This window comes from Oleidesulfovibrio sp. (assembly GCF_047973035.1).
Classification (GTDB): domain Bacteria; phylum Desulfobacterota; class Desulfovibrionia; order Desulfovibrionales; family Desulfovibrionaceae; genus Oleidesulfovibrio.
The window spans coordinates 1-57,671 of the sequence record NZ_JBKEBF010000020.1 but is presented as its reverse complement, the minus strand read 5'-3'; the positions used below and the strand labels follow the sequence as shown (position 1 = coordinate 57,671).

Here is a 57,671-nt window from a genome sequence, read left to right as displayed (position 1 = left end):
TCTTGTCCGGGAACTGGTTGTTTAGTTTTTTGACTTACAACGTAGTTTCGTAAAGATAGACTCGTTATTCCTTTTTCGGCAAGTGCGTTGTTAGTCTTCTTTTGATGTGATGAAGTAAGTATTTTAATTGCGGTGTGTTATCTTATGGATGATAGTGAGCAGGCAGGCTTTGCTAATTAAGAGAGAGTAAAAAAGAGCAAGCCGGTAGCGCTTTCTTCAGTAGAAAGCTATGCGGAGAGGGAGAGCACAAGGCATAGGTTATAGATAAAAAACTCATCCTGCCGGTACGGTGTCGTTGTAAGGATAGTTAAAATTGCAATCCGATATCCGCAGCGGCCTTTAATACTACAGGGGCTAACTCGGTATGAATTCTCTCCTCATCCCACTCGGAGCAGTCGGCTGATGCGTATACTGCTGCGATAGGCTCTCCGGAGCTGTTTACCACAGCTGCAGATACGGAAATTTCGCCGATCAGCTGTTCCTGTTTTGAAACCGCGTAGCCAAGGCGCTTCGCTTTTTCGACTTCATTTATGTTTTCCGCTCCTCCCGTGATCGTATATGGGGTCAATTGCTGGCGTTCAGACTGCTCCAGCAGCGTCTTTACCGTGTTTTTATCCAGACGGGATAAGAATGCTCTGCCGCCGCAAAAGGCAGGCACCCGTCTGCCAGGCAGGGTGCTTTCCAAAAGAAGAAAGCGTTGGGGCAGGCGTATCAAATACATAATGTCAGTTTCGTATAACGTGCCCAGATATACCGGACAACCAAGCCTTTTCCGTATTTCAAGCAAAATAGGCGTTGCTACTTCTACCAGCCTTTTTCCTTTCAGATAGTGGTAACTCAATGACATGACTTTAGGGCTTAGCGAAAAACGCTTTGTATCGCGGTCTTTCTCTAGATAGCCAAGGGCTTCCCATGTATACAGAAATCGTTGCACGGCGCTTTTGTTAAAGCCGGTTTTTGTGCTGAGTTCAGAAAGACTCAGGCTGCGCGATGTGGAGTCGAAGGCTTCCAGCACTTGCACTGCTTTTTCCAATGAGCTTACAAAAAGCGGATCGGTACGTTTTTTGGGGGGGGCTGGCAAAGAATCCATTACTTTTTTTGAAGGCTGCTTTGGCATGGCGCATACTCCCTGAACAATAACATACTGTTGTTTTTGGGATTAGATCGCTGATTGGTTGCACAGTGCCAGTGTCAATCTTCGTGTTGACAGTTCTGCTTCAATATGTACAATTGTAATATGATAAAAAGTATTGCAATGCAATATTTATTTATGGTGAGGGCGTGCCTTTGATTAGTGTGAATAGTGTTGCAGAACCCTTGTGGGCAGAGATTGACCTTGGTGCCTTGCGCAAAAATTTTATTGCTGTGAAGGCGCACGTTACTTCTGCAGTTAATGTCATGGCAGTTGTAAAAGCCAATGCATATGGACATGGCGCGGTGCAGGTTGCTCAGGCTTTAAGCAAGGAAGGGGCTGCGGCGTTCGGCGTTGCCCGTATTGCAGAGGCTATTGAACTGCGAAACGGCGGTATCACACAGCCGGTACTTATTTTCGGTCCGACTCCCCCTCATCATGCACCATTGCTGGCACAGCACAATCTGACACAGACAGTTCACTCCGACGAATATGCGGATGCATTGGGTACTGTTTTAAAGGCTGCTGGCGTCTCTCCCTCTGTCAGTGTCCATTTGAAGATCGACACCGGTATGGGCCGGTTGGGATATCTGGCAACAGGTAACCATGGCGCTGTTCCGCTGGGGAAAATTTACGAAGGATTTAAAGCGCGTCCTAGCCTGGCGGTAACAGGCGTTTATACACACTTTGCAGCCAGCGACGCAGAGGTGCCGGTTACCGCAAGACGGCAACTGGAAATTTTTACTCAGGCACTGTCCGAACTACCGGAGCGGGCGCGTGAAAAGTTATGCATTCACGCGGCAAACAGTGCCGGAATCATGGTGTTGCCTGACGCGCACTTTGATATGGTGCGTGCCGGCATCATGCTTTATGGGCTCAACCCGTCAGAAGAAATGGATAAAGCAGGCTTTGATCTGGAGCCGGTGATGAGTCTGAGAGCCCGCTTAAGCAGTGTGAAAAACGTACCTGCCGGCTTTACTGTCAGCTACGGGCATACACATACTACCGGCACGCCAACGATTATCGGAGCGGTTCCTGTAGGCTACGCTGACGGGTATCCGCGCCTGTTGTCGTCAAAGGGCGAGATGCTGTTGCACGGCAGACGTGCTTCAGTTGTCGGCAGGGTGTGTATGGACCAGACAATGATAGACGTGGGACACATTCAAGGCGTTGCCGAAGGGGATATTGTCACCATTATCGGCAGACAGGGAACAGAAGCGGTAACAGCAGATGAGCATGCGCGTTTGACCTCGACAATCAACTACGAGGTTACTTCGCGTCTGCTTGCCAGAGTGCCGCGATTTTATGTGGAGGATGAGCGGTAATTATTCGCCGTGTCTGAAAAGCTGCGGCGGCTTCGGTGTTGAGGGCGGATGACGGCGTATGCCGGTGTGTTACGGCCTGACAGATGTCCGGCCGATAACGGGCAGAGCACAATCCGGCACCGGGCGGTTTAACCTTATCTTTTGGAGGACGTCCATGAAACGTACTGGACTGTATTCGTCGGGCATGAAACGGGTTCTGATGGCATTGGTACTGGCATTGGCGGTACCTGTGGCAGCAATGGCGGCTACCACGGTCAAGATGTGCTACAACGGCCCCCCCAGCCTTGAAGACAACGCGGTACATGCTTACGCCAGTACATTTAAGGAACTGGTGGAAAAAGCCTCTGCCGGTGCAATCATCATTGATCTGTACCCCAACAGCCAGCTGGGCAACGAACAGCAGCGCATGGAGCAGGTAATGACCGGCCCCATGATTAACGTGGCTTCATTTGGCGGTATGGAAACCGTATTCCCCGAAATGTTCGCAACAAACATCCCCTTTATGTTCGAAAGCTACGCTGCTGCGCACAAGTTTTTTGATTCCAGCTCCTTTATGGAAAAGGCAAACAAAGAACTGCGTTCGCGTACCGGCATTGAGCTGCTGGCAGTAGTGGAAGAGGGCGGCTTTATTGCTTTTACTTCTAAAAAGCCCATCAAGTCTCCTGCTGATTTCAAAGGGATGAAGTTCCGCGCTATGGATGCCAGCCAGGTTGCCATGTATGAAGCTTTTGGCGCATCCGGCACTCCCATTCCGTGGACTGAAGTGTATCTGGCACTGAAAACCGGCGTTGCTGACGGCCAGATGAACCCCCCTACCTACATTATCATCGGCAGCCTGTATGAAGTTCAGGAGTACCTGACACTTGCAAACGTACAGTACTCCGACCAGTTTCTGCTGATCAACGGTGAATTCCTTGATTCATTGTCTGCTGCAGACCAGCAGCTCGTCAGAAAAGCCGCGCACGAAGCCAATGTAAAGACCCGCGAGTTCGTTGAATCGCAGGTTGATGATCGTGTGAAGTTTCTGGCTGATAAAGGCATGAAGGTATATACCCCCAATGCCGAAGAAATGGCACAGTTCAAAGCGCTTGGCAGCCCCTCGTATATCAAGTGGCTTAGCGGGCAGATTGACCAGAGCTGGATTGACCATGCCATGGAAGATGCAAAAAAAGCCAACGAGGGAGTAAAATAGTATGAGGCGAATGGGCACTTATTGCCAAAAAGCCTCAGACACTTTGGAGCGCCTTTGTCTTGTGGGGGCAGGGGCGCTCCTTGTTGTCAATCTGGCCTCGGTCATGATCGGCGTGTTTTCACGTTTTTACCGAGCGCCTGTATGGACTACCGACCTAGCCAAGGTCACACTCGTCTGGATGGTCATGCTGGCTGCAGCTCCTGCACTGAAGCGCGGAGAGCATATGGCTATTCATATTCTTGTGGATAAGCTTTCCCCTAATGCCAGAAAACTGGCCGTTGCGTTTCGTACGGTTGTGTTTGTAAGCATTCTGGGGATTATGATCTGGCTTGGCGGAGCATACGCCTACAAGATGAGGCTTTTTACCATCATGACGTTGGGGATTAAGAAGGCGATACCGTTGATGGCTGTTCCGGTGGGCATGGCTTTGATGCTTATCGAATACAGCCTGCAGCAGTTTGTAGCTATTGATGCTCTGGCACAGAAGCCTGAAGATTCAGGCCAAAGTCCGGCAAGGGAGGATGTGCCATGAGTGTACTGTTACTGCTTGTCTTCTTTGCCATGCTGGCTACCGGTCTACCTTTGTTTATTGCCATGCTGTGTACGGCGCTGGCTGGCTTTGCCTACGTTGGCGATGCCAACCAGCTTCGCCTGATGGTGCAGCAGTTTTACGGGGGCATGGAGCCATTTTCTCTTCTTGCCATCCCGTACTTTATTCTGGTGGGCGAATTGATGGGCTGCGCAGGGCTGACCAGCAGGCTGCTTCGCTTTGCGGAGGCTCTGGTGGGGCACCTGAAGGGTGGGCTGGGCTACGTGACAGTTGTTGCCAGTATCATTTTTGCGGGTGTGAACGGTTCCGCTGCGGCGGATGCCTCTGCCGTAGGGTCAATCATGATTCCCGCCATGAAAAAAGGTGGCTATCCGGATTCGTATGCAGCGGGTCTGACTGCAGGCAGTTCTCTTATCGGTCCCATTATCCCGCCCAGCATCTTTATGATTCTGTTCGGGGCAATGACAAAGACCAATGTGGGTGGCTTGTTTATGGCGGGGGTTATCCCCGGTCTGCTGCTGGGCGTAGCCTTTATGATTATGCACCGCATCAGTGCCATCAGGCTGAATCTGCCCACGGTTAACTCTGCTTTTTCCGGCCGCGAACTTATGCGGGCTACTGCGGGGGCCATGGCAGCTCTTATTGCTCCCGGCATTATTATCGGCGGTATTCTGTTCGGGTTTATGACTCCTACGGAATCCGGTGCGATTGCCAGCCTGTATGTAGTTATCGTGGGCTTACTGTGGACGCGCGAGCTTACAATCAAAGGGATTCTGAGAGCGTTTTCCAATACGGTGCGCCTTACCAGTGTCATCTTTGTTGTGATTGGCGCGGCAACTATCGTCGGCTGGATTCTGTCTGCAGAAAAGGTGCCCCAGTCTATGGCGCCTGTCATTATGGAGTATGCAACCACGCCTACACAGGTGCTGCTGCTTATCAGCCTTATTGTGTTTGTAGTGGGCATGTTTATGGAAGAGATTGCAGCTTTGGTGTTGCTGACTCCTGTTTTTGCTCCTCTGGCAGTAGCAGCGGGTATTGATCCGTATCATTTTGGTATCGTGATGACTCTGAACATCACAATTGCGCTTATCACACCGCCTATGGGGGCTTGTGTCTATATTGTTTCTTCGGTGGGCGGCGTGGCGCTTGAAAAGATGTTCCGCCACATCTGGCCGTTTGTTCTTGTTGCTCTGGCATGTCAGCTGTTGCTGATTCTGGTGCCGGAGATTTCCATCTGGCTGCCCCATATGCTCGGATATTAGCGGCAAAATGGGTCGCCGGAGTATAGTCTGTGTGCCTGCTCCGGCGACTATAGCGGAGAGTTGTATGCAGAATAGAACCGAAGTGCCGATACCTTGTGCAAAAGACTTCAACTGGAATGATGTCTATGCAGTTTCAATAGCCGAGAATGAAGAGCCGCTGGTGCCGTTGTCTCTTGTGCCGGAAAAAATACTGGTGCGCTCAGCGTATTTTGAAGCCGGTATCGGTGGAGCGTTGCCGGAATGCTATGCTCGGGCTGAAGTTTTTGAAAAATTGCTTTGTGCAGCCAATTTGCTGCCGGCAGGACTGCGTATGGTTGTGCTTGATGCATGGCGTAGTCCTCAGGTGCAGACTGTGCTTTTTCAACGTTGCAGAAGTGCCCTGTCGCGAGCATATAAAGATGCGACAGATGCCGAGCTGCATGAACTGACGCAACAATATGTTGCTCGTCCCAGCTTTGATGCCTCAGCTCCTTCACCACATGTTACGGGTGGCGCCATTGACCTTGCGCTTGCCACACGTGACGGCAAGATGCTGTTTTTCGGCTCTCCTTTTGATTATCCGGAGCGGATTTCATACACCTGCCATCTGGAAGAGAAAGCTTCACAGGGAGTGCCGTTGACCGCAGGAGAGACAGAAGCCCTGAAAAATAGACGGCTGTTGTACTCCGTGATGCTGGAGGCAGGCTTTGTGAACTATTCTTGTGAGTGGTGGCATTATGAATATGGTACTCAACGCTGGGCGTTGGAGAGCGGTGAAGATTTTGCGGTTTACGGGCCCACAAGAGCTGTTCTCAATTATTTTGAATCTTTTGAAAAAATGCATCGCGATTCTTGATTGTGTGTTCGTTTTTTTCGCCGTAAAAGCCTGCGGGAGTTATGCTCCTGCAGGCTTGTTTGTTTTGTAAAACAGTGTTTTACTTGCGCTATTCCTGCCAGTTTGCCGCTGTCTGTTGTTGTAACCAGCAGGTATTGTATGAGTATGAGGGCCAAATGAAGCTGAAGCTTGAATTGATTTTTAAAGACCGTGTCGGGATTGTTTCAGACCTGTCTGCGCTGCTGGCAGGGCACGCGTTCACCATTGCGTCAATGGAGGTGGAGCGGAAAACAGACAAGGCCTATGTTTATATAGAAGCGGAGAAATGGGATGAAGAGGTAAAACGTGCAGCACTTTTTGATGTGCTGGCGAAGATTCCTGACGTTTTGGAGTTTCGTATTGTCGAGACACTGCCGGGTGAAGAACGCGAAAAGCGCTTTACTGTCATTCTGGATAATATCAGTGACGGTGTTCTTTCTATAGATTCACGAGGCAGAGTGACTGCCATCAATGCCGTAGCCCGCGACGTGTACGGATGCGATCTGGATACAGTGGGAAAACCTCTCTCTTCATTAGGACTTCCGGATAATGGCCTGTTGGAATGCCTGGAGGGCAAGGAACTGCTTAACGCCAAACGGGAAGTTACCACTCCGGGTGGCAGGGTTCAGTACTTTGTAACCCGTCGTCCGATACGAGATTCAAATGACCGTATTGTCGGTGCGGTGGAGCTTGCGCGTGATATGCGTGAAATCCGGCAGCTGGCACGTTCAATCACAGACCCTGAGCAGGTCAGCTTCGGGGATATTGTTGGGCAGGATGCCGCCATCGCTTTTGCTATCAGCTTTGCGGAAAAGGTCGCTTCAACGGACTCCATTATTTCCATCCGCGGAGAGAGTGGCACAGGTAAGGAGCTTTTTGCCAGAGCCATTCATTCTGCAAGCGGGCGTAGCGGACCTTTTGTGCCGGTGAACTGCGCAGCCTTGCCGGAGCAGCTGCTGGAAAGTGAACTTTTTGGTTATGAGCGCGGAGCATTTACCGGCGGCAGGCGTGAAGGAAAACAAGGGCTTTTTGAAGTTGCCCGCGGGGGAACTCTGTTTCTGGACGAAATAGGAGATATGCCTCTGACCTCGCAGGTAAAAATTTTGCGTGTAATTCAGGAAAGCAGAATGCGTCGCCTTGGTGGTTCGCAGGAAGTATCTGTCGATACCCGTATCATCACAGCCACCAACAGGACTCTTGAACGATTGGTAGAAGAGGGGCGTTTCCGTCAGGATTTGTACTATCGTATCAATGTGCTGCCTATTCACATCCCTCCGTTGAAAGAGCGCCTTGACGATATTCCGCTGCTTGTGGACCACTTCCTCTTAAGCCTTGCAACCCGACTGGATCAGCCCGCTCGCTCTCTTACTCCGGATGCACTGGAAAAGTTGCGGGCGCATCACTGGCCGGGCAACGTGCGTGAATTGAAGAACGTTGTTGAGCGGGCTGCTATTTTGTGTACGGGACAACTTGTACGAGAGTCACATATCCTTTTCAGCCATGAGCTTGAAGCCGGTATGGCGCGCAGTGTGGCGCGGTACACGCCTGTTGCGGCATCAGGAATGCGCGAAGCTGTGGCAGAGTTTGAACGCGGCATCATACGCGATGCATTAAGGCGTTCGCGCAGCATACGTAAGGCTGCGCAGGTTTTAGGAGTCTCACATTCTTCGTTACTGGCAAAAATGCGCAAGTTAGGTGTTGTTGTGGAATGAAATCAAACCATTTGGTTTTATTTCATTCCAATATTTTTTATTCTTTTATAATATGTTGTTATGTTTCTTTGTGGGGTGTGATGGTTTGTTTTTTTACCATATTAAGTTGTTCGATCACTCATTACCAGTGGCGTATTGCTACTTCCTGTTCAAGCGTCGCGTGAATAATGTTTTGTTTTTAAACATCTTTTTTCTTTGTTGACTATATCGAAAGTGCAGTGTCCCCGTGCTGTGAATTCTGGCAAGGTGTTTGCTTTATTCCCGATAAGGGTGTGCAGGCTTCTTGCCTGTTTTAATATGTATTTTCAGCGTGGAGGATTACGCTATGATCGTAGGTATTCTGAAAGAAATTAAGTCCGAAGAGAACCGCGTTTCCATGACCCCCGCCGGGGCAGAAGTGATGATTCATAACGGACATACTGTACTTGTTGAAAAAAATGCCGGTCAGGGCAGCGGCTTTTTGGATGAAGCCTACATCAAAGCGGGTGCTGAGATTGTAGAGACTCCTCAGGAAATTTTTGCGCGTGCAGATATGGTCATGCACGTTAAGGAACCGTTGCCGTCCGAGTATGGCCTTATCCGCGAAGGGCAGATTGTTTTTACGTACCTTCATCTTGCAGCAGATGAAACTCTCACTAAAGCTTTGGTCGACAGTAAGGCCGTATGCATCGCTTACGAAACCATTCAGAAGCCTGATGGAAGCCTGCCCCTGCTTACTCCCATGAGTGAAGTTGCAGGGCGTATGGCCATTCAGCAGGGTGCCAAGTACCTTGAAATGACTCAGGGCGGCCATGGCGTATTGCTGGGCGGTGTTCCCGGTGTTGATCCCGGAACAGTTGTTGTTATCGGTGGCGGTGTGGTTGGTACCAACGCAGCTAAAATGGCATGCGGGCTGGGAGCGAAGGTATATATCCTTGATATGAACCTTGACCGCCTGCGTTACCTTAGCGATATTATGCCTGCCAACTGCTTCCCGCTGATGTCTTCGCCTGCCACGCTTCGTAAGCTGGTGCGCGAGGCTGACGTGGTTGTTGGTGCGGTGCTTGTTGCCGGTGCCAAGGCTCCGCGCCTTGTCACCCGCGAAATGCTGAAGACAATGAAGCGCGGTTCTGTACTGGTAGACGTAGCCATTGATCAGGGCGGTTGCTTTGAGACTTCGCACCCGACCACACATAAGGACCCCATCTTTGTAGTGGACGATGTTGTGCATTATTGTGTTGCAAACATGCCCGGCGCTGTAGCCAAAACTTCCACTCTGGCTTTGACCAACGCCACTTTGCCCTACGCTGTGACTCTTGCGAATAAAGGGTGGAAGAAGGCAATGCAGGACAGTCATGAAATCGCGCTGGGCGCTAACGTCATTGCCGGTGAGATTACTTACAAAGGAGTGGCAGAAGCGTTCGATATGCCTTATGTCGATGTGGAAAAATTCCTGTAATACCAGCTTCGTCACTCCGGTTGGCGGCTTTCGTGGGTAATTAGTGGTGCTCCGGTCGGTTCTCCGGCCGGAGCTTTATTGTTAGTGTAGCGGGTGTTTTTTCAAAAAGGTGCTTTACAGGGTGCAGGCGTTCAGCTACTGTGCTTTCAAACAGCTAGGGGAGCCTGTAAGGCTGAGATTGAAGCGTAACGCTTCTGACCCTTTGAACCTGATGCGGGAAACCGTCGTAGGGAAGCTGGCAGACATATCAAGCATATGCAAGCCGGCAAAAGTCGGCTTTTTTTGTATATGACCCAGGGCGCATGCATGTGCGCCTGTGCTGGGGGGGCCTTGTAAGGCTGAGATTGAAGCGTAAAGCTTCTGACCCCTTGAACCTGATGCAGTTAATACTGCCGAAGGGAAGCCATGATTTTTCGTTGCGGAACATCTGCGGCTTGTCTTTCGGGCAGGCCGCTTTTTTTGTGCCGCTTAGTTCGGGCATTGATAGCGTAGCCCGCCGGGATGCCTGCCTGCCGTTGTGCAGGCGGAATTATGTCATCAAGGGGCAGTGTGAATGATCATCAGGTTAAACGGCAAAGAGGAAGATGTTCCTTCCGGACTGACCATTAGTGAACTGCTAAAGGGTAGAGGTCTGAATGTAGCTGCGGTGGTTGTGGAACTGAACAGAGCCATCATACCGGCAGACGCATTTGCGGCGACGGCGCTGCATGAAGGGGATGAACTGGAAATCCTGCATTTTGTGGGAGGGGGCTAATGGAACACACAACACACAACAACAACGATCTACTGGTGCTTGGCGGCGTTTCGCTTGAAAGTCGTCTGTTTATAGGCACCGGCAAGTATGGCTCCGACAGTCTTATTCCCGACGTGGCAGCCGCCAGCGGCGCTCAGGTGATTACGGTGGCATTGCGGCGTGTCGATTTACAGGCCGCAACAGGCAATGTGATGAATCACATTCCGCAGCACATGCAGCTTTTGCCTAATACATCCGGGGCGCGCACGGCTGATGAAGCCGTGCGCATCGCCCGGCTGGCCCGTGCCGCAGGATGCGGTAACTGGATAAAAATCGAAGTTATCTCTGATAACAGGTTTTTGCTTCCCGACGGGTATGAAACTGCAAAAGCAACAGAAGTCTTAGCAGCAGAGGGGTTTGTGGTGTTGCCGTACATGAACCCGGACCTGTACGTAGCTCGGGACCTTGTGAACGCAGGTGCCACAGCTGTAATGCCCTTGGGGGCGCCTATCGGTACAAACCGTGGGCTGCGCACCAAGGAGATGATCGGCATTTTGATTGATGAAATTTCACTTCCTGTCATCGTGGACGCCGGTATCGGCAAGCCATCTGAAGCATGCGAAGCCATGGAGATGGGGGCAGCAGCCTGTCTGGTGAATACGGCCATCGCATCTGCGGGCGATCCTGCAGGTATGGCTTCTGCTTTTGGCGAAGCTGTCCGTGCCGGTCGTCGTGCATGGCTTGCAGGCGCAGGTGCTGTGCTTGACGGGCGTGCCGAGGCCTCTTCACCTTTGCTCGGCTTTTTGGATTAATCATGCATACGCAGACAGAAACAGACTGTGGCCGCGCTGCATCTGGTGTGATTTCTCAGCATGACAAAACACAGGATGCAGGGGGCTTTTATGAAGTAGTCCGGCAGATGCAGCAGCTTGATATTAAAGCTGCCTGCTTAGCTGCGGATGACTTTCGGGTCCGGACTGCTTTGGCTAAGGATTCGTTATCGCCGGAAGACTTTCTTGCGCTGCTGTCTCCTGCGGCAAGGCCGCATATGGAAGCTATGGCCCGAAAGGCCCGTGATGTGACTGTCCGCCAGTTCGGCAGAACTATCCAGCTTTTTACACCGCTGTATCTTTCAAACTGGTGCACGAACAGGTGCGTGTACTGCAGTTTTAACGCATGCAGCGGCATAGATCGTATGCAGCTGGATGCAGATGGCGTACGCCGTGAAGGGCAGGCCATTGCCGCAACTGGCCTTAAGCATCTGTTGCTGCTTACGGGTGAAGCACCGGTAAAGGCTTCCGTTGACTATATGTGCGATTGCGCAGCCGTATTGCGTCCGCTGTTTCCGTCACTCAGCGTAGAAGTATATGCATTGACTGAAGCTGAATACCGCAGGCTTTGTGATGCCGGAATCGACGGGATGACGTTGTTTCAGGAAACATACAACGAAGAAATTTATCCTCCTCTTCATCCCGCAGGGCCGAAAAGCAACTACCACTTTAGGCTTGGTGCACCGGAGCGGGCATGTAAGGCCGGTATGCGTTCTGTGAATATCGGTGCGTTGCTGGGGCTGGACGAATGGCAAAGTGATGCGTTTATGACCGGTATGCATGCGCTGTGGCTGCAGCACCATTATCCCGGAGTGGAGATTGCCGTATCACTGCCGCGTATGCGGCCGTATGCCGGCAGCTTCCAGCCTGCCTGTGATGTAGATGATAAAGCGCTTGTCCAGATTATGCTGGCGCTGCGTCTGTTCCTGCCCCGTTGCGGGATTACCATTTCCACAAGAGAACGTCCCGCCTTCCGTGATAACTTGATGCCGCTTGGCGTTACGCGCATGAGTGCCGGTGTTTCCACCTCGGTAGGTGGTTATGCGGAAAATGACGACAAGGGCGTTGGGCAGTTCGAGATTTCAGACCCGCGCTCGGTAGATGAGGTCGTGCAGGCTATTCTGAAAGCGGGCTATCAACCTGTTTTCAAAGACTGGCACCCGCTGGATGGCGGCTGCGCGGTGTAAGCATGGGTGATTTGCTGAATGGCCTTCAGCGGCATCTGACCTGCGCTCAGATTGCTGCCTTGCAGAATACGACCGTCGGCATTGCCGGAGCAGGAGGGCTTGGCTCTAACTGCGCTGCCATGCTGGTTCGTAGTGGTGTGCGTAAGCTGGTGCTGGCGGATTATGACCGTATAGAGCCGTCTAATCTGAATCGCCAATGGTTTACGCCGGATCAGCTCGGTATGCCCAAGGTGCAGGCCCTTGCTGATAATCTGCGTAAGCTGGAGCCTGAGCTTGATTTACATGTATACGAACAAAAGCTCGATCTGGCTGGTCTGACAACAATTTTTGACGGCTGCGATGTGCTTGTGGAGGCTGTTGACGATGCGGAAGTCAAAAGCATGATTGCCGCATTTTGTCTGAGCCGGAGTGTGTTTTTTGTAAGTGCCTCAGGCATGGCAGGATGGGGCGGGCCAGTTATGATTTCCCGCCCTGTGCGTGATGCCGGAGTCATTGTCGGCGATATGCAGACTGCTGTTTCAGACGCGCTGCCACCGATGGCGCCGAGAGTTATTATGGCCGCTGCCATGCAGGCCGATGCGGTTCTCTGCCGCATTCTGGGGGCTTGCTCTTGTGAAGGCCCGAAGTAGGAGTGTCGTAATGAAGATGAATATGGCCGATTGGGATATATACTGCCTTACAGATGCCGGACTTTCACGCGGTCGTAGTACCGTGACGGTGGTTTCCGAAATGTTAAAAGCCGGTGCCACAGTAATTCAGTATCGCGAAAAAGATAAAAAAGCAGGAGAGATGTTTGAAGAGTGCCTTGCTATCCGCGAACTGACGCGTCAGGCTGGCTGCTGTTTTATCGTAAACGATCACATCGAGATCGCTATGTTGTGCGATGCTGATGGAGTGCATATCGGGCAGGAAGACTTGCCTGTGGCCTCGGTGCGACAGCTTATCGGAGACGACAAAATTATCGGCCTTTCCACGCATTCACCGGAACAATGCCGTGCTGCCATAAAAGCAGGCGTAGACTACATTGGCGTGGGGCCTGTCTTTTTTACTAAAACCAAAAAGGATGTCTGTGATCCTGTAGGGTTTGAATATCTGGACTATGTAGTCGGAAATCACAGTATTCCATTCGTCGCTATCGGCGGTATTAAAGCTGGTAATATCAAAGAGGTCGCCTCTCATGGTGCGCGGTGCTGCGCGTTGGTTTCTGAGATTGTCGGCGCTGATGACATAGCTGATATGTTACGTGGTCTGCGCAGCGTAATTGCTGAGTTCAGATGAAATTTTAATAAATAAGCACGACAAGCCGCCTTCGGGCGGCTTTTTTTATGCCGTGGCCTGCAGTGTCGTAAAAAAAGTGAACAGTGTTTACTTTTTTTGAAGCATGGGGTAGCACTTTTATATGGTTGATAGTCGCTCTAAAAAAGCAAGAAGTGTCAAGCATGACAGCAAGCGTCGGGTTATACTTGATGCTGCTCGTATGCTTTTTGCCCATGACGGTGTGGGTAGTGTGTCCATGCGTAATCTGGCACGCGATGTAGGGTGCAGCGCAGCTGTTCTGTATAGATATTTTCCGAGCAAGGAAGCAATATTGTGGGAGTTGCGCTGTGAAGGCATCAGATTGTTGAATGATGCCCTTATGCCCAGTGCTGAAATTACCGACCCGCTTGAAAGATTGCAGCATCTCGGAAAAGTGTATGTTCAGCATGGTCTTGCGCATCTTGAATATTATGAACTGATGTTCAGAACGCCTTTTTATGAGTTCGATGCAGGGGCATTGCCTGAAGGATTGCCAACTGATGCTTTAGAACTGCTGCATACGACTGTCTCTGATTGTATGAAAGAAGGATACTTTGCAGGAAGTACTCATGGTACTGTGGTAAGCAGTATGTGGGCTCTTGTACATGGTGTGGTGAGTTTGATTTTGAACGGTCGTGCCGGGTTGATGATTGGCCAGGGGGAAATTCAGGCAATGGTGGAGAATGTGCCTGATCTGGTCATAAGCCTTGCACGGGTAGCGAGGGGTAAATGTTGAAATATGTAAAGCAATTTTGCTGCAGTTTGCTGTTTATATGCGTTGCCTTGGGGCAGGCCGTAACTGCGCACGCTGCAGAACAGAGTTCTTCTGCGGCGTCATTTTCAGCGGAACAGGCACACAGGGCTGTCACTCTGACAGGGTTCACAAGGCCGCGTACGCGCCTTGTGCTGGTTAGTGAAGTGTCTGCCAGATGCACCGACGTGTATGCCGACGTGGGAGATGCTATTAACGAGAAAAGTGCTTTTGCTGACCTTGATACAACGTTTATCAAGCTTGAGTTGCAAGGTAACAGAGCTGATCAGCGTCGCCTGAAGAGTGATGTGAATTACTACGAGAAAGAGTCGTCACGGTATAAGAACCTTGTAGGCGGTAAACATGCTGCTCAGTCCCAGCTTGATGGCATTATTCGCGATCTGGTGACTGCACGGCAGCAAATGGAACGCATGCGCATTGATGAAATGACGCTTGTGGAACGGTTGCGTAGACATACGATCAAAGCACCCGCAGGCTGGCGTGTTATAGAGCGAGAGGTTGAACCCGGAGAGTGGGTGACACAAGGACAGGAGCTTGGCGTTGTCGGCGATTTCGGCACCATGCTTGTTCCGCTTGCCCTCAGTGTCCGTGAATTTGAAGCGCTGAAGGCTATGTCCGGCATCAAATTATTCCTGCCCGATTCTGGCGTACACATTCCTGCCGTTATCGAACGTGTTTCTCCCGATTTTGATCCCGATACCCGTAAAATCAACGTAGACTTGCAGATTGAAGACTCAGGAGCAAATCTTCGCGGCGGGCTTCGCACTGAATTGTCACTGAGTATGGCTGATGAAGGCGGCTCCGTGGTTGTGCCTGAATCCGCACTGACCAGAGCATATGAGGACTGGTTTCTTGTTTTGCCTTCAGGAGAAAGAGTGCGCGTGTTCGTTCAGGGCAGAGGTGAAAAAGAAGGGACAATGCGAATCAGGTCCGCTCAGGTAAAGCCCGGTGATCAGTTTTTGCTTAGTCCGTCTAAAAGCAACTAGCGGAGAATTAAAATGAAATCAGTTGTCCGCTTTACATTGCGCCAGACGGTCTTGCTCAACCTGCTGTTTGTTCTGCTGATCATCATCGGTGCCTTTAGTATGCTTACGTTACCCGTAGAGCGTTATCCCAACGTGGATATGGGCAAAGTAATTGTTGTGGGAGTTCTGCCCGGTGCCTCACCGGATGAAGTCGAGGCATTGGTAACCAGAAAGATTGAAGATGCTCTTGATGGTCTTGAAAACGTGGAGTTTGTGCGGGCGTCATCGTACCGCCAACGCTCCAGCGTTGTAGTCAAATTTATTGATGATACGGACTATGACGCACAATACGACGAGCTGCGTTTCAGAGTTCTTTCCATACAGAATGACCTGCCGGAAGAAATGGACCCGCCCGAGTTTATTAAAATTGATATGGACGTGTGGGTTCCGGTCATGTCCATTAATCTGGTGGGTGACCGCTCCAACCGCGCACTTACTTTGATGGCCGAAGAGCTGAAGATTCATCTTGAGCGGCTTAATGGCGTAAAAGAAGTGAATGTAGAAGGTGAACATTTGCGTGAGTTCCATGTGGAACTTGATCCTACGCGCATGAGCCGCTACGGCGTCACCTTCAATGAAGTGGCAGAAGCATTGCAGAAGAGTAACGTCTCTGTACCTGCCGGTGATTTTTCAAGCCGTGGAAAAGAGTTTGTTCTGCTGGTGGATGAACGCTTCAGAACCCGTGAAGATATTGCGGAGACCATTATCCGGCGCGATGGTGACGGCTCTTTTGTGCGTGTGGAAGATGTGATGAGTGCGGCTTTTGTTTCATACAGAGAGCCGGAAGTCATTGCTTCGGTGAATGGCCGCGATAGCGTTGCCGTGAACGTGGTGAAGCTTGATGAAGGTAATGCGCTGGATATCGGCGAAGAAGTAGAGCGCATCCTTGCGGAATATCAGCCAGTGCTTGAGCGTGAAGGCGTGCAAGCCATCATTACACTGGATCAGCGTAAACACATTGATCAGGCTATGAGCACTCTGGGCTCTAACTTGCTGCTTGGTATTATACTGGTTTGCGCAGTTATCTGGGTTGTAATGGGCTTTCGTAACGCCATGGTCACTTCCGTGGGCATTCCTTTTGCTTTTCTGGTGACCATGGTGCTGATGAAGCTGACAGGCAACTCGCTTAATGAGATTACATTGTTCTCCTTTGTACTTGTAGCAGGCATCATCGTGGATGACGCCATTGTTGTAGTGGAGAATATCTACAGACATGTGCAGGAAGGTGCCTCGCTGCGTAATGCTGTTGTAGACGGCACTGCAGAGGTGGCATTGCCTATTGTATCTGCTACGGCAACTACCGTGGCGGCATTTCTGCCCATGCTTATCATGACAGGCTCCACAGGTCAGTTCTTTGCTCTTATTCCTAAAGCAATCAGCTTTGCGCTGGTTGCCTCATTAGTGGAATGTTTGTTTATCCTGCCGCTGCATTTTCTGGACTGGCCGGGCAGAGGCAAACTTATGCAGGGGGCCGCGGCGCATACAGAAGACAAAGCATTTATGATTGCCTTGAGGAACCTTGCAGAACGCGGTTTGCGTATCGCCCTGCGTTTCCGCTGGGTTACCCTCGGCTCTGTGTTGATGGCATTTGTCGTGGCGCTGTTTATTTTCGGTGTTTCAATGAGTGGCGTAATGCCCCTGCTGCGCATAAAGTTTTTTCCGGATAGCTACACAACGTTTTATATTACAGTTGAAGCACCGGAAGCGACGCCTATCACGACAACCTCTGACCAGATTCGTGAGTTCGGTCGCTTTATGGAAAGTCTCGGCTCGGGCATGACCCGTTCCGCATCCGGTGTGGCTGGTTATTATCTGGATGAGGACTATCAGACCGTGCATGGTTCAAATCTTGGCATGGTAACAGTTGAATTGCCTGTAACATCGCAACAGCATTTTGCCGACTATCCTGATAATGACCCGCAGGCGCATCTGGATGATATCCGCAAGCGTGTTGCAGAGCGGACGCCGGAAGGGTGGAGTATTCTGGTTCGGCCTGAAAAAGACGGGCCTCCTGTCGGTAAGGATGTGAATGTCCGTATTCTGGGTAGCGACCCTGTTTCTGTAAGCAAACTTACGGCTGAGATACGTGGTTTCCTTGAGCAACAGGAAAATATCGGGCCGCACTTGATTGATCTTGCCGATGATACCGGCCAGCCGAATTATGTTTTCCGCTTTCGTCCTAGAGAAGACCGTGTGGCTGAATATGGTCTTGATACAAGCACCGTGGCAGGACTGGCAGGCTCCGTTCTGGACGGTCGGTTTGTGGGCGAATTCAGGCTGGCAGATGAAGATGTCGACCTGCGGTTAAAAATCGACAATGGTTTTTTGCAGCGGCCGGAAGATGCGCTTGATGTTCCTGTTCTTGAACACAACAGCGGTCCCGTAAGGCTGGGCGACTTGTGTACGGTGTCATCTTACAAGGAAGTAGGGCAGTTGAACCGCTACCAGCGGCAAAGGGCTATTACTTTGACTGCAAACATTAAACCGGGTGCGCCTATTTCTACTCAGTATATTATCCATGCCGTAAAACAGCACTATACGAGTATCGAACGCGAATACCCGGGGGCAACTCTGGACTTCAGCGGTGAGTTTGCAAGCACTCAGCGTTCTTATCAGTCTTTGATGATAGCGTTTTTTATGGCGCTGTTGATTATCTACGTGATTCTGGCTACGCAGTTCCAGTCGTACGTGCAGCCGCTTATCATTTTGTCAGCCGTTGTATTTGCACTGACAGGTGTTGTGTTTGGTACCTTTTTCACCAGAACGTTGCTTACAGTGAACAGCTTTGTAGCCACAGTCGGGGTGACTGGCGTTGTTGTAAACGATTCGCTGGTGCTGGTGGACTTTATGAATAAGCTCTACCGCAAAGGGCTGAACAGAACAGACGCCGCTATTCAGGGCATGCGTATACGCCTGCGGCCAATCCTGCTTACTACGCTGACCACCATGCTCGGCCTGCTTCCCATGGCAGTGGGTATTCCCAGCTATTCGTTAGTCTGGGGAACCATGGCGTCCACATTTGTTACCGGACTTTGTACAGCTACATTGCTGACGCTGTTTGTCATCCCCATTCAATGGCACCTTGTAATGGGGTATCACGAATGGCGTCAGAAAAAGTTCGGCAAGCCTGTATATGAAGAGGTGGCTGCTGACGAGGGGGCATCTTCGTCTGAAAAGTAAGCTGCGTTGATGGCGCCGGCTTTGTATAAGCACTGTAAAATATCATATGGACTTTGAGCTCAAGCTGGTTGCATTGCCAGATATACATTGAGTTTGAAGGCGATATGGTCTTTTTATTTTTACTGTTAGCCGTCATATCCGGCGACTCTGAGGGGGATGTAACCCTGCTGGTAAAGTTGGTTGTAACAGGTGGCTCTCGGAGTGTAATTTGAGGAGAGGCGAGAAGCGGAACAAAAAACGAAGGACGCTGTGCCTTCATCTGACGCTAAGCTGCGCCGTAACTTACGAAGTATACGAGCGCTGAATACATTTACGCCTGTAAGGTTCTGTTTTTCGCAGAACCTTACAGGCGTAAATTAATAACTATATTATCAGGTTGATTGTAGTATGAAGCGTGGCATGCTAAAGAAGTCCGTAAATCCGAAGGCCTGCCAACATTTGAACTGCAAAGCCGGTGACAAGCAAGAACAGGGCGATAATCATACCCGGCTTGTGGCGCATGGGTGTGTTGCTTTTGGCTATTACAGCCCAGAGGATGCAGGACAACAGCGGCAATGCAATGCCAGCTGCCCACAAGGCAAGAAAAGGGTTCTGTATGGTAAAGGGAGTGATAAGGGACTGTGACATCCAGACAAGCAATGCCGCCGGAACGGTCTGCAACATGCTGGGAAAAAGTGCGCATTTCGCACAATATGCTGCGCTGAAGTTGTAATAGTCACGACCGAAGTTGTCTGCTTCGCGGCGCATCAGCAAATAGCAAAGCCCGAGTCCTCCGGCTGCTCCCATACCGGCGATTAAGGCCTGAGCAAGAAGAGGCCAGAAAACGGAATAGATAGGAATGGAGTATACGGTAAGAAAAACATCGACAAATGAAGAGCCGGAGGAAATGGACTGACCGGAAGTCAGAACGGCTCTCTTAAGGCCCAGAGACAGAAAAACAGCAGTGAACATAGCAAGCCCCGCCAAAAGCCCGAGAAGCTTATGCAGTGCTTTATTTTTTTTCAGAGAATTCCATGTGAGCGAATAGGTAACCTGCAGGGCGAAAGCGAATGTCAGCACACCTAAGGCTGCCATCAGGGGAAGACGAAGAGGGCCTTCAAAAAGAGCAGGTTCTTCAAGGGCGGTATGCAGTATGCCGGCGGCCATGGTGGTAAAGCAGAGTACACCCAGCGTGGTGGCCATTGTAGCGAGTTGCTTGGCAAATTTATCGTAAAAAACTTTTTTCCGACTGGAAGCCAGAATCTGGCTGGTGAGCGTGATCAGCGGTGCGCAGATAGTTGCCAGCAGGCAGACGCTGAACGCGGCACCGGCAAATACAAACACCGGCTGCAGGGGATCAGATATAAGTGGGGTCATTGTGAAAGAGGCTCCTTGGTGAGATTCACCCAGTTTGCACACCATAAAGGTGGCATGGGTCTTTTGCCTTAAAAAGCCACTTGATGCAAGTTATACAGGGTTACCGAGGCGTTGAAGCGGTAAGTTGTCTTGATTAATACCCGCTTGTCGCCTATTTAAATGTGATGCATTGCAAAGACAAGGTTATGTGCACCGGAGGCGCTGGAATGAGAATTCGGCAGAATATGTTGTTACTGCTTGTTGTCGCAGGACTTTTAAGCTTTTTGGGCTGTACCCCGCGAAATGGAGAGAGCCTGGGCGCTAGCAGCGAATGGCGCTTACAGAATCTTGAAGCGAATCAGCTTGAGACGCAAGAACAAAGTCGTGCAGAAAAAGCAGAAGTTGCCAGCCGGTTGCAAGCTCTTGAAAAGCGTCTTGCGAGAGTAGAAAAAGATCTTGCGGAAAGCCTGCATGGTGCTGCCGCTGCACAGGCAGAGGCGGAAGCCCTGCGTGCTGCCATGAATGCAAAAAAATATGCAGATTCTTCTGTGGTAGCTTCTGTAAAGGTTGAGCAACACCAGCCCGCAACAAAGACAGTGGTTCCTCCAGCCTCGCCCGCCAGCGCAGATTCGCAGCCTGCAACGGTGCAAGTGAAAAGTGCTTCAGCCAGGGTGCCGGTTGCCAGTGGCGAAACTGAGCGATATCAGGCTGGTGTTAATGCCGTAATGAACGAAGACATTACTTCCGGCCGAAGCATACTTGAAGCGTTTCTAGCTGATTTTCCCGACAGCGGGCTTGCACCCAATGCAAGGTATTGGCTGGGAGAAACGTACTACCATGAAAAACGCTACGCAGAAGCCATACTGACCTTTAAAGAAGTTGTGCGAAAGTACCCGAAGCATGGCAAGGCTGCGGCTGCAATGCTGAAGACCGGTTTTGCGTACGATATGCTGGGCGACAAAAGTAACGCACGTTTCTATTTGCAGACTCTTGTTGACGAGTACCCTGGTTCAGAGCCTGCAGGGCTTGCCCGCAATCGTCTGAAGTCCCTGTAGCCTGCCGGAAGTGAATGCGTGTCTTTTTCCTTCAGAGGCGAACCGCCGCTGAAAGCCGAATTGCCTCAGCCCAGCGGTGAACATCCAGACGCCTATACCTTGCGCCACATGAACGAAATGCAGCGTAAAGATTTCTGGGCCTGTCTTGCTTTGCGGTATTCTCAGGGAGTCGGTCCCAGAACGTGGAAACGTCTGCTGGAGTTTTATCCTTCTCCGTATGACGCAGTTGTATCTGCGGCAGATTGGAAAGCGGCCGGGATTCCCTCAAGTCGGGCTGAATATTGTGCTCGCGGCGCATGGCGCGCGGAAGCCCGAACTGAATGGGAAGCAGCCGGTAAAGCAGGGTACAAAATTCTTTTGTGGAATGACCCGCGCTATCCTGCCTGCCTGAAGCAGATTCCTGACCCGCCGCTTTTTCTGTACTATCTGGGTGATGCCTCACTTCTCTCTTCAAATATGGTAGGTGTGGTGGGCGCAAGGCGTTGCTCCCGTTACGGGCTTGATGTGGCTGCAACGATCAGCCGCCAGCTTTCTGAAAAAGGCATCACTATCGTTTCCGGTATGGCGCGAGGGATAGACAGACAGGCTCATCTAGCTGCGTTGCAGGCGATAGGTAGTACGGTTGCCGTACTCGGAAACGGTCCTGACCAGATTTATCCCCCTGAAAACAAAGACGTGCTGCATGCTCTTGCGCATCAGGGGCTGGTTGTTACGGAGTTTGCTCCGGGTGTTCCTCCGGAAGGTAAAAATTTTCCTATCCGTAACAGGATAATCAGCGGGCTGTCAGTGGGTATTCTTGTTGTTGAGGCTGCAGCCAGAAGCGGTAGCCTGATCACTGCACGTCTTGCCCTTGAGCATGGGCGCGAAGTGTTTGCCGTACCGGGCAGAATCACTGCACAAACATCCTCCGGCTGTCACGAGCTTATCAAACAGGGGGCTCGTACCGTATGCAGTTCTGATGATGTGTTGCTTGAGCTTGCAGTTGTTCTAAGGTCGCAGGTAAGAACTAAAGCTGAAAGCTTTCCGGCTACTGATGAGACGCAGGGTGGTTTCCTGTTGCAGCAACACTGTGGCTCGTCGGAAGAAGCATTTGTAGCCGGAGAAGAGCATCCAGAATCAATTGAGCATGTTGACGATTTTGCTTGCTCTTCTGGCCTTGTATGCGGTTGTCAGGATAGTAATTCGAATGTGGCAAAGTCGCAGAATAACCATGCTGTAATTGATAATTTTGAAATAACAGATGAAGATAAAGTGCTGTCTGTGCTTGCACGGTCAGGCCAGCTTCATATAGATGCTTTACGCAGAGAGCTTGCGTGGGATGCCGGCAGAGTCAGCACTGTTTTGCTGTTGCTTGAGATGGCAGGTTCCGTCCGGCAGGCTCCCGGTATGATGTATAGTGCTGCGTAGTTTTTACGACACTGATTTTTTACTACGGATTCGTACATGCAGAAAATCCCTTTAAAACTTGCGGCTCCCGGCATGAAGCTGGCTAAGGCTGTAGAACGTGCAGACGGCATTACTCTGATCGGTGAAGGAACCGAATTGAGCGAAGCTCTGATTGCCCGTATAGGTCAGACAGGAGTGTCCTCTATAGTTGTGCAGGGAACCCCTGTTGATTTGGATGGCCTTGATGGCGGTGCTGACTATGGCAAAATCCGTAAGCGTCTTGGGCCTCTTTTCCGCAAGCACGAAGGGGACCGCTTTATGCTGGCGTTACGCGCCACGCTGGACAGGTATTTTCATGCTAAAGCAGCAGAAGCAGCGGCGGAGGCTGCTGCGCTGAAGGCTGCTGAAGAGGTAGATTTGCCTGATGCGGAAGAAGCAGAAGAAGGGCGTCAGGTATGACACAAGATTTGATTACGGAATATAAAGGGCAGATTCTGGCGGTTAAAAATTTGCCGACCTTGCCCGATGCTCTTGAAGAGGTTTCGCGTCTTGTTGATGACCCCAACTCGTCTTCTGAGCAGATTGCAAAAGTTATCTCTTATGATCAGGTACTTTCCGCAAAAGTACTGAAAATGGTCAACTCGCCCATTTACGGGTTTCCCGGACGGATTTCTTCTGTCCAGCATGCTCTGGTCCTGCTGGGTTTCAACGTCATCCGCGGACTGATTATATCTACTTCAGTCTTTGATGATATGAACAAGACCATGGTGGGGCTGTGGGACCATAGCGTGGGGTGTGCACTTGCCAGCGGTGAAATTGCGCGGATTCTGGGGCTTAAAGATCCGGAAGAGTATGCTGTTGCAGGGCTGTTGCATGATCTGGGTAAAGTTGTCACTGCAGTACAGCTGCCGGAAGCCAAAAAATCAATTGATGCTCTGGTGCAGGCAGAAGATCTGACGTATCTTGAAGCAGAAAAGCGTATACTCGGTTTTTCACATGACAGAGTGAATCTGTGGCTGGGTAAACATTGGAACTTGCCACCCAACATCAGCGAAGCTATTGCGTACCACCACAAGCCTCTTTCTGCTCAGCACTACACGCAGTTTGCCTGCGTAGTGCATATTGGCAACTTCCTTACCCGTGTATTCGAGTACGGCAATGGAGGTGATGAGAACGTTCCGTATATGTTGCCTCAGGCCATGAAGCTGCTTAATCTGAACCAGCGTTTACTGGAGCAGGTGCTTGATGCTCTGTGTACTAAATTCATTGAAGTTTCAGAACTTAAGCTGGGATAGAGGATACTGTGCCGCACATTGGTAATGGTCTTGCTGGGAGGCGACTACGTGCCTTTTTGGTTACTTGTGAGCCATCCGTGCTGGATATGGTTTCCGCTTTGTGGCCGGAGGAGGTTATGGCGTGGACATCGTTTGAGTGCGGTGCCGTGGCGCTGGAATCTATTTTTTCCGACCCTCCTGACCTTGTTCTGGTTGATATGGTGCTTGCAGATATGCAAGGAACCGACTTGGTGCGCATGGTAAAAAGCGAGAATGTGTACCGGCAGGTGCCCGTGATACTCTGTCTGGAGCACCAGACTTTGCAGGGCGGTTTTGATTGGTCAGAAGTTGAGGCGGATGACTTTCTCGTCCGCCCCCTAATTCCCGAAGTAGTCAAAGCGCGTGTGGATTTGACGATGAATCGTGCTTCGCGCTCGCTGGACGCAAATCCTTTGACGCGGCTGCCGGGCAATACTTCCATCATTCATTTTATTCAGGAGCAGATAGACCGCAAAGCTGATTTTGCTTTTGGCTATGCTGACCTTGATCACTTCAAATCGTTTAACGATAAATACGGCTTTTCACGTGGTGATGAAGCGCTCATGATGACTGCCCGTATCATTGTAAATATAATCAAATCATATACCGGTACGGTGTCTTTTGTCGGGCATGTCGGCGGAGATGACTTTGTGTTTGGTCTGCCGTTGGATTTGATCGAAGGAGCATGCCAGCGCATAGTTACCAGCTTTGATTCCATTGTTCCTCATTTCTATGACGAAAAGGACCGCGAGCAAGGCGGGATTGTTTCTACCGACAGACGCGGCGAAATTCAGTCGTTCCCTTTGATGGCCATATCTATTGCTGTGGTGGTTAACGTCAATGGCAAGCTAGAGCACTTTGGTGAGGTTTCCGCCATCGCATCCACGTTGAAAAAGAAAGCAAAAGAAGACCCGCGGAGCAATTATGTCATGGACAGACGGCGCACTTGAGCCGAACCTGCCCCCGTTGCCTGATATGGCTGAGATGTATATGGGGCATCTTGCGCTGGAAAAAGGATACTCGTCTGCTACTGTAGAGGCATATGCCCGTGATCTTGCACAATTCGAGTCTTTTATTCAAAGCAAAGGGGGTACTCTGGATGCTCCGGCGGATGTGACTACGCGGCAGGTACATGATTTTTTGGCAAATCTGCATCGACAGCAGGTAGGCAAGACATCTATGGGGCGCAAGCTTTCAGCGTTGCGGGGATTTTTTCGTTATCTGGCACGCAGGGGGATTCTTAAAGCTATCCCGACAGACGGGGTATCTAACCCCAAGCAGGAGCGACGTAACCCCAAAGCCTTGAACGTCGATCAGGCGTACGCTGTGCTGGATGCGAAAAAGCAGAAAGTGCAGCGCGCGGCAAAAGAAACACGGCAGGCGCATAAGGCAGAACAACTTGCCCGTGATCTTGCGCTGGCAGAATTGCTTTATGGGTCCGGCTTGCGAATTTCAGAAGCTCTTGCTTTAGACCTGCGTGATATTGAACCATCAAGCGGACTTGTCCGCGTTATGGGTAAAGGCCGTAAGGAGCGTATCGTACCGCTTTCTGATACCAGCCAGAAAGCACTTGATACGTGGCTGGACGTACGTGACGTGCTGGACGCTTCGGGCGGTAAGGAACAGGCGGTGTTTCTTGGTGCCCGCGGTGGCAGGTTGAACAGGCGGCAGGCATTGCGGATTATCGAGGACTTATGCCGTATGGCAGGGCTGCCGCAGACTATTTCGCCTCATGGATTGCGTCATTCCTTTGCCACGCATCTTCTGGAAGCTGGTGCGGACATGCGTAGTGTGCAGGAGTTACTGGGGCATGCACGGCTTACAACTACTCAGCGATACACGCATCTGAATCTTTTAAAGCTGGTTGAGGTGTATGACAGAGCGCACCCAGGAGCGCGGGTGAGCAGCCGGAAGTCAAAGTGATTGTCGTGTTATTGAATAAATTGAAAAGCGCCCCCGAGTTTTCTCAGGGGCGCTTGTTTTTAGGAAGCTTGAGGTATAGAGCGTAACGTGCCTGCAGCATCGAACTCTTTTCCCAAAGAGCCTACAAGGTCCTTTACAGACTGGATTTTATCTACTCTGTGCACATTGACTCCAGAGAAGGCAAATCCTTTTTTAAGGTTACCTTTTTTTGCATTAAGCAAAGCAGCTGCAATGCAGTAAGGGCTTTTTTCCACCTGGCATGAACGAATGCAATGGAAAGGGCATTTTACCGGATGGCGTTTGCCTTCATCCACATCCTGAACAAAAGAGCTGCGGATGGCTCTGCCGGGCATGCCGACAGGGCTTTTGATAACCACTATATCTTCCTGCTTTGCATCGACATACGCCTGCTTGAAGCGCTCGTCAGCGTCACACTCGTGCGTTGCCACAAAACGGGTGCCCATCTGAACGCCTGCAGCGCCCATTTCGATGAACTTGTGAATATCTTCGCCGGTGTAAACGCCACCCGCGGCAATGACGGGGATGCGCTTGTTATGCTTTTCTTCAAATGGCTTGACGGCTTCAATGACTTGGGGGATTACGCTTTCAAGCGAAAAGTCAGGGTTGTCAAGCTCTTCCGGCTTGAAACCCAAGTGGCCGCCGGCTTTGGGGCCTTCTACCACAAAGGCATCAGGCAGGTAGTCAAAGCGGGACATCCATTTTTTGCAGATGACGGAGGCCGCACGGGCAGAAGAAACAATAGGCACCAACTTGGTGTGCACTTCTTCCTTGCGCTGTTCGCAGGCTTCCTTCAGGTATTTGGGCAGGTCAAGCGGAAGGCCTGCACCTGAGAAGATTATGTCGATCTTCTCGTCAATGGATGTTTTTACCAGATCAGCAAAGTTGGTCAGCGCAACCATCAGGTTTACGCCAAGTACTCCTTTGCTTAATTCTTTTGCACGGCGGATTTCCTTGCGCAGAGCGCGGACGTTCGCCTCGAGCGGATTTTTAGCAACATCCGGCTCGTTCATGCCGATCATAGCGCCTGCAATAACGCCGATGCCGCCCTCGTTGGCAACAGCGCTGGCCAGGCCGGAAAGTGAGATTCCTACCCCCATCCCTCCTTGGATGATAGGAACTCGGGCGACAATGTCGCCAATTTTAAGGTTTGGAAAAACCATGATTCAGTCCTCCATGGGGCAGAACCGCCCCGAATGATGAAGCTTTTGTCCAGACAAGGACAAAAGCGAAAGGGATTGGCGCTCATTGGACGCACCTATCCCGTTGGTCCCTCAGGGCGGAATGTACACAGATTGGCATAAAAGCACCAGTCACAATGTTTTCCTCGCCTCGGGCGAAAGGAGGAGGAGCTTGCAAGGTGTCGTAGTATAAAAGCAAGCACTGTTGGAATTTGTTGTGAAACAATGTAGTGTAACGTTTCATCATTAATGGAAGCAGGAAGCAGAAGTTCCTCTTTGCCATGTTCGCGCAGCGCCACCCATCCGGCGTTTCCTACCTCCTGTCCGCTGGCGGCACCATATAGGTGAATATAAAATGGCAGCTGTATGCTGTGCAGATTGTCAGCAAGTGCAGTCAGCGGGTCATCCTCAACCTGATCTGGCTGCCATACTGCAAGCCGTTTCCAGAGCTGCTCATCCTGCCAGACAGGTGGTCTGGGTTTTTGAACGGAGCCGGTTTTGTAATCCAGTATGATGCATTTGCCGTCGCGTTCATCCACTCTGTCCAGACGACCAGTCAGCCATCGCTTTGCGCCGTTTATTTCTATGGCAGCTTCCAGCTTCTCTTCCAGTTTGATGATACGGGTCAGATCGGGTTGGTTATTAATAAAGCGTATCAGCCTTTCCGGACCGGAAGCCTTGAGCATTGCATAGGAGTCATACGGAAGCGTATTTTTAAGGTCGCTTTCAAAAAGCTTTTTGCGGAAAAGAGTACACAGGCTGTCGCGATTCAAGTCTTGCCTGCTTACTTCTTTACCAACAAGCGGAGTGTAAAATTCCTGAAGGACTCCGTGGAGCAGGTCCCCGACGGCCAGCGGGTCATCGCCTTCGTTTACTTCTTCTGCCGGATTGATTTTGCAAAGGCGCTCATAGAAAAAACGCACAGGGCAGGTCAGGTAGGTGTCGAGAGCGGTAGGCGCAACAGGTCTTGACAGGAACTCCTGCACCTTTTGATTAATGGCTTCAGAACGTTCTATAACGACATCAGCCATACTGATTGCCGGAATGGTGTAGGTAATAGCGTGAATCGGCGCGGAGCCTGCAACAAGCAGTTTTTCTTGCCGTTGCTCTTCCTGCCACACCAGCTCTTCCAGAAAGCGACTTCGCAACTTTTTCTCATCCAGAAGGCCGGACTGGGATGTGCCCGCCTGATAGAGTAATGTAACTTTGCGGGCTCCGTTAATCAGGCGGAAGAAGTTGTACGCTGAGACACGTTCGCGGTGGCGGATGTCGGGCAGGCCAAGGAGCCCGCGCAGATTCTCCGGCAGCAACGGGTCATTGCCGGGAGCACCCGGAAGGTTATCTTCTGTCGCATCCATCACATAGACGTGATTGAAGCGCAAAAGGCGTGACTCCAGCATACCAAGTACCTGTAAGCCGGTCAGCGGTTCTGCTTCAAAAGGAACACGTTCCGCATTCAGCATTTCCCGTAAAATGGTGAACAGCAGCCCGTTTGTCAGCGTTGTTCTGCTCATGTGGCTTTCACGTAATGCCGGAATCACATGATGGATAAGGCGGTACATGCACTCGGCGTCCACAGGGAACCGGCTCCACATGTCTCCGCCTTGTTCGATCAGCATGACGCAAAGGTCTGATAATGCCTCTGCCATAGCGTACGGCGTGGTCACCTGTTCCCAGCGCGAGAGAGTAAGTGCAAAAATACGCTCCAGCAGCTGGCGCGCTTCTTCCGGCGAGGTGGTACAACCTTCCAGAGTACTTTCATACGTGTCTTGTTCGATATGCCGCGGGTCAGTGTGGCGGGCACCTTTACGAACAGAGTTTTCCAAGGCGTGCAGTATACGCTGTAACGGTCGTTCATCGCCCACAGCCAGCATTTTAAGGTATGGATGGCGTATCAGATCAATAATCTTGCGCCACGGATAGCCGGCCTCAGTTCTTTCTTCCTGCAGATCCATGATGGTATCCAGCAGGCGGGAGAGTGGAGACTTGCCAAGCGGATACCCCATAGAGATGTTAATATCTTTCTGGGGCAGATGATGCAGCAGGGGCATCAGCATTCCTGAATCAGGCAGAACGATAGCGGAGTTATCCAGCGTTGTTGCTTCGCGCAGTTGCATTGAAAGTGCATCAAGCTGTGAATGCAGGTCAAAACCTTCGTAATAGCTTATTGCCGGTGTGATATCCTCTGGGTTTTCCAACAGAAAAGCATCTGTTTTCCAGTCTTTAAGAAGCGTCACATGCTCTCTGCACGACCAGTGCTGTCTGCCGCTTTGTTCTGCAATTGCCGGATCAGTATGCAGGATGAAGCGTGCGCCATACTGTTCTCGTAATGTGGTGAATACTTTTTTTTCCACACCTGTCAGGCCATAAAAACCGGCTATGAAAAATTGCTTACTTTCAAAAGTGGGAATATGGTTGTCCAGTAAAGAAACAGCCCTGAAGGCATCGTACCCCGGCGTTGTCCAGTTGCATGCATCCAGCTGAGCCGTGTACAAGTGGTGGATAGAACCTAATTGTTCCAGAAGCCTTGCGGCAAAATCTACTACATCGCCTTCCATGTAGTGATAATCATCCGGAACCATGCCTTGGTTGTAAAAGTCTTCCAGCAAGGCGGCAAGACGCACTCCCCAAGGGAAAAAACGTTTGGCATCCGTAAGGGGCAAAGCAGTAAGCGGGCCACGGGGGCTGAAGGTACTTGTTGTATCAAGGTCCGCTTGATTGATGTCATTTTGTTCGCCAAGACCGAGCGCCTGCACTGATTCGAACAGCAGGCCCACACGGTCAAGCAGTTCAATGGTTTTAGGGGGAGTAGGCTCTGTCTGTGCTCGTAAACCGGAAAGAAACTCACTGACAGAGAGCATCTGAGGCATCAGGCACGGACGCTGAACCAGCGGCGATGTGCGGAATAGCTCCGTTAAGTAACGGCGAGGCCGGCCATGCGGAAAAATAATGACGGCATTACCGGTATTGCCTGCTGTTTCCTGCAGCACAACGCGTAGCAAGGCTTGTAGAAAATCGTTCTGCCACGGAACGATGCCAACGGACCCCGCCGGCAGGCTGGCAGGCATATTGAAACTGGAAGATGTCATAACTTGTGCCTTAGGAATCTACGGTAATTGTTTTTTGCAGGTCCAGATAGACAATGACGCCCTGCGCAGGGCGCGTTGAAATCTGTTTCAGCAGGTTAAGGTAGCGCGTTACCTGCTGTCTGTGTGCAGAGCTTTCCGATCCTGTTTTGTATTCAACTATGGTGCACGCATGGCCGTTGTCTACGTACAGGTCAACACGGTGCATCGCACCGTCGGCATCCATGATGCTTTGTTCAGGAATACCGTATGAGAGCCACTCCGGCATCTGGGGCAGTGATGCCGCCCAACTGAGCATGGAGTATAGCTCTGCCTCTGTTTTTTCTTTGTCAGGCAGAGCGAATGGCAGTTTACTTATGCTGTGGTCAATGGCGCGGCGCACATCGGCTTCTGCATCTCCTGTCAGCGTGAGGGCTTCCATGCAGCTATGCGCCAGCTCCCCGCGGCGGCGTTCGTCAAAGACCATTTCTTCCAGCGGATTGCGGAAGATTTTTAAGGTCGGCAGCCATTCCATGGGAGTCCATTTCGCAGGTTCGGAGCCCTCAATCTGTTCTTGAGGAGTGCAGGTGCAGGATTCTTCACACGGCGCAATGCACGGGTCGGCAGCTTTTTTCATTTCGGCCTGATTTTCAGGAGATTCACCCCATTGAACTGTTTCTCCTGCCTCTGGAAACTCATCTCCCAGAACGACCCGTAACGCGGTCAGCATTGGGGCGCTATCTTCATTGCGTGAAGTGCTGGTCAGAAACGCATGTAATTCATCCACAGGGCGGGTCCATGCGACGTACAGCAGGTTGAGTTGCTCGCAGGCTTCTTTGGCTCGCTCATTGTACCAGCTGGTGCCCAGTTCTTTACAACTGGTTACCATTACGTCCATTCCGTCAACCATGGCTCGGACGGGAGTGCTGCTGTTTTGCAATGCGTGGTGATGAAACGGGATAATGACCACAGGGAACTCAAGCCCTTTGGATTTGTGCATGGTCATGATGCGGACAGCGTTCAGGTTGTCCGGCATGGGGACTTTTTCTTCTTTGCCGTCCTCATGCCAGTATTCTAGGAATGTTGAAAGAGACCGCATCCCTTTGGAATCGGCAGCGTGTATGATTTCTAAAAAGCGCCGGATGAATACTGTGTCCGTGGAGTGACGTTGGTCAATATTAAAGCGGTTGAACAGTTCCTGAACAGTGTCATAAGCGCTCATCAATCCCGCCTGCGCATAAAACGGGGCAAACCATGTATCCCAAAGTTCCGGAAATGCCTTCCGGAACGCAGGCAGAAGTGGCGTATTGTCACGTGAGGCCAGCCAGTCGTTGACAGAAGCACCATGCAGACACGCTGCTCCCCCGAAAAGCTCGCAACCGGAAAGCACAGTGCACAGTGCCAGCTCATCCAGAGGGTAGTCGAGGAATTGCATAAAAGCGACAGTCTGGCTGATAAGCGGATGATCGTTCAGGCGAAGGCTGTTTTCCGTAATGACGGGCACATTCCAGTCGATCAGCCAGCGGACGATCTGGCCTGCCTCGCTATTGGAACGGACAAGGACTGCAATATCCCGCCACTGCCTTCGACCTGTCAGTTCGTGCATGACCAGACCGTGTAGTTCCTCGCGGACACTATCCCGCAGTGACTCAGCAGATTCAGCTGTAATGTTGTACAGGCGCACCAATCCGCCGGAGTCTTTTTTAAATTCAGGAACCTGCTGTGATGTTCCTGCAAACGAGCGCTGTATGCGGCTGGCTGCATTTTCAACAACTTCATCAGGGGCGGATGAATCGCAGATGGCCTTTGCAGCCTGACGGGCGATTGCTTTGTCAGCCAATGGTTCAAATATACGGTTGTTGGTGGTCACAACAACCTCGCTGCTTCGCCAGTTGAACGGCAGTGGGTCTTTTTGCGGCTCAGGGCATATGGACAACAGCTGCGGGTCTTCCAGCACGCCGTCGAACAGGTCGGAGTCGCCGCCGCGCCAGCTGTAGATGGCCTGCTTAACGTCGCCCACATAGGTTACGCTGCCGCCTTTTGCCATGCATTCAATTGCCAGCGGCAGCATGGCTTGCCACTGGTCGTTACTGGTATCCTGAAATTCGTCTACCAGCAGGTGGGTGAGCTGTGTACCCATGCGGCAGAATGCTTCCGATGCACCGGCTTCGCCCGACAGCACTGTGCGGGCGTATGACGGCCAGAGGGCGTTGGGTACCATGCCGTCCTGTTTCAGTACGGTGTGGGCTTCTTCTGTTAACAGGTTTACCAGCCGGATAAACGGCGCTTGTTGCAATGCCTTACGCAGTAGTTGGCCCTCTGTGTGCAGCCATGCGTAATCGTCCGTCAGCTGTGAATGGGCAGAGTATAGCCCGTCCGAAGCAGCGCCTTTGGATTTTTTATTCAGGCACTCATTGAGATCCTGTTTGGTTCCCATCGCTGATATGGGCGGTGATTCCAGCTGTCCAAGTTCTGTGACCTTAGACAGAAACTTTGTGTAATGTGCGCTGGCTGAAAGATTTTCCGAACTGATGCCCTGCAGGATGAACCGCGCTGAATCCTGTAGAGAAAGCATTCTGTTTATTATGCGCTTTTTCAGTTCTTCGGAATCTACCGCAGGCATTTCTTCTTCCGGATGGCGCATTCTGTAGCGCATCAGGCTAAGCAGATTGTCACGCAACCTGTCGCCCGCCATAAAGCCTTTTGTATTGCCGTGATAAAGTAAAGATTCTGACGCGTCTTCCAACAGTTCCTGAAGCTCGCCGGAGTCGGTGCGCGCTTTGTCCAGCAATTTGTCATACAAAGGATCAAAAATATCCTTCTCGTCAAATACCGGTTCAAAATCAGGCGGCAGGCCAAGCTCCAGAGCGCACAGGCGTACAAGCATATGCAGGAGGCTATCAATGGTGCGCACATTAAGCGATGAATAACGCTTTAACAGCGTGTTCACCCAGCGGCGTGCTGTTTTAGGTTGCCACTGCGCCGCAGGACCACTGGCCCCCATGCCAAGAGCCCGCTCTTTCAAGGTACGGATAATCCGCTCCTTCATTTCTGCGGCAGCTTTGTTGGTAAAGGTGACGGCGAGAATTTCCGGCCAGCAATATTCTGAGGATGTAGCGTTAAGGCCACAGGCAAAAGGCGAGTCTTCGGACGCGGCCTGCAGCCTGTCCAAAAACTCGCCGGTAAGGCGATACGTCTTGCCGGAACCGGCAGACGCTTTGATTTGACGTAGCATACTAATCTCTGGGGCAGCTTCGTGCTTCCGGCGGCACCATGCCTGCAAGATGGCCTTGTCCTGTAGATTCCAGAACAGCGCGCCAGAAGTCAGATAAGATGTTAAGTTTTCGTCTTTTGCTGGTCACAAGATCCAGCGGCAGGTGAATATATCTGTCCATCAGCTTTGCGACAACCATGCCGGTTTTGCCTGCCATACCGGCATGAACTGCATGTTGTCCAAGGAATCCGCAGTATACGCGGTCATTTGCATTGGCCGGAACGGAGCGGATAATGTAGCTCGGGTCAATGTATTTCAGCGTATGCGGAATGTTCAGCTTGTCAAAATGCTGTTTAATCTCAGAACGAAGCACGGTGGCTATATCACCCAGAATAGGGTTGCCGCTGGCATCGGTTGCATGGCTGCTTGAAAGCAGGTGTTGTCCGGCTCCTTCAGCCACAACAATTACCGCGTGGCTTCTATCCCGAAGACGGCGGGCAAGGGCTTTCAGCAGGCCATCCTCGCCGTGCAGGGCAAATTGTGTTTCAGGTACCAGCACAAAGTTTACCTCTTTTAAAGAAAGTGTGGCCTGCGCAGCGATAAACCCGGATTCCCGCCCCATCAGTTTTACAAGGCCTATACCATTCATGGCGCCGACAGCTTCGGTATGAGCGCACTGAATGGCCTCTGTCGCTTTGTCTACCGCCGTCTCAAAGCCGAAAGACTGACTGATGAAGTTGATGTCGTTATCAATTGTTTTAGGGATGCCGATGACGCTGATTTTAAGCTTACGCTGTTTAACTTCATTGCTGATGGATTTGACGGCCTTCATGGTTCCGTCTCCGCCGATCATAAACAGAATGCTGATGTTCATGCGTTCAAGGGCGTCAACGACCTCTTCAGGCGACTGCGGTCCGCGCGATGAACCAAGTATTGTACCGCCGAACTGGTGAATATCGCCCACCAGCTCAGGCGTCAGCTCTACGACGTCGTGGCCGTATTTAGGAATAAAGCCTTCAAGCCCGTATTTAATACCCAGTACAGCCGGAACACGGTAGTTATGGTAGGCTTCCATGACAATGGCCCTGATGACATCATTGATGCCGGGGCAGAGGCCGCCGCAGGTCACAATGGCACATTTGGTTTTCGAGGTGTCGAAGTACACGTGCTTTCTCGGACCCGCAGGTTCGAAAGTAAGCGGAACAACCTCGTCACCAAGTTCTTCCACCTGATCATGATCAAGAAAAAGCTTCAATCCCTGTTCTTCATTGGCAAAACGACAATAAGAAAGGGGGGATGGAATTTTTGCCGGTCCCAGAGTCGGGATTGTCGTATCCAACTTTATGGAACCGCTTTCAAAACGGGTGGGAGCCATGTGTCCTCCTGAGAACAGGTTAGGTTCTTAACAACTGTAAGAGTATCACAGGGTTGTCTGGTTTGCTATAGAGTATACGCTGAGGATAACGGGTTTCATACGTTAATTCTTGTATTTTCCTGATAACAGATTGTGAAAATATACAAATAAAAAGGGCCGGAAAAAACCGGCCCTTTGGATATGCTGAGTAAGTGGCGGCTATTCCCACGGTGTAGCGGGGTATTGTGTGCCAAGTTGGGTGTCTACCATGGCAAGAGCAGTTTCTTTTACTACTACTGCATTGTGGCGGCTTTTGGCGCAGTCACCCACAACTGGAAGAACGTTTATGCAGAACCGCATAGAATGGGCGGTAAGATCAAGTATAGTGTTCGCAAACGAATTAAGAATACAGTAGTTTTTCCACACGTACATCATTTCACTACGCACACGATGGCGTACAACTGCACAACCGTAGAGGTCGAAGTCCTGAACTTCAGGCTTCATGGCAAAACCGTCCAGCAGGCGCACACGGGCCTGAGGAACGAAAGCCACCTTCCATGAAGGGTTAAGGGCGCGGGAAACACGGCGGCAAAGATCGGTATCGGCAAAGCCGCCGAAGAACCGTTCATCCAGCGGGCCGAGATTGCGGAAAATTTCTGCACGCACGCAAGCAAAAGTAAAAGGTACGTAGCCGACCTTGGCAGGCTGCTCGAGGCGTTTACTGCCATAGGCTGCGTGGTTCAGGCAGCTGGAAGGAGCCATATCGGCAAGGCCGAAGGCTTCGGTAAGTTTGGTGATAAAACCGGGCAGGCGACGTGCGCCGCGGACGGTAAGGTCTTTTTTATCGATAACTTTGCCGCCTGCAATAGCGCAGTCGGTGTTGGTTTCCATGTGGTCGAGAATCCGGCGTAGAGAGCCGCTGAGCACTTCTGTACGGGGATCAACGAAGAATACCAGATCGCCGGTAGCGCGTTTGATGGCTTTGTTTGCAGCGGCGGCAAAGCCGCGGTCGGCAGTGTTTTCAATCAGCGTAATGCTGCCATGGCTGCTTTTTGCAGTGCGGGCGGTGCCGTCGGAAGAAGCGTTGTCTACGACAAAGACTTCACCCTCGATACCAAGGGTGGAAACCTCTGCTATGGCCTCGAAAACAGAGTCGAGGCAGCCTTCGATGTACTTATTGACGTTACGTGTGACAATAACGAAAGATAATTTCATGTCGAATCCTTTGGGCTAGCCCTTGGCAAGGCCGACTTCGGCTGCAATGGGGCTGATTGCGTCAATGGCGATTTGCAGAAAATCGCCTAGCTCCAGGCCAATCTGCTCGCATTCGCGGATGTTGTCTCTGTTGACACTGGCCGCAAACGCTTTGTCCTTCATTTTTTTCTTCAGGCTTTTCGGTGTCATTCCCTCCATCCCCTGAGGGCGCACCAAAGCGTTTGTTGCAACAAGTCCGGTAACCGTTTCGCTGCAGCGAAGCGCCCAATCCATACGGGTTTGGGGCGTGTGGCCGGTGTACTCAGAATTATGAGCACGAATGGCGGCAAGAGCAGGCTCCGGCAGCTTGTCTGCGAGCAGATCCATAGCCAGCAGGCCATGGCGTTCGGGGGTCTCTTTGGTTAAAGGAAAGTCAATGTCATGCAGTAGTCCTGCCAATGCCCAAAGCTCTTCATCTTCGTTCAACCGTTTTGCCATCATGCGCATAACTGCCTCGGATTGCAAGGCGTGGTGAATCAGATGGTCATCGGGGTTGGTGCTTTTAAGCAGGGCAAGGGCTTCGTCTCGGGAAAGCATGAACAATCTCCTTTCGAGGTGCAGTTTGTCTGTATGAGTGCCAGACTTAATCCCTTTCGGGAGATAGTTAAATAATGCACAATCGTGCGGCTGACAACCATAGAATGGCTTTATTGACAGGTTGCCCATAAAAGCGGAAAAGAAGAGGTTATTTCGTTTGATATGCTAGATGGCGCAAAAGCGCTTGATATATGTACACCGCAAGCTATCGGGAGACCGGCGGCAAAGGGTATTTTTTGATGAACAAGATAGTCGGCGTTAAGTTCCGTGATTACGGACAGATATACTATTTTGACGATGCAGGGCTGGAGCTGGAACCGGGGAATCGGATTCTTGTTTCCACAGAGCAGGGTGAAGGGCTCGGGGAAGTTGTCACCTTGCGCGATAGCCTGCCTGCAGATGCGGAGACAGATGAGCTTAAGCCCGTCAGTCGTATTGCGCAGGAAGAAGACCTGCAGGCTGCAGAGGAAAACTCTGCTCTGGAGCTTGAAGCAAGAACATATTGCAACGAGTGTGTCAAAAACCTTGGCCTTGATATGAAGCTTGTCGACGTCGAGGTTTTCTTTGACCGCAGTAAGATTGTTTTCTACTTCACCGCACCTACCCGCATAGATTTCCGTGAACTGGTAAAGGACCTTGTGAAAAATTATCGTACCCGTATCGAGTTGCGGCAGATCGGAGTACGACACGAAACGCAGATGATCGGCGCCGTGGGTAACTGCGGTATGGTTTGCTGTTGTCGTCGTTTTTTGCGCAAGTTTGCTCCTGTTACCATTAAGATGGCGAAAGAGCAGAATCTCTTTCTCAATCCGGCCAAGATTTCCGGAATCTGCGGCAGGCTGCTTTGCTGCCTGAGTTATGAACAGGAAAACTATGAAGACTTTCACAGACGTTGTCCGAAACTGGGTAAAAAATACCAGACTGATGACGGTGCCGTAAAAGTTCTGCGCGCAAACATGTTCCGCAGCAGCGTGACGTTATTGCGCGACGGCGGTGAAGAGATTGAAATTACTCTGGATGACTGGCGCGACAGCAATCCGCATCGTCCTGACGCCCCTCAGCAGCCGGTTCAACAGCCGAAGCCTGCACCGCAGGAAAAGAAAGAAGCCGAACCGTCTGAGCAGCCTGCGGAAGTTTCGCAGGATGCCGCGACAGCAGGCTCTTCTCAGAATCAAGCTGACAGCACGAGCCAGCAAGGTGACGCGGAAGAAAAAAGTTCTTCTGAAAAGCAGCCGGAAGTTGCAAAAGCAACACCCGATGCCGGAGCGAAGACAGATAAACAGGCAGAGCGCCGTAGAAGCCAGGTGAAGAGTGCTGACGGCACTTCGCGTCGTACAACCAGAGGTAAGCGCAAGCGTAAACGCCGCCCCCGCGGTGATGAGTTCGATCAGAATGATTAATCAGGTTTGGTTGCTGCAAGCCGTTACGCAATGATCAGGAGTAGACGTTGCAACCCTTTTATATCACAACCCCGATTTACTACGTAAATGCAAAGCCTCATCTGGGGCATGCCTATACAACTATTATTGCTGATGCTCTTCGCCGCTTTCATATGCTGCTGGGCAAGAAAACGTATTTTCTTACCGGCACTGATGAACATGGCGATAAAATAGTACAGGCTGCTGAAAAAAATGGCTGCTCACCGCAAGAGTATGTGGATAACATCAGTTCGACTTTCCGCGACCTGTGGCCTTCCATGGGGATTCAGTACGACCATTTTGTCCGGACGACTGATGAATCGCACAAAAAGTGCGTGCAGGCCATGCTGCAGAAAGTATACGACAGCGGCGATATTTACTTTGGTGAATATGGCGGCCACTACTGTTATGGTTGTGAACGTTTCTATACGGAAAAAGAGCTTGAGAACGGCCTTTGCCCGCAACATCAGGTAAAGCCCGAGTACATTGCGGAGAAAAACTACTTTTTCCGCATGTCAAAGTATCAGGATTGGCTGAAGCAGTATATTCTGGATAACCCCGACTTTATCCGCCCCGAACGTTATCGTAATGAAGTCCTTTCGCTTCTGGATAGCGGTGCTCTGGAGGATTTGTGTATCTCCAGACCCAAATCTCGCCTGTCATGGGGGGTGGAACTGCCGTTTGATACTGACTACGTCTGCTATGTCTGGTTTGATGCGCTGCTGAACTATGTTTCTGCTCTGGACTGGCCTGACGGGGAGAAGTTCTCAACCTTCTGGCCCGGTGTGCAGCATCTGGTGGCAAAGGATATTCTGAAGCCCCACGCAGTGTTCTGGCCGACAATGCTTAAAGCTGCCGGCCTTGAACCTTATAATAATCTGAACGTGCATGGATACTGGTTGGTTCGCGATACCAAAATGTCCAAGTCACTGGGCAACGTAGTCGAGCCGCTGGAAGTTGCAAAAAGCTACGGCCTGAGTGCGTTCCGCTATTTTCTGCTGCGCGAAATGCATTTTGGTAGTGATGCAAGTTTTTCAGAAGAATCTTTGGTCGCACGCCTGAATGCAGACCTTGCCAACGACCTTGGCAACCTGTTCAGCCGTGTGCTTTCCATGACCGGCAAGTACTTTGACGGCGTGGTACCTGCTCCCGCAGAATACACCGAAGCGGATGAGGAAATACAGACCCTTGCTGCGGAGGCGTGCCGCAATTATGTTCGCCTTTTTGAGCGCGTCCGTTTTTCCAATGCGCTGGAGTCCTTGTGGGAGCTTGTCCGTGCTTTGAACAAGTACGTAGACAGCTCTGCACCGTGGGCTTTGCATAAAGCCGGCGATACTGAGCGACTGGGAACTGTGTTGTATGTTCTTCTTGAGTGCATGCGCAAAGTTGCCGTCAATCTGTGGCCGGTAATGCCCGAAGCTGCTGAAGCCATGCTTGCGCAGTTGCAATTGCCTTTTGACGTGGCTTGCGTGCGCTTGCAGGATGAAGCAGAAGCTTGGGGGCATTTGCCCTCCGGCGGCACCGTTCAGGTTTCTTCCAGCCTTTTCCCGCGTGTGGATTGGGATAAGGAAAAGCAACGTATTGAGGCTGAAGCTGCGGCAACTGCTTCGAAAAGTGCAGAGAAGCCTGTGCAAGAGAAGAATGCTGATAGCGAACCTGAGGGTTATGCCGAGTTTGAAGACTTCCAGAAAGTCGAATTGCGTGTAGGTACTGTTTTGTGTGTGGAAAACCACCCCAAAGCAGATAAGCTTTACCGCGTGGAAGTTGATCTGGGCGAACAAAAGCCCCGCCAGATTATCGCGGGCTTGAAAGAATTCTTTGCACCGGAAGATTTGCAGGGCAAGCAGGTGGTTATTGTGGCCAACCTGAAGCCGCGCAAGCTGCGGGGGCTGGAATCTCAGGGTATGATTCTGGCTTTGCGTACCGAAGACGGCATGGAACTTTTGACCTCCAGTAATGCTGTGCCTAACGGGACAAAGGCTTCATAACAATCCCAGACTGTTGCTGGTAAAAAGACGCGCCGCGGACCATCATAGCCCGCGGCGCGTTTATTATTTTTGACTTGTGAATCCGTTTATTCTGCAGGTGCGTTTTCTGGTTCATCCAGCGTTTTTTCGACACGGTACCGGCGATAAAGCATCCAGCCTAAAGCGGACGATATTACAAACAGTAAGGCACTGATGGTTGTGCGCCAAAGGGGATCAACACGAACGCCGCTGCCAAGCAGGGCGAAAATCAGCGTCTGGGGGATATATCCCAGGCATGACCCGCCGATAAAAGAAGACGCCGGAATATTGCTTACTCCGGCTGCAAGGTTGGTAAGCAGGTTGTTGCCCACAGGCAAACAGCGAATAACCAGCGTCATACTGAACGGGTTATGGGAGATGAAATTGTTCAGCCGCTCAATGCGCTTGCCGTGGCGGCGGAGTACATACCCTCGCCCCATAAGTCGTGCCCAGCCAAAAACAAATGCACAGCCCAAAGTCGTTCCTATCGTACCCCAGACAGTACCCATGGCAGCACCAAATGCATAGCCAGCCAAAAAGCTGACAAATTGTCTGGGCATGCCCACAGCTGTCAGCCCGCCTGCGACGAGCAAAAACAATGTGTAGCCCCAGACGCCCTGATCTCGGATATTATCATCCACCCATGCGCGGTCAAACATAGTGTCGAGACCAGCTGCATGTATAACGTAGATAATGCCAGCCAGTGCAGCAAAGATGGTAAATGTTTTGGCTATTGCTTTAGTTTTTTTGTTCATTACGCTTATGGTGCTGGGCCAGCTTGATATAAGATGCCAAGGCGGCTGCCTGACCCCAGAAAAGTAGTTGATCTTGCTCATAGGCTGCAAATGCACAACATGCAAATGCCCCTGCTATAGCCAGTCCGAATTTGAGCTTGGGCCAATATGCAACCTTGGACGGGCTGCTATAAAAGGAAAGACGCGCAAGAAACCATAAATAGGGTACTTGCGCTGTCAGACCGGTCCAAAAAAAAGCCCAATGCCAAAGTGGAGTAGCATCCATGCTGCAGACTTAGTTCTTCTCTTTGATTCCGTAACAGATGTATCTTTTTTTCATCCAGCGAATTGCTAAGAGATCAAAGAACGTAGTACGGGCTCTGTCCCATATGCCGTATTTGGATGTGCCATGCAGTCTGGGGCGGTGGTTTACTTTGACTTCAGAAACTGTTGCCCCCTGACACTTCATAAGCGTAGGCAGAAAGCGGTGCATGCCTGTAAACATAGGAATTTGTTTAGCCATGCTGCTACGCATGACTTTAAGGGAGCATCCGGTATCGCGTACAGTTTCCTGGCTAAGCCAGTTTCTGATGCTGTTACCTACTTTGGAGGCAATGCGTTTTGCAAATGTGTCTTTACGCTTTGCACGCCAGCCGATCACCATATCAAAGCCGCGTTCAAATTCGCGCAGCATATTGGGTATGTCGCCGGGGTCATTCTGCAGGTCGGCGTCCATAGTAATGATGACTTCGCCGTTAGCGGCATCAAAACCAGCACTGAATGCCGCAGACTGACCGGAGTTCTTATCAAGCGCAACGAAGCGGACATGGCTGCTTTTTTGAGCCAGCTCTTTGATCACTTCAAGGCTGCGATCCTTGCTTCCGTCGTCAACAAAGATTACTTCCCATTCTTTGCCGGCCGCAACAGCCGCACGATGGATTTCATCGTAAAGAACGGGCAGGTTATCCTCTTCATTAAAAACAGGAACGACAATTGAGAAAAAAGTAATGTCTGACATAGCTCGGCATTAATATGCAATTCGCGGTGGGATGTAAATAACTTGTTGACAGTTTAGAAAACGAAGGCTAAAAACTCCCTTCTAGTTTGGGAAAAGCCAAACTGAACATGTCGCGGGGTGGAGCAGCACGGTAGCTCGTCGGGCTCATAACCCGAAGGCCGCAGGTTCAAATCCTGTCCCCGCTACCAGAACTCAAAGGTACGGTAACTGACCTTGCATCAGGTCTGTTGTCGTACCTTTTTTGTTGTCTGAAAAGCAATTGTTTCTATCGCTATCAGCACCGGATGGTGGCTTTCTTATATTTGCCCGTCAGGTATTGGCCGTTTTGGCTGATGTCTGGCGGGCTTTTTTGCGTCCCAACATCAGAGAATAGCCCTTTGGCCCCAAGAGGCGATGGGCTCTCAATATTGGTAATCACGAATGCATTCACGATCACCTTCAACGACAGAGGAACAAAAGAGAAAAATAGATAGCTGAAAAAGAGAAAGCCGGATGTTGGCGCATCCGGCAATCCTTCTCTTCGCGAGGATGAGTGATTCTTGAATCAGTTTCACTCTACCTCTGCAGAGATGCCGTGTCAAGCGGTACAGGGATGTTTTGTCTCTTTTTTAGGCTCTCAAGGAGTCGTAAAAGATGAACTTAAACAATGTGTTAACCATTGAAAGCTGGATAGTTGACATGACTCAGGTAACGTTCACAGCAAGAGCTGTATATAGCCAACTTGTCGGGCTGGCCAAAAAGCAAGGTTTTGCATGGCCAAGTCAGCAATTTTTAGCAAACAGGCTCGGTGTATCTCTTCGTACAGTTAGTTCCTGCATTGGTGAGTTGGTCAAAGCAGGCTTGTTAGATGTGGCAAAGCCGGTGTTTCTGCCTGACGAAAAAGGAAAGCCGGGGACCCCGCGGACTGCAGTCACAGATTCCTGTCCGGACTGCGGTAAGACAATGCGACGCTTGGAGTCAAAGAAGAAAAAAGGAGCGCTTTTCTGGGCTTGTGAAAGTGGCCAATGCCCCTTGTGAAAGGACAATCACGGTAAGGTCGGCGAGGCCTTTCTAAAACAGTAGGAGGCGTACAATGAATTGTCAGTATATGAAAATGATTGTGGTGGCCTCGCTGGACATTATGCTCTGGGTTCCTGCTGCACAGGCCGACGACCTGCTCACCGGAGACACACGGTTCGCTTGTGAGGCTATTCTTTGCCTATCTTCAGGAGAGCGCCCCGGCGAGTGCGGCCCAGCTCTTAACCGGTATTTCGGGATTAATGAAAAATTTTGGAAAGATACTGTCAGTGCCCGGAGAAACTTCCTGAGTTTGTGCCCTGCAGCCAGTGATCTGGGAATGCCCGGCCTTGTGGACACCATCGCCAGCGCTGCAGGTAAGTGCACTGCGGAAGTATTGAACCGCGTGAATAAACGACAGCTGACACTGTTTATAGAAGAAGACAAGGGGCTTCGTCGCTACAAAGATGACGGTAAATGGCGTTGGACAAGAGAACCGTTACGCTACACCAAGCGTGTCACCGTTATCACTGATGATACGCCGAACTATTGCCGAACCTATCAAGGTCACGGCTGGACATGGCAGGTCGGTGCAACTTACCGGGGTACACCGCCGCCCACTGGCTCAAAATTCTCCATTGATGAGGACAAGCATAAGTTTGGCTATGGAATCACCATCAAAGGAAAATCTGACCAAGTAGCGGCACAAATACGCCGTATTGAGGATTCAGGCCGATGGTTGGACTAGGAGTGTCTACCTTCTCCAGCCCCATGCCAGATGCACTTGATACGGGGCATACACTTTAAACGGATGATTTGTTGAAAGTATAGCGTGCTAGAAAAACTTAAACCCCGTTGACTGGTTCAGAAGCTGTTGATAAAAGATTTCACTCTCCCTTGTTAGTAGCTAACTATCCCCCCCTGAATCAAAGGTAGAGTGTCTCCGACCCCGTATCACCGAACCTGATACGGGGTCGCTCATTTTAGAGAATGGCGGGGAATTCGGGGCACCGCAGAAAACGGAATCTAAAGTACGTCAACATTGTTGAATTGCCTGTAATAAAATTAGTTTGTTCATTTTTATTTTTCCATAACTTTATTTGTTGACAACTCATTCTCAAAATCTAATAAGCAAACTTACATTGGGGATGAGATGGTGGGGGTGAGACATTAACATTCATTGAAGGTGCATATGGTTCGGGTGCTTCTTCAGGCTATGGTAATGACATTGTCATTGGGGGTGTTGGGTATCTTGTCAGGAGCAGACGTTGCCAGCGCGGTGACTCCTGATGAAGCAATCAGACAGCAACAGATTCTTCAGCAACGCGAAGAGCAGCGAAGACTGGAGCTGGAACGCAGACACAAAGAGAGTCTGCAAAAACCTCCTTCGGGTCAAGGTTTAGATCTACTGCAGAAAGAAGCAGTGCCCGATGAAGGGCAATGCTTCGAGGTGCGACAAGTCCTTCTTGAGGGGGCAACCCTTCTTTCTGATGACGAAAAAATAGATGTCATCACGCCCTACCTGCATCGTTGTCTGTATATTCAGGATATCAACAATCTTGTCCGGGATATTACCAATAAATATATTGAGAAGGGCTATATAACTACCCGTATAGCCGTGCCGCAGCAGAGCCTTGCCAGCGGGGTTCTGACTTTGCTTGTGATTGAAGGCAAAGTTGAAAGCATCAAATTCGACAAGGCGGAAAAATACGCCAAGCGTAAGCTGAAGATGGCTGGAAGGTAGTTATCTGAACATTCGTGATATCGAGCAGGGCTTAGACCAGCTCAACCGCCTTCCTTCCAACAACGCCAAAGCTGATTTTGTTCCCGGCAGCGAGACCGGCTCCACGCATGTTGTAATCAACAACCAACGCGAAAAGTCCTGGCGTGGTACCATCGGACTGGATAACTCCGGACAGGAATCCACAGGCGAATTACAATACTCGCTTGCTCTGGATAAAGACAATCCGCTCGGCATCAATGACCTGCTTTCGATCAGCTATAATGCTGACTATGAATCAATGGTCGCCGGAGAGCATCAGGATAGTCAAAGTATCTTCGGCTTCTACTCATTCGGTTACGGCTACTGGACATTTACTGGCAGTATCAGCCGCTTTGATTACCGGACAAAGGTACAAGGAGCCTCAATTGACTTCACCAGTTCCGGCAATACCGTCACCACCGGCTTTTCTGCCGACTATACATTCCATCGTGATGCAGACAGCACCAGCTCGCTGGGTACCGGGCTTACCGTGCGCGATACGTCAAACTATCTGGCAGGCGTTAAGCTTAAAGCCTGCAGCCAGATACTTTCTGTTGCGCATGTTTCTGCCACACACAACAGGCGCATGTTTGGCGGTGCTCTTACGCTGAACGGCAAATACAGCCGCGGTGTCCCGATCTGGGGCGCTGATCCCGACCCTGACAATCTGAATATTTCCGATCCGAAGGCGGAGTTCGACAAAGTCACCATGATGGTTGACTACTACCGTCCTTTTCAACTGTTTGGCACCAACCTCAGCTGGAGCAGTCGCCTATGGGGCCAATGGTCACCTGACTCTTTATATAGTGCGGAGCAGGCAAGCATAGGTAGCCGTTATTCTGTTCGCGGATTTCACGAAGACAGCCTGAGCGGAGACATTGGCGGCTACATCCGCAATGAGCTCGCATGGATGCTGCCTGTAGGGGCGCAAGAGAGCTTGCCGAACAAGCTGTTGGGCAACGTGCAACTTTATGCCGGATATGATGCCGGATTCATCAAAGAAGATCAGTTCGACCCGTATGAACGGGGCACAGTACAAGGCGCCGCATTGGGGATGCGGACATTCGGCGGCACAGTCATGCTCGACATCATGGCAGCCAAGCCGCTTGATTCTCCCGACTACGTTCAACGTGACGACTGGGACTTTTACGCGTCACTCAAAGTGACGTTTTAGATGAGGTGCACCATGTATACAGTATTCAGACAGCTTCTTTGTGCGGTTCTTATCGGGCTTATGATCTGCCCGCCAGCCATGGCCGGTGGCATCCGCGTGGACACAGGAGCCCCCGCTGCTAATCAGGCCACCATAGGTGCCGCCAAGAATGGCGTTCCCGTTGTAAACATCGCCGCTCCGAACAGCGGTGGCGTATCGCATAATAAATTTCAGGATTTTAACGTATCGCAACAGGGTGCTATTATTAATAACAGTCTCGCTCCCGGCGTTACGCAACTAGGTGGAGTGCAGGCAAACAACCCGAATCTGAAAGGCCGCAGCGCGGCAGTCATCCTGAACGAAGTTACCAGTAACAATCGTTCCGTGCTGCAAGGCTACACGGAAGTCTTCGGCGGTGGGCACTACATACTGGCCAACCCCAATGGCATAACCATCGACGGCGGGGGATTTATAGGTACTCCCAAGGCCACAGTGACCACCGGCCTGCCCCGCGTAAGTGGAAGTAACGTATTGCTGGATGTTACACAGGGCGACGTTCAGGTTCAAGGCGCAGGCATTAACGCCAAAAATCTTGACGCCTTTGAAATCGTCAGCCGTACTGCACAGATCAATGCCGACATTCACGCCAACCGCCTTGATATCATAGCCGGTAAAAGTTCTTACAATCCGCGCACAGGTGAAGTGGCGGAAATGGCTCCTGACGGCTCAGCCCAGCCTGCCGTTATTCTTGATTCCACAGCCCTCGGGGGCATGTATGCTGGCCGCATTAACCTTGTCGGAACGGAGAAAGGTGTCGGTGTCAATCTGGAAGGTATAGTCCAGTCCACAGATCAACTGCGCATCACAGCTGAAGGTAACATTGAAATTAAAGGACAGGCTGCTTCCGGCAACACTCTTGCGATCAGTTCAAAGCAGGACTCTGTACACGTTACCGGTACTGTGACAGCCGCAGATACCGCCTCTGTTACCGCCAAAGACACAGTACGTATTGCCAAAGACACTGCCGCTGATGCCGCGCTGTTGAAAGCAGATAAAATCGTCGTCAGTGGCGGAACGTTGCAGAACGATCATCTTGTGGCAGCAGATTCTCATGTCAAAGTGGCAACGGGACAAGTTAAAAACACCGGCACCGTATACTCAGGCGGAACTGCTCAGTTTAACATAATAGATACGCTTCACAACGAACGCGGAACCATTTTGTCCAAAGGCGATATTCTTATGGAAGGAGCCACAACGGACAGTAAAATGGCAACGCTGCAGAACGACTCTGCTCTGATTGAATCGCTTGAGGGCGGCATTACCATTCGGGCAGAGGAACTGAACAACGTAAATACAGAATTCTCGTTGGTTCAGGGCGATACCGTCATTTCGCGCACCGATGGCGGCTACTGGTCGGGTGGAGAGCATGAGGGCAGATGGGGCCATTATTTCGAAATGGAGGTTGGCCGGGCACCGATAGGCGGAGCGCGCGGTAGTTCTATTATTATGCCGCCCGGCATCCTTTCTGTGGTGGGTCTGGATGCTTCACGAAACGTTTTTTCAAAGGCGGAGTTGCAAGCCGCAATCGCCGCGGTTGAAATTAAACTGGCCGAGGATCCGGACTACCTGACCGCCAGTCAGCAGTCGCTCTTTGCTTCTGCCAAAGTATACGCAAGAAACAGTGCGCCATATTTTGTCAAATCTGTCGGCCGTACAGACGGCGCTCTTTATGCCGCGACGAAAACCAGAGATACCGTAACAGGACAAAATGCCGGTTCTCACATAGCAGCCTACGGCGATGTGACTTTGAACGGCGGTAATGTGCTAAACTATGTCAGTGCCGTTACCAGTGCAGCGGGCAATATTACAGTAACAGCAGATACCTTTGAAAACTACGGGCAGGAAGTATACGAACGCGACACCATACAGTGGGGGCGCACAATATTCCACAGCCACCAAAGCCCGCATATCGTTCCGACTGGCCGTGGTACAGAGGTGGTGCTCACTGCAATTGATCACGTTTACGGTACGCTTGATGCCGGTCAGAACGTCAGCATCAATGTTACGCATTCTTCAAACGGTATTGTCGAACGCGGTGGCATCCTAAAACCGCAGGATGAGGCCGTACAACAAAACAAAGTAGACAGTGTTGCCAGCATAACCGGCTCGCTGCCTTCCAACGGTCTGTTTGAAACCAATCTCAATCCTGCACATCCGTACCTTGTCGAAACAAATCCTGCACTGACCGATCTGTCTGCTTTTGTCGGTTCCGAGTTTTTACTGAACGAAATCGGCGAGGATGCCACATCGCTCACACGCAAGCGCCTTGGTGATGCTTATTACGAACATCGGATAATTCGTGAACAGATTCTGTCTCTTACCGGTCGCCGCTTTGTGTCTTCTTCCATGACAGCTGACGCAGCACAGGTGCAACAGCTTATGGAAAATGCGCTTGCCGTGCGCGAAGGGCTGGAGTTGACGATTGGCGTAGCCCTGACAGAGCAACAAGTTGCAGCTCTGGACAGTGACATTGTCTGGATGGTTGAACGTGAAGTACAAGGCCAGAAGGTTCTGGTGCCTGTGGTTTACCTCGGCAAAAACAGCCTCAACCGTATTGCGCAGGGCGACGCTGTTATTGCCGGTAACGACGTGGAAATCAACGCCTCCGGTCTGGCTGTGAACTCCGGCGCCATCATCGCCGATGCCGACCTTACAATCACCGCAGACAATATCTTTAACTCCCAAGGGCAGATACAGGGGCAAAATGTCCAGCTGGCAGCCACGAACATCAACAACATGGGCGGCAGCATCAGCGGCGGCGATGTTTCGTTGAAGGCTGAAAATGACATTCTCTCCACTTCCGATACGGTCACGTTTGAATCAGAAAGTTCCAAGGCAACCAACCTGTCCGCCAAAGGGAGCATTACAGCTCAAAACAATCTGACGCTGGAAGCCGGCAATAATGTTGCACTATATGGCTCGGAAGCATCAGCCGGCGGTGATGTAACCATTTCTGCCGGTAACGTGGTTGCCCTTTCCACAGTCGAAACCGGCACCGACTCGCAAACTTCAGGGCGGGGCTACAACACCAGGAGTACAGAAAACTTTAACGTCGGCTCTTCCGTTTCGTCCGGCGGTAAGATTTCCGTCACTTCCGGTGCTGACACCATCATTCACAGCAGCACTGTAGATGCCAAATCTACTATAGATATCAAAGCTGGCGGTAATGTCGCCATCACGGCCGCTACGGATACTTCTACCATGTATTCGCATAACTCCGGCGGCGGGGGTGGTTTTTCCGGCGGTAAGAAGTCCACAACCATCGATCTGAAGCAACAGGACAATGTGGCTTCACGCATACGCTCCGGCGAATCCATTACCGTTGAGGCCGGCACAGCAGGCACCGGCGATATAGCTCTGCACGGCAGCAACCTGAAGGTTGCACAGAATGTCACCTTAAAAGCAGCAGGCGACATCAATGTTACACCTAACCAGGTGCAGAACTACAGCAAAGTCGAAGAGCAGAAATCAGGATTCATGGGCACCAGCTCCATGAAGCTGAAAGAAAGCGACGAGCACACCAACACACGCCCCACCATTGACGCGGGCGGCAAAGTTGTCCTTATCGCTAAAGATGACGTTGTCTTGCAGTCCGCCCAAATAACCTCCGGCGACACCACCGAAATCATCGCACAGGAAGGGCAGGTAGCCCTGCTGGTCAGCAAGGACAGCAAGTACGAGCGCGAAGTGGAAACCGATATGGGCTTCTTCTCGTGGTCGTCAGTAGACGAAGGCCGTCGCGACGAAACCATTCAGCATACTGAAATCCACGCGGGCAAAGGCCTTGCCATCACCACAGCCGAAGGCATTGTGGTGCAATATAAAGAAACCGGCAATGTTCAGCAGAACATCGCACAACTGGCACAAGCCCCCGGCCTTGCATGGATGGGCGAACTGGCAAACCGCGATGACGTCAACTGGCAGGCAGTGCAGGAAGTGCACAGCCAGTGGCGCGAAGCCGACAGCGGCATTGGCGGGCCGGGGATGCAGCTGGTTTCGCTGGCAATGGCCGTTGCTCTTTCTCTTAGCCACCGAGGTAAACGACGTATTTTACGGGATGTAAACACAGAGAAAATTTTCTATACAGACGATCACTATAAAACATTTATAGAAATAGATCCTGCAAAGAGGTAACATCGTGAAGGACAGGCAACTTCTACTTTTTACAGATAGTTCTGTGCACTTCTGCAGCAAGCAAAGTGATATTAGGAATCGATATGCCGAATCAAAAGTTATGGAGACTTCTTTTGCTAACGTTAAATCAAAGTTAGACCTTATGATAGAAATTGAAAAAGTAATGCAATTCCCAGACTATTTTGGAAGAAATTGGGACGCGTTAGAGGAATGTATACAAGATATGAAGTGGCTTCCCGCTAAACACTATATCCTTATTATACATGACGCTGAAGACTGCTGGAAAAAGATTCCAGAAGTTGTTTATACGCTTATTGAGATATGGGTTGACTCCGCGTTGTACTGGAGAAAGCGAGAAACAGCATTTCATTTAGTTTTTACTGTTTAACATATCAAAAATATATTAAGAAGTGACTCCATTTCTCCGTCGTGCCTGCTAAGGAGTTGCAGATGTTGTTTTCTGAAATGCTAAGTCGTGTGACTGAATTTTTAGGGAAAAGATGTTACATTGACGTACCTCGCTTTGTGGACACTTATGAATCCGTGCAGTATTATGCAAAATAAGATTCTTAAGACAGTGAAAGAAGTGTCCGTTCACTTTTGTAATAAGGAAAAATATGACGAGATAAAATTTGATGATGATGTGGCAGTAATGCAAACATCTTTAGCAACTTTAAATTCTGAACTAGACTTTCTTTTAAATATAAAAGAAGCAATGTTTTTTCCTTTTTTTGGGGAAAACTGGGATGCATTATTCGATTGTATTCAAGATATGGGTTGGCTTCCGTCAAAGCATTATGTCCTTGCTATACATGACTCTGGGAGGTGCTGGAAAGAACAACCAGAGATACTTCATAAGTGTGCCATTTTTTGGCTCGACGCAACGCTATTTTGGAAAGAATGGAATACTTCGTTTCATTTGATTTATACGATTTAGATTTTTTACTGTTAGAAGTACCTTATGGAGCCCCCCCGATATTAGGGTAGCCGCAGCATTGGGGGATTTTTCTAATTTTAGCATGTTGTTTAGTCGCAATATCCTGAAGGCCGTGCAGGTTGCCCCCCTGAATGCAGCAGGCGAAGTCGGGCTTGATACTCACAGAGTTGGCTGGATGCAGGAGTTGATTTCAGCAAGCTGGCAGCGGGACTTGTGGCTGCAAGCATTGGAGGCGATATTGATGTAGCCGCGGATGCTGGAGGCAATGCCGCAAAGAACAACGCCGTGCAACTTCTTGCAGCGGAGATTCTCGTCTTTGGTGCTGCTGGAGCGGCTGGCCTGGCTGTTATGCAGGAAGCAATTGATCATGGGATTACCTCTGTTGGTGAGGTTCTGAGGCAGGTCAATCTGGCTGCTATGGGAGATTCTAGACAAATAGTAGCTTACATTGCTTTGCTTTACGAAGCCCTTCCTGATGAAGTAAAAGAAGGGATGAAGCTTCCAGGGTATACCATCCCTGATAGTGGCTCCACTACCTTGCCTGGACAAGAGCTAAAAGAGGACAAGGGATCGACCAAGCTCGTACACGATATTCCAGAGCCAATGGAGCCTCTTTCCGGGTACCCCGACCAGAGTGGGGAGCGCGGTAAAGAGGATTATATCACTACTGCGGATAATGCCTCAAATAGGATAGGCGGCACCAATATAAGAAATGTTGATGCACCTGTTGCCAACAGTACACATGAGCTACCTCCTTATAATCCAAACAGACCAATCAAAGATTTTGAGGCTGATGGAACAACTACATACGTTCGAGTTTATACGGAGGGCTCTACTAGCCAAGGCGGTCGTTGGATGATGAATGCTGATGATATTGCTGGACTTAGCCCAGAGCAAATAAAAGATAAATTTGATCTCCCATACGCCCCAACCCATGTGACGGATGTGAAACCTCCTCAAGGCACGACGATCAGGACTGGCACTGTGAATTCTGGCAACTTTGGAGGACATGGAGGCGGAACGCAGTTTGAACTACGGGGGCGTATTCCTGAGGATTCATTCTTCAACCCGAGACCGTTGCCATGAAATTTTTTTTCGAACCATTGGAGATAAAAGAGATCGACGGCCAATTTTTGGTGGTCTACAAATGGGGGAATTTGACTGAAAGTAGCTGCCCTAGAGTGTGGGAAAATGTTGAACTGTTTGACGCTCAAGGCAATAAGCTATGGACAGTGAATGGTATGGAAAAATGTAAGTTTTGGGACAATAAAATTGATACGTTTGTTGGCACCAGAGTTAAATTAGGTCGCCTACAGTTAACTTCTTTCAGCGGCAATTCATACGATATCAACCTCCATACAGGCCAAGTCACTCATGCCGAGTATCACAAATGACTTTGCAGCGTCATCTGTTTCGGTCATTTTTTATGCTTATTACAGTGGCGGGCACATGTTACGTGTTTCCGTTTTCTGAGGCGCCCCCCACATATACGCTGCCGCTCGGCTAACAGCCAGTTCGTGGCGCACTGCAGCGACATTTCTAGGAGGCCATTACGGAACATGGCGAAATCCTACGCTAAGGTATTTTAGGCCATCTGTACATAGAGCTGCTCCGGGTGGTTGGGTAAAAAAGAATTCCATAGCTCTTCTACGAGTTTTTGCAACAGAGCCGACAGGAGCGGGAAGCTCCTTTGCTTCATTGTTTGTAAAAGTTGAAGCGGGAGCAGCTGTGTGTGTGGGGCTCTGCTGTTGGTGGTACAGTTGGAGGGGCAGCTAGTGCAGTGGCACTTAAAGGAGCATTGCATACAGCGATTGCCGGAGCAACTGTCGGAACAACTGCCGGAGCAACAACGGGGGCAGCTAGTGCAGCGGTACTTAAAGGCGCATTGCATACAGCGATTTCTGCCGGCTTCAATTCGTTGGTGACACAGGCTACTGTACAGCTTGTTGCGAATAAAGGTGATGTTGGGGCTGCGATGCAGGGATTGGTATCTTCTGAAACCATTCGCTCTTTAGCCACCACCATGCTCACGGCTGGCCTGACCCAAGGGCTGCTCGACTTTGCCAACGTCGCTCAGGAACCAGGCATCCTGTCACAGGCAAAGAGCCTGGATGAGGCCACGAAGATTCTTCAAGCCGAAGTCCTTCGTACTGCTATTAGAACAAGCATAGGAGCGAGTGTTGACACCGCTGTTAACGGTGGAAAGCTGGAAGAAAAAGCTCTGGCAAATCTCAAAGTTGCCGCTGCAGCTTCTATAGGAGCCCAAGGAGCCAAAACAATTGGTATCGCCTTCCATGACGGAGATATTGACACCGCTACCAAGTATATAGCCCACGCGGCTCTTGGAGGAGTGCTGGGAGAGATCACTAGCGGTGATGCTACTTCCGGTGCCGTTGGTGCCGTAGTAGGAGAGTTTACAGGAACGGTGCTTGCCGCCGAAATAAAAGAAGCTCTCAAAAGTGGTGAAGTTGCCCCTGATACTGCACTTAGGTGGAAGGATGCAGGAGTTGATTTCAGCAAGCTGGCAGCGGGACTTGTGGCTGCAAGCATCGGAGGCGATATTGATGTAGCCGCGGATGCCGGAGGCAATGCCGCAAAGAACAACGCCGCGCAAGTGCTTGCAGCGGGGATTCTCGTCCTTGGCGCTGCTGGAGCGGCTGGCCTGGCTGCTATGCAGGAAGCAATTGATCATGGGATTACCTCTGTTGGTGAGGTTCTGAGGCAGGTCAATCTGGCTGCTATGGGCGATTCTAGACAAATAGTAGCTTACATTGCTTTGCTTTACGAAGCCCTTCCTGATGAAGTAAAAGAAGGGATGAAGCTTCCAGGGTACACCATCCCTGATAGTGGCCCCACGATCCTGTCGGGACAAGAGATAAAAGAGGACAAGGGATCGACCAAGCTCGTACACAATATTCCAGAGCCAATGGAGCCTCTTTCCGGGTACCCCGACCAGAGTGGGGAGCGCGGTAAAGAGGATTATATCATTACTGCGGATAATGCCTCAAAGGGGGGAGGGGATGTTGATCCAGCTCCCTCGGAACAAGTACTGTATCCAGATGAAACATTAAGTGTCGGTAAGGTTTGGACAAAAAACGCGCGGATCAAAGACGCGCAACTACCGACCTCAGGTCGGATCAGATATGTTCCACCGAAAAATTGGGATGGTTCTACACCGTTGCCGCGTGGGCCAAATAAAGGATACGTAGATAAATTTGGGAACGAGTGGACTCGCGGTCCATCTCGAACTCAGGGGCAAGCCTTTGAGTGGGATGTTCAACTATCAAAAACTGGGAAATCTCAAATCGGGTGGACTACACGTGATGGATCTCATGCAAACGTCTCACTTGATGGGAAAATAACTCACCAATGACCTTTGGCCAACTTATACATATACGCTTTTTTTGTGCGGCAGCGTCAAAAGCAGAAGCGTCTGCAGCGACGAATAATTTGATTGATGTTCTGAAAGGTTTTGGAACGGTTGGTTCTGGCACTCCAAAACAATATTGGAAAATACCGGAGTATTATGAGTGCTCACTAGAGGTGCGCGGATCAATGGTGTCGGAAAGCATGTTAGTTGCTGTAACGCAAAAGCTCGGCACAGGATGGGAGCGCGTTGGTGATAATTGTTATGTTTGGAGCCATTCAGAGAATACGAGCTTCGTTGATAATAACATTCGGTGGGCTGAATTAGAATTTTTAGACGGATGATTTAGCGGCTTCAATCTTTCCTGACCGGCCTCTTTGCCTTGCTCATGGCGGCGCTTCTGGCGCTCGCGCCGGCTCTGTTGCAAAAAATTGGAAGGATGGGTCTATCGGCATAAAGGGGGTCAGTTTGGCTATCGAAAATTATTGTACGTTAAGGCTGTTTTTCGGATCACCGCAGAAAGCGAAAACTCAGGCCGTTACGATCTCTCTCATTGGCTTAGCGTGCTTTATTTTCCGTTTTCTGCGGTGACCCCAAGCTAAAATTCCTTAGCGTAGGCCTCCGCCCTTTTCCGTGTACTGAGCTATGCGAAATAACTTGTGCGTGATAATAAACTCCTTGGTCAGAAAGTAGCCGTCCACCAGATTTGGCCCCACAGGGAGCAGGACGTTCAGGCGCGTTCAATCAAGCGAAACGAGATGCTGGTATTCCGACAAGTCAACAGCCATCTGAAGTGTTGCCAAATGTTGATCGCCAAGGAAATCTCCAGCCCGGTTATCAGTATGTATATGAAGTTCCTTCCTCAGGTGGAGGTACGCAGCGCATAGTGATTCGAGATGATGCTGGAGGACACATCTATATTGATGACCCCACACAAAACCGGGGGCCCCACTTCAATACTCCTGACGGTGGACATTATGACTACTGATCACGATTGGGTTGATGGTGCACAAGCGGCTTATCAGAAGGCTTTTAGTGGCAGGAATCTGATTGCGGATGCTGCGACTTGGCTTATTTGTAAGGGTAGATTGGCTTTCCCTTCGAAAGAGTTATTCCTGTTTATTTCAGATACAGCTTTGCAGCCGGATAACCGAATAACTCGATACAGAATGATTTCCCGCCGACCTTATTTTTCAAAAATAATTTGGAATGAGGGGGCGGTATTGTGCGAGGGATTTGAGGACGTTTCGGGAGGCCTGCTATTTTGGGCAATTGTGTGCATCAAGGAGTGCGAGCTGCCTTCTGTATTAGATTATCTTCGCTCAGATCGAGGAAGTTTTCTCTTTTTTGCTACTGAACCGGCGTACGGTGCCCCGCTTTCTGGTATTATGCGCTCCAGAGTAGAGAGCGTGAGGGCAAGTATCGACAACAAGTCTGTAATTGAAGGCCTATCAAATCACGGGTTGATACCGGTTCGCGTGTGGGGACCATCTGGGGAGCGAGAGCTCTGGGTGGAAATCTATTCGCCTTCCGCCCTCGGCTCCACATAGTTCGGCATACTGATTGGGTAGAGCCAATAGCCGCGGATGCCGGAGGCAATGCCGCAAAGAACAACGCCGTGCAACTTCTTGCAGCGGAGATTCTCGTCTTTGGTGCTGCTGGAGCGGCTTGCCTGGCTGTTATGCAGGAAGCAATTGATCATGGGATTACCTCTGTTGGTGAGGTTCTGAGGCAGGTCAATCTGGCTGCTATGGGAGATTCTAGACAAATAGTAGCTTACATTGCTTTGCTTTACGACCCTTCCTGATGAAGTAAAAGAAGGGATGAAGCTTCCAGGGTACACCATCCCTGATAGTGGCTCCACTACCTTGCCTGGACAAGAGATAAAAGAGGACAAGGGATCGACCAAGCTCGTACACAATATTCCAGAGCCAATGGAGCCTCTTTCCGGGTACCCCGACCAGAGTGGGGAGCGCGGTAAAGAGGATTATATCATTACTGCGGATAATGCCTCAAATGGGGCAGGGACACCAATTAAGAAATATCCTGACGGAAGTTATAGAACGCCAGATGGCAAATTCGTCAGTCAGGGTGGCCTTCCCGCACCGGGTACTAAGTCTGCACAAGAATATACACAGTACCTAAGAGACAAGGGTTTTGATGTAGTCGGAGAAGAGCTTACGGTAGAAGGTGCTGTGGGGAATAGACGTTATGACGCAGTTGTTCGTACAGATAGCGGAGAACTTTGGGGTATTGAGTACAAAAGCGATAGTGCGAAGAAAACGCCGCAGCAAGACTTCAACGATATGTACATCAATCAGTTTGGTGCTGATGGGGTTGGCCAGCTTTCCGGTGAAAAAATAGTAGGAAATATTACGGTGTATTTACCATGAGAATGCTGCTTGAGGTTGAAGGTGAAAAACCTGAACAAGTTAGATGTTTTGCAAAAGTCGAGGCGGCTTTGAGAAAGCTAGACGCCTCTGGTCCACATTCATTCGCGAGTTTGACGCGCCAAGATGGTTCTTACGTTCAAGTGGCTGGCGGAAAAGAAAGATGCCTGATTGAAAAACGGGACATCACCGACAACACACATTGGCGCGCATGCTCTGCTGGGGCACCTTCGTTTTCTGAGGCCCCACAAATCCTTGAATTTGGTGGTGGTCGGATAACAATGACAGCAGATGAAATTTTTCACATAGATGATGTCGTTTCTGTCTGGTGCGATTTTTTTGAATCAAGGCCATTCCCAGAAAACATTATGTGGCGAAATATGACGGATATGTTCCGAGGTTCTTGACCTTATTTACTACTTCCGGTTTAGGCGTCACATCCCCCTTCATGTACGCACAATGGCTTGCCCCGTAGCTAACTCCGGCGCTACTATAGTTACAATCACCGCAGACAATATCTTTAACTCCCAAGGGCAGATACAGGGGCAAAAAGTCCAGCTGGCAGCCACGAACATCAACAACATGGGCGGCAGCATTAGCGGCGGCGATGTAACCATTTCTGCCGGTAACGTGGTTGCCCTTTCCACAGTCGAAACCGGCACCGACTCGCAAACCTCAGGGCGGGGCTATAATACCAGGAGTACAGAAAACTTTAACGTCGGCTCTTCCGTTTCGTCCGGCGGTAAGATTTCCGTCACTTCCGGTGCTGACACGATTATTCACGGCAGCACTGTAGATGCCAAGTCTACTATAGATATCAAAGCAGGCGGTAATGTCGCCATCACGGCCGCTACGGATACTTCTACCATGTATTCGCATAACTCCGGCGGCGGGGGCGGTTTTTCCGGCGGTAAGAAGTCCACAACCATTGATCTGAAGCAACAGGACAATCTGGCTTCACGCATACGTTCCGGCGAATCCATTAGCCCACGCGGCTCTTGGAGGAATGCTGGGAGAGATCACTAGCGGTGATGCTACTTCCGGTGCCGTTGGTGCCGTAGTAGGAGAGTTTACAGGAACGGTGCTTGCCGCCGAAATAAAAGAAGCTCTCAAAAGTGGTGAAGTTGCCCCTGATACTGCACTTAGGTGGAAGGATGCAGGAGTTGATTTCAGCAAGCTGGCAGCGGGACTTGTGGTTGCAAGCATCGGAGGCGATATTGATGTAGCCGCGGCTGGTCGATGCGCTCTCAGATGACCTCCGACCTTGTTCTTAAAGCCCTACTGATGGCTTTGTGGCGAAGAAAACCCAAAGGCAAGGTGTTAATCCATTCAGATCAAGGCAGTCAGTATACTAGCCACGACTGGTTTTCATTTCTGAAGGCTCATAATCTTGTCTGCAGTATGAGCCGACGTGGCAACTGCCACGACAACGCGGTTGCAGAAAGCTTCTTTCAACTTCTCAAACGAGAACGAATTAAGCGGAAAACTTACAGAAGCCGGGAAGAGGCCCGGCAGGACGTATTTAATTATATAGAGATGTTCTATAACCCGATTCGCCGCCATGGACACAATGG

The 57,671-nt window shown here is 50.6% G+C and carries 52 protein-coding genes, 1 tRNA gene, 1 pseudogene and 2 riboswitches; of the genes and pseudogenes, 43 read left to right on the top strand and 11 right to left on the bottom strand.

The genetic code is table 11. The annotated features are described in order from the left end of the window. Positions 1 to 307: 307 nt before the first annotated feature. Positions 308 to 1,117 (bottom strand): IclR family transcriptional regulator, encoded by an 810-nt coding sequence (locus ACK5LI_RS06190; RefSeq protein WP_416947279.1) that lies wholly within the window; start codon positions 1,115 to 1,117, stop codon positions 308 to 310. Positions 1,118 to 1,281: 164 nt separating this feature from the next. Between ACK5LI_RS06190 and alr the strand changes: the two genes are divergently transcribed. The 15 genes from alr to ACK5LI_RS06115 all read left to right on the top strand — a co-directional run bounded on the left by alr (position 1,282) and on the right by ACK5LI_RS06115 (position 18,487). Further along, a complete protein-coding gene (gene alr, locus ACK5LI_RS06185; RefSeq protein WP_416947277.1) occupies positions 1,282 to 2,457 on the top strand; it encodes an alanine racemase in 1,176 nt (391 codons plus the stop codon). Positions 2,458 to 2,611: 154 nt separating this feature from the next. Further along, a complete protein-coding gene (gene dctP, locus ACK5LI_RS06180) occupies positions 2,612 to 3,649 on the top strand; it encodes a TRAP transporter substrate-binding protein DctP (protein ID WP_416947275.1) in 1,038 nt (345 codons plus the stop codon). A 10-nt stretch (positions 3,650 to 3,659) separates the two neighbouring features. Then, positions 3,660 to 4,181, top strand: a complete 522-nt coding sequence (locus ACK5LI_RS06175) for a TRAP transporter small permease (protein WP_416947273.1) — start codon at positions 3,660 to 3,662, stop codon at positions 4,179 to 4,181. Then, positions 4,178 to 5,461: a TRAP transporter large permease gene (locus tag ACK5LI_RS06170; RefSeq protein ID WP_416947271.1), complete on the top strand. Its 1,284-nt coding sequence runs from the start codon at positions 4,178 to 4,180 to the stop codon at positions 5,459 to 5,461. Before ACK5LI_RS06175 ends, ACK5LI_RS06170 begins: the two co-directional genes overlap by 4 nt. Before the next feature lie 64 nt (positions 5,462 to 5,525). Continuing rightward, positions 5,526 to 6,296 carry a M15 family metallopeptidase gene (locus ACK5LI_RS06165; protein ID WP_416947269.1) on the top strand — a complete coding sequence of 257 codons (771 nt, stop codon included), beginning with the start codon at positions 5,526 to 5,528 and terminating at the stop codon, positions 6,294 to 6,296. A 155-nt stretch (positions 6,297 to 6,451) separates the two neighbouring features. Next, the gene (locus ACK5LI_RS06160) at positions 6,452 to 8,026 is read left to right on the top strand and encodes a sigma 54-interacting transcriptional regulator (protein WP_416947267.1); all 1,575 of its coding nucleotides are present in this window, start codon (positions 6,452 to 6,454) and stop codon (positions 8,024 to 8,026) included. 325 nt (positions 8,027 to 8,351) lie between these two features. Then, positions 8,352 to 9,464: an alanine dehydrogenase gene (gene ald, locus ACK5LI_RS06155; RefSeq protein ID WP_416947265.1), complete on the top strand. Its 1,113-nt coding sequence runs from the start codon at positions 8,352 to 8,354 to the stop codon at positions 9,462 to 9,464. 146 nt (positions 9,465 to 9,610) lie between these two features. Continuing rightward, positions 9,611 to 9,714: riboswitch (TPP riboswitch) on the top strand. Between the two features lie 61 nt (positions 9,715 to 9,775). Beyond that, positions 9,776 to 9,882, top strand: a riboswitch (TPP riboswitch). 135 nt (positions 9,883 to 10,017) lie between these two features. After that, positions 10,018 to 10,218 carry a sulfur carrier protein ThiS gene (gene thiS / locus ACK5LI_RS06150; RefSeq protein WP_416947263.1) on the top strand — a complete coding sequence of 67 codons (201 nt, stop codon included), beginning with the start codon at positions 10,018 to 10,020 and terminating at the stop codon, positions 10,216 to 10,218. Next, entirely contained in the window at positions 10,218 to 11,009 is a 792-nt protein-coding gene (locus ACK5LI_RS06145; protein ID WP_416947261.1) for a thiazole synthase, read from the top strand. Before thiS ends, ACK5LI_RS06145 begins: the two co-directional genes overlap by 1 nt. A gap of 2 nt (positions 11,010 to 11,011) precedes the next feature. Further along, a complete protein-coding gene (gene thiH / locus ACK5LI_RS06140; protein WP_416947259.1) occupies positions 11,012 to 12,214 on the top strand; it encodes a 2-iminoacetate synthase ThiH in 1,203 nt (400 codons plus the stop codon). A 2-nt stretch (positions 12,215 to 12,216) separates the two neighbouring features. After that, entirely contained in the window at positions 12,217 to 12,843 is a 627-nt protein-coding gene (gene thiF / locus ACK5LI_RS06135) for a sulfur carrier protein ThiS adenylyltransferase ThiF (RefSeq protein ID WP_416947257.1), read from the top strand. Between the two features lie 10 nt (positions 12,844 to 12,853). Continuing rightward, positions 12,854 to 13,492, top strand: coding sequence for a thiamine phosphate synthase (gene thiE / locus ACK5LI_RS06130; protein WP_416947255.1), 639 nt, complete (start codon positions 12,854 to 12,856; stop codon positions 13,490 to 13,492). 121 nt (positions 13,493 to 13,613) lie between these two features. Next, positions 13,614 to 14,246 carry a TetR/AcrR family transcriptional regulator gene (locus tag ACK5LI_RS06125; RefSeq protein ID WP_416947253.1) on the top strand — a complete coding sequence of 211 codons (633 nt, stop codon included), beginning with the start codon at positions 13,614 to 13,616 and terminating at the stop codon, positions 14,244 to 14,246. Further along, a complete protein-coding gene (locus ACK5LI_RS06120) occupies positions 14,240 to 15,268 on the top strand; it encodes an efflux RND transporter periplasmic adaptor subunit (protein ID WP_416947251.1) in 1,029 nt (342 codons plus the stop codon). Before ACK5LI_RS06125 ends, ACK5LI_RS06120 begins: the two co-directional genes overlap by 7 nt. 12 nt (positions 15,269 to 15,280) lie before the next feature. Further along, positions 15,281 to 18,487, top strand: a complete 3,207-nt coding sequence (locus ACK5LI_RS06115; RefSeq protein WP_416947249.1) for an efflux RND transporter permease subunit — start codon at positions 15,281 to 15,283, stop codon at positions 18,485 to 18,487. 402 nt (positions 18,488 to 18,889) lie between these two features. Here the strand turns inward: ACK5LI_RS06115 and ACK5LI_RS06110 are convergent, their stop codons facing one another. Then, entirely contained in the window at positions 18,890 to 19,843 is a 954-nt protein-coding gene (locus ACK5LI_RS06110) for a hypothetical protein (RefSeq protein WP_416947247.1), read from the bottom strand. Between the two features lie 206 nt (positions 19,844 to 20,049). Between ACK5LI_RS06110 and ybgF the strand changes: the two genes are divergently transcribed. The 6 genes from ybgF to ACK5LI_RS06080 are packed head-to-tail and all read left to right on the top strand — an operon-like array spanning position 20,050 to position 25,499. Next, on the top strand, positions 20,050 to 20,877 hold the full coding sequence (gene ybgF / locus ACK5LI_RS06105) for a tol-pal system protein YbgF (RefSeq protein WP_416947245.1): 828 nt from the start codon (positions 20,050 to 20,052) through the stop codon (positions 20,875 to 20,877). A gap of 18 nt (positions 20,878 to 20,895) precedes the next feature. Next, entirely contained in the window at positions 20,896 to 22,284 is a 1,389-nt protein-coding gene (gene dprA, locus ACK5LI_RS06100; protein WP_416947243.1) for a DNA-processing protein DprA, read from the top strand. A 36-nt stretch (positions 22,285 to 22,320) separates the two neighbouring features. Beyond that, positions 22,321 to 22,722, top strand: a complete 402-nt coding sequence (locus ACK5LI_RS06095; RefSeq protein ID WP_416947241.1) for a hypothetical protein — start codon at positions 22,321 to 22,323, stop codon at positions 22,720 to 22,722. Next, complete coding sequence (locus ACK5LI_RS06090) at positions 22,719 to 23,558, top strand: HDOD domain-containing protein (RefSeq protein ID WP_416947239.1); 840 nt, start codon at positions 22,719 to 22,721, stop codon at positions 23,556 to 23,558. The genes ACK5LI_RS06095 and ACK5LI_RS06090 overlap by 4 nt, the downstream gene beginning before the upstream one ends. Before the next feature lie 8 nt (positions 23,559 to 23,566). Next, a complete protein-coding gene (locus tag ACK5LI_RS06085) occupies positions 23,567 to 24,526 on the top strand; it encodes a diguanylate cyclase domain-containing protein (protein WP_416947237.1) in 960 nt (319 codons plus the stop codon). After that, a complete protein-coding gene (locus ACK5LI_RS06080; RefSeq protein ID WP_416947235.1) occupies positions 24,501 to 25,499 on the top strand; it encodes a tyrosine recombinase XerC in 999 nt (332 codons plus the stop codon). Before ACK5LI_RS06085 ends, ACK5LI_RS06080 begins: the two co-directional genes overlap by 26 nt. 59 nt (positions 25,500 to 25,558) lie before the next feature. Here the strand turns inward: ACK5LI_RS06080 and ACK5LI_RS06075 are convergent, their stop codons facing one another. The 6 genes from ACK5LI_RS06075 to ACK5LI_RS06050 form a co-directional block, all read right to left on the bottom strand. Beyond that, on the bottom strand, positions 25,559 to 26,680 hold the full coding sequence (locus ACK5LI_RS06075) for an NAD(P)H-dependent flavin oxidoreductase (protein ID WP_416947233.1): 1,122 nt from the start codon (positions 26,678 to 26,680) through the stop codon (positions 25,559 to 25,561). A 95-nt stretch (positions 26,681 to 26,775) separates the two neighbouring features. After that, positions 26,776 to 29,787 (bottom strand): PD-(D/E)XK nuclease family protein, encoded by a 3,012-nt coding sequence (locus ACK5LI_RS06070; RefSeq protein ID WP_416947231.1) that lies wholly within the window; start codon positions 29,785 to 29,787, stop codon positions 26,776 to 26,778. A 10-nt stretch (positions 29,788 to 29,797) separates the two neighbouring features. Further along, entirely contained in the window at positions 29,798 to 32,998 is a 3,201-nt protein-coding gene (locus ACK5LI_RS06065; protein ID WP_416947229.1) for a UvrD-helicase domain-containing protein, read from the bottom strand. Between the two features lies 1 nt (position 32,999). Continuing rightward, the gene (locus ACK5LI_RS06060; protein ID WP_416947227.1) at positions 33,000 to 34,352 is read right to left on the bottom strand and encodes an ATP-dependent 6-phosphofructokinase; all 1,353 of its coding nucleotides are present in this window, start codon (positions 34,350 to 34,352) and stop codon (positions 33,000 to 33,002) included. A gap of 198 nt (positions 34,353 to 34,550) precedes the next feature. Further along, entirely contained in the window at positions 34,551 to 35,546 is a 996-nt protein-coding gene (locus tag ACK5LI_RS06055; RefSeq protein ID WP_416947225.1) for a glycosyltransferase family 2 protein, read from the bottom strand. Between the two features lie 15 nt (positions 35,547 to 35,561). Next, positions 35,562 to 36,122 (bottom strand): HD domain-containing protein, encoded by a 561-nt coding sequence (locus tag ACK5LI_RS06050; protein ID WP_416947223.1) that lies wholly within the window; start codon positions 36,120 to 36,122, stop codon positions 35,562 to 35,564. A gap of 239 nt (positions 36,123 to 36,361) precedes the next feature. On the opposite strand from ACK5LI_RS06050, the gene ACK5LI_RS06045 reads away from it, so the two are divergent. Continuing rightward, the gene (locus tag ACK5LI_RS06045) at positions 36,362 to 37,522 is read left to right on the top strand and encodes a PSP1 domain-containing protein (protein WP_416947221.1); all 1,161 of its coding nucleotides are present in this window, start codon (positions 36,362 to 36,364) and stop codon (positions 37,520 to 37,522) included. 47 nt (positions 37,523 to 37,569) lie between these two features. Further along, a complete protein-coding gene (gene metG / locus ACK5LI_RS06040) occupies positions 37,570 to 39,528 on the top strand; it encodes a methionine--tRNA ligase (protein ID WP_416947219.1) in 1,959 nt (652 codons plus the stop codon). Between the two features lie 86 nt (positions 39,529 to 39,614). On the opposite strand, the gene ACK5LI_RS06035 is transcribed toward metG, so the two are convergent. Together ACK5LI_RS06035 and ACK5LI_RS06030 are read right to left on the bottom strand one after the other, a co-directional pair. Then, the gene (locus ACK5LI_RS06035; protein WP_416947217.1) at positions 39,615 to 40,301 is read right to left on the bottom strand and encodes a TVP38/TMEM64 family protein; all 687 of its coding nucleotides are present in this window, start codon (positions 40,299 to 40,301) and stop codon (positions 39,615 to 39,617) included. Between the two features lie 274 nt (positions 40,302 to 40,575). Continuing rightward, positions 40,576 to 41,298: a glycosyltransferase family 2 protein gene (locus tag ACK5LI_RS06030; RefSeq protein ID WP_416947215.1), complete on the bottom strand. Its 723-nt coding sequence runs from the start codon at positions 41,296 to 41,298 to the stop codon at positions 40,576 to 40,578. Positions 41,299 to 41,409: 111 nt separating this feature from the next. Between ACK5LI_RS06030 and ACK5LI_RS06025 the strand changes: the two genes are divergently transcribed. The 15 genes from ACK5LI_RS06025 (at position 41,410) to ACK5LI_RS05955 (ending at position 55,257) form a co-directional block, all read left to right on the top strand. Beyond that, positions 41,410 to 41,486 (top strand) — tRNA-Met (locus ACK5LI_RS06025). A gap of 445 nt (positions 41,487 to 41,931) precedes the next feature. Next, a complete protein-coding gene (locus ACK5LI_RS06020; protein WP_416947213.1) occupies positions 41,932 to 42,315 on the top strand; it encodes a helix-turn-helix domain-containing protein in 384 nt (127 codons plus the stop codon). Between the two features lie 55 nt (positions 42,316 to 42,370). Further along, positions 42,371 to 43,042 carry a TrbM/KikA/MpfK family conjugal transfer protein gene (locus tag ACK5LI_RS06015; RefSeq protein ID WP_416947211.1) on the top strand — a complete coding sequence of 224 codons (672 nt, stop codon included), beginning with the start codon at positions 42,371 to 42,373 and terminating at the stop codon, positions 43,040 to 43,042. A 444-nt stretch (positions 43,043 to 43,486) separates the two neighbouring features. Further along, a complete protein-coding gene (locus tag ACK5LI_RS06010; protein WP_416947209.1) occupies positions 43,487 to 44,038 on the top strand; it encodes a POTRA domain-containing protein in 552 nt (183 codons plus the stop codon). Further along, positions 44,028 to 45,230: a ShlB/FhaC/HecB family hemolysin secretion/activation protein gene (locus tag ACK5LI_RS06005; protein ID WP_416947532.1), complete on the top strand. Its 1,203-nt coding sequence runs from the start codon at positions 44,028 to 44,030 to the stop codon at positions 45,228 to 45,230. The genes ACK5LI_RS06010 and ACK5LI_RS06005 overlap by 11 nt, the downstream gene beginning before the upstream one ends. Before the next feature lie 12 nt (positions 45,231 to 45,242). Continuing rightward, on the top strand, positions 45,243 to 49,403 hold the full coding sequence (locus ACK5LI_RS06000; RefSeq protein WP_416947207.1) for a hemagglutinin repeat-containing protein: 4,161 nt from the start codon (positions 45,243 to 45,245) through the stop codon (positions 49,401 to 49,403). A 4-nt stretch (positions 49,404 to 49,407) separates the two neighbouring features. Then, on the top strand, positions 49,408 to 49,791 hold the full coding sequence (locus ACK5LI_RS05995) for a barstar family protein (protein WP_416947205.1): 384 nt from the start codon (positions 49,408 to 49,410) through the stop codon (positions 49,789 to 49,791). Positions 49,792 to 49,956: 165 nt separating this feature from the next. Then, entirely contained in the window at positions 49,957 to 50,340 is a 384-nt protein-coding gene (locus ACK5LI_RS05990) for a barstar family protein (protein WP_416947203.1), read from the top strand. 82 nt (positions 50,341 to 50,422) lie between these two features. After that, positions 50,423 to 50,587: a hypothetical protein gene (locus ACK5LI_RS05985; RefSeq protein ID WP_416947201.1), complete on the top strand. Its 165-nt coding sequence runs from the start codon at positions 50,423 to 50,425 to the stop codon at positions 50,585 to 50,587. Further along, complete coding sequence (locus tag ACK5LI_RS05980) at positions 50,554 to 51,426, top strand: hypothetical protein (protein ID WP_416947199.1); 873 nt, start codon at positions 50,554 to 50,556, stop codon at positions 51,424 to 51,426. The genes ACK5LI_RS05985 and ACK5LI_RS05980 overlap by 34 nt, the downstream gene beginning before the upstream one ends. Continuing rightward, positions 51,423 to 51,734 carry a hypothetical protein gene (locus ACK5LI_RS05975; RefSeq protein WP_416947197.1) on the top strand — a complete coding sequence of 104 codons (312 nt, stop codon included), beginning with the start codon at positions 51,423 to 51,425 and terminating at the stop codon, positions 51,732 to 51,734. Before ACK5LI_RS05980 ends, ACK5LI_RS05975 begins: the two co-directional genes overlap by 4 nt. 386 nt (positions 51,735 to 52,120) lie before the next feature. Continuing rightward, positions 52,121 to 53,713, top strand: coding sequence for a polymorphic toxin type 17 domain-containing protein (locus tag ACK5LI_RS05970; RefSeq protein ID WP_416947195.1), 1,593 nt, complete (start codon positions 52,121 to 52,123; stop codon positions 53,711 to 53,713). Then, positions 53,710 to 54,051, top strand: coding sequence for a hypothetical protein (locus ACK5LI_RS05965; RefSeq protein WP_416947193.1), 342 nt, complete (start codon positions 53,710 to 53,712; stop codon positions 54,049 to 54,051). Before ACK5LI_RS05970 ends, ACK5LI_RS05965 begins: the two co-directional genes overlap by 4 nt. 449 nt (positions 54,052 to 54,500) lie before the next feature. Further along, positions 54,501 to 54,695: an HNH/endonuclease VII fold putative polymorphic toxin gene (locus ACK5LI_RS05960; protein WP_416947530.1), complete on the top strand. Its 195-nt coding sequence runs from the start codon at positions 54,501 to 54,503 to the stop codon at positions 54,693 to 54,695. Beyond that, positions 54,685 to 55,257, top strand: a complete 573-nt coding sequence (locus ACK5LI_RS05955) for a hypothetical protein (protein ID WP_416947191.1) — start codon at positions 54,685 to 54,687, stop codon at positions 55,255 to 55,257. The genes ACK5LI_RS05960 and ACK5LI_RS05955 overlap by 11 nt, the downstream gene beginning before the upstream one ends. Here the strand turns inward: ACK5LI_RS05955 and ACK5LI_RS05950 are convergent. Beyond that, positions 55,227 to 55,409, bottom strand: a complete 183-nt coding sequence (locus ACK5LI_RS05950) for a hypothetical protein (protein WP_416947189.1) — start codon at positions 55,407 to 55,409, stop codon at positions 55,227 to 55,229. The two genes, ACK5LI_RS05955 and ACK5LI_RS05950, sit on opposite strands and share 31 nt — an antisense overlap. 79 nt (positions 55,410 to 55,488) lie before the next feature. Here ACK5LI_RS05950 and ACK5LI_RS05945 point away from each other — a divergent pair, with 79 nt between their 5' ends. The 5 genes and pseudogenes from ACK5LI_RS05945 to ACK5LI_RS05925 all read left to right on the top strand — a co-directional run. After that, positions 55,489 to 56,100 carry a hypothetical protein gene (locus tag ACK5LI_RS05945; protein WP_416947187.1) on the top strand — a complete coding sequence of 204 codons (612 nt, stop codon included), beginning with the start codon at positions 55,489 to 55,491 and terminating at the stop codon, positions 56,098 to 56,100. Beyond that, positions 56,097 to 56,504, top strand: a complete 408-nt coding sequence (locus ACK5LI_RS05940; RefSeq protein WP_416947185.1) for a hypothetical protein — start codon at positions 56,097 to 56,099, stop codon at positions 56,502 to 56,504. The genes ACK5LI_RS05945 and ACK5LI_RS05940 overlap by 4 nt, the downstream gene beginning before the upstream one ends. Positions 56,505 to 56,556: 52 nt before the next feature. Continuing rightward, positions 56,557 to 57,123, top strand: coding sequence for a hemagglutinin repeat-containing protein (locus tag ACK5LI_RS05935; protein ID WP_416947183.1), 567 nt, complete (start codon positions 56,557 to 56,559; stop codon positions 57,121 to 57,123). Next, a complete protein-coding gene (locus tag ACK5LI_RS05930; protein WP_416947181.1) occupies positions 57,104 to 57,352 on the top strand; it encodes a hypothetical protein in 249 nt (82 codons plus the stop codon). The genes ACK5LI_RS05935 and ACK5LI_RS05930 overlap by 20 nt, the downstream gene beginning before the upstream one ends. Further along, positions 57,328 to 57,671, top strand: a pseudogene (locus tag ACK5LI_RS05925) (DDE-type integrase/transposase/recombinase); the annotation flags it as partial. The gene ACK5LI_RS05930 and the pseudogene ACK5LI_RS05925, both read left to right, overlap by 25 nt.

Excerpts from the sequence above, each read along its gene's own strand:
- ACK5LI_RS06120 (WP_416947251.1), top strand. The coding sequence starts at position 14,240 with ATGTTGAAATATGTAAAGCAATTTTGCTGCAGTTTGCTGTTTATATGC.
- ACK5LI_RS05935 (WP_416947183.1), top strand. The coding sequence starts at position 56,557 with ATGGCTTGCCCCGTAGCTAACTCCGGCGCTACTATAGTTACAATCACC.
- ACK5LI_RS06125 (WP_416947253.1), top strand. The coding sequence starts at position 13,614 with ATGGTTGATAGTCGCTCTAAAAAAGCAAGAAGTGTCAAGCATGACAGC.
- ACK5LI_RS05930 (WP_416947181.1), top strand. The coding sequence starts at position 57,104 with ATGCTGGGAGAGATCACTAGCGGTGATGCTACTTCCGGTGCCGTTGGT.
- ybgF (WP_416947245.1), top strand. The coding sequence starts at position 20,050 with ATGAGAATTCGGCAGAATATGTTGTTACTGCTTGTTGTCGCAGGACTT.
- ACK5LI_RS06110 (WP_416947247.1), bottom strand. The coding sequence starts at position 19,843 with ATGACCCCACTTATATCTGATCCCCTGCAGCCGGTGTTTGTATTTGCC.
- ACK5LI_RS06090 (WP_416947239.1), top strand. The coding sequence starts at position 22,719 with ATGACACAAGATTTGATTACGGAATATAAAGGGCAGATTCTGGCGGTT.
- ACK5LI_RS05950 (WP_416947189.1), bottom strand. The coding sequence starts at position 55,409 with ATGATCAATTGCTTCCTGCATAACAGCCAGGCAAGCCGCTCCAGCAGC.
- ACK5LI_RS06080 (WP_416947235.1), top strand. The coding sequence starts at position 24,501 with ATGTCATGGACAGACGGCGCACTTGAGCCGAACCTGCCCCCGTTGCCT.
- ACK5LI_RS06055 (WP_416947225.1), bottom strand. The coding sequence starts at position 35,546 with ATGAAATTATCTTTCGTTATTGTCACACGTAACGTCAATAAGTACATC.
- ACK5LI_RS06115 (WP_416947249.1), top strand. The coding sequence starts at position 15,281 with ATGAAATCAGTTGTCCGCTTTACATTGCGCCAGACGGTCTTGCTCAAC.
- ACK5LI_RS06030 (WP_416947215.1), bottom strand. The coding sequence starts at position 41,298 with ATGTCAGACATTACTTTTTTCTCAATTGTCGTTCCTGTTTTTAATGAA.
- ACK5LI_RS06070 (WP_416947231.1), bottom strand. The coding sequence starts at position 29,787 with ATGACATCTTCCAGTTTCAATATGCCTGCCAGCCTGCCGGCGGGGTCC.
- ACK5LI_RS06015 (WP_416947211.1), top strand. The coding sequence starts at position 42,371 with ATGAATTGTCAGTATATGAAAATGATTGTGGTGGCCTCGCTGGACATT.
- ACK5LI_RS06075 (WP_416947233.1), bottom strand. The coding sequence starts at position 26,680 with ATGGTTTTTCCAAACCTTAAAATTGGCGACATTGTCGCCCGAGTTCCT.
- ACK5LI_RS05940 (WP_416947185.1), top strand. The coding sequence starts at position 56,097 with ATGAGAATGCTGCTTGAGGTTGAAGGTGAAAAACCTGAACAAGTTAGA.
- ACK5LI_RS05990 (WP_416947203.1), top strand. The coding sequence starts at position 49,957 with ATGCAAAATAAGATTCTTAAGACAGTGAAAGAAGTGTCCGTTCACTTT.
- ACK5LI_RS06065 (WP_416947229.1), bottom strand. The coding sequence starts at position 32,998 with ATGCTACGTCAAATCAAAGCGTCTGCCGGTTCCGGCAAGACGTATCGC.
- ACK5LI_RS06010 (WP_416947209.1), top strand. The coding sequence starts at position 43,487 with ATGGTTCGGGTGCTTCTTCAGGCTATGGTAATGACATTGTCATTGGGG.
- ald (WP_416947265.1), top strand. The coding sequence starts at position 8,352 with ATGATCGTAGGTATTCTGAAAGAAATTAAGTCCGAAGAGAACCGCGTT.
- ACK5LI_RS06060 (WP_416947227.1), bottom strand. The coding sequence starts at position 34,352 with ATGGCTCCCACCCGTTTTGAAAGCGGTTCCATAAAGTTGGATACGACA.
- thiE (WP_416947255.1), top strand. The coding sequence starts at position 12,854 with ATGAAGATGAATATGGCCGATTGGGATATATACTGCCTTACAGATGCC.
- ACK5LI_RS05955 (WP_416947191.1), top strand. The coding sequence starts at position 54,685 with ATGACTACTGATCACGATTGGGTTGATGGTGCACAAGCGGCTTATCAG.
- ACK5LI_RS06035 (WP_416947217.1), bottom strand. The coding sequence starts at position 40,301 with ATGAACAAAAAAACTAAAGCAATAGCCAAAACATTTACCATCTTTGCT.
- ACK5LI_RS06190 (WP_416947279.1), bottom strand. The coding sequence starts at position 1,117 with ATGCCAAAGCAGCCTTCAAAAAAAGTAATGGATTCTTTGCCAGCCCCC.
- ACK5LI_RS06160 (WP_416947267.1), top strand. The coding sequence starts at position 6,452 with ATGAAGCTGAAGCTTGAATTGATTTTTAAAGACCGTGTCGGGATTGTT.
- thiS (WP_416947263.1), top strand. The coding sequence starts at position 10,018 with ATGATCATCAGGTTAAACGGCAAAGAGGAAGATGTTCCTTCCGGACTG.
- ACK5LI_RS06045 (WP_416947221.1), top strand. The coding sequence starts at position 36,362 with ATGAACAAGATAGTCGGCGTTAAGTTCCGTGATTACGGACAGATATAC.
- ACK5LI_RS05975 (WP_416947197.1), top strand. The coding sequence starts at position 51,423 with ATGAAATTTTTTTTCGAACCATTGGAGATAAAAGAGATCGACGGCCAA.
- ACK5LI_RS06145 (WP_416947261.1), top strand. The coding sequence starts at position 10,218 with ATGGAACACACAACACACAACAACAACGATCTACTGGTGCTTGGCGGC.
- ACK5LI_RS06050 (WP_416947223.1), bottom strand. The coding sequence starts at position 36,122 with ATGCTTTCCCGAGACGAAGCCCTTGCCCTGCTTAAAAGCACCAACCCC.
- ACK5LI_RS06000 (WP_416947207.1), top strand. The coding sequence starts at position 45,243 with ATGTATACAGTATTCAGACAGCTTCTTTGTGCGGTTCTTATCGGGCTT.
- ACK5LI_RS05965 (WP_416947193.1), top strand. The coding sequence starts at position 53,710 with ATGACCTTTGGCCAACTTATACATATACGCTTTTTTTGTGCGGCAGCG.
- ACK5LI_RS06175 (WP_416947273.1), top strand. The coding sequence starts at position 3,660 with ATGGGCACTTATTGCCAAAAAGCCTCAGACACTTTGGAGCGCCTTTGT.
- dctP (WP_416947275.1), top strand. The coding sequence starts at position 2,612 with ATGAAACGTACTGGACTGTATTCGTCGGGCATGAAACGGGTTCTGATG.
- ACK5LI_RS06095 (WP_416947241.1), top strand. The coding sequence starts at position 22,321 with ATGCAGAAAATCCCTTTAAAACTTGCGGCTCCCGGCATGAAGCTGGCT.
- ACK5LI_RS06170 (WP_416947271.1), top strand. The coding sequence starts at position 4,178 with ATGAGTGTACTGTTACTGCTTGTCTTCTTTGCCATGCTGGCTACCGGT.
- ACK5LI_RS05985 (WP_416947201.1), top strand. The coding sequence starts at position 50,423 with ATGTTGTTTAGTCGCAATATCCTGAAGGCCGTGCAGGTTGCCCCCCTG.
- ACK5LI_RS06165 (WP_416947269.1), top strand. The coding sequence starts at position 5,526 with ATGCAGAATAGAACCGAAGTGCCGATACCTTGTGCAAAAGACTTCAAC.
- ACK5LI_RS06020 (WP_416947213.1), top strand. The coding sequence starts at position 41,932 with ATGAACTTAAACAATGTGTTAACCATTGAAAGCTGGATAGTTGACATG.
- thiH (WP_416947259.1), top strand. The coding sequence starts at position 11,012 with ATGCATACGCAGACAGAAACAGACTGTGGCCGCGCTGCATCTGGTGTG.
- thiF (WP_416947257.1), top strand. The coding sequence starts at position 12,217 with ATGGGTGATTTGCTGAATGGCCTTCAGCGGCATCTGACCTGCGCTCAG.